At 68.7% G+C, this 57,671-nt stretch carries 41 protein-coding genes (2 of these 41 running past the window's edge); 24 read left to right on the forward strand and 17 right to left on the reverse strand.

The window, feature by feature from the left end; translation table 11 throughout:
• Together AC5592_RS12180 and AC5592_RS12185 are read right to left on the reverse strand one after the other, a co-directional pair.
• Positions 1-577, reverse strand: partial view of an ABC transporter permease gene (locus AC5592_RS12180; protein ID WP_063064238.1) — the 5' portion only. The gene continues 263 nt to the left of window position 1, outside the view; the window shows 577 of its 840 coding nt (coding positions 1-577); the start codon lies at positions 575-577; the stop codon falls past the left edge of the window.
• 1 nt (position 578) lies between these two features.
• Positions 579-1,622 carry an NrtA/SsuA/CpmA family ABC transporter substrate-binding protein gene (locus AC5592_RS12185; protein ID WP_036505570.1) on the reverse strand — a complete coding sequence of 348 codons (1,044 nt, stop codon included), beginning with the start codon at positions 1,620-1,622 and terminating at the stop codon, positions 579-581.
• A gap of 281 nt (positions 1,623-1,903) precedes the next feature.
• On the opposite strand from AC5592_RS12185, the gene AC5592_RS12190 reads away from it, so the two are divergent.
• Entirely contained in the window at positions 1,904-2,650 is a 747-nt protein-coding gene (locus AC5592_RS12190) for an IclR family transcriptional regulator (RefSeq protein ID WP_036505569.1), read from the forward strand.
• A gap of 125 nt (positions 2,651-2,775) precedes the next feature.
• Positions 2,776-3,585 (forward strand): alpha/beta fold hydrolase, encoded by an 810-nt coding sequence (locus AC5592_RS12195; RefSeq protein WP_036505593.1) that lies wholly within the window; start codon positions 2,776-2,778, stop codon positions 3,583-3,585.
• A 3-nt stretch (positions 3,586-3,588) separates the two neighbouring features.
• Here AC5592_RS12195 and AC5592_RS12200 read toward each other — a convergent pair whose 3' ends face one another.
• Positions 3,589-4,566, reverse strand: coding sequence for an adenylate/guanylate cyclase domain-containing protein (locus AC5592_RS12200; protein WP_036505568.1), 978 nt, complete (start codon positions 4,564-4,566; stop codon positions 3,589-3,591).
• Between the two features lie 136 nt (positions 4,567-4,702).
• Between AC5592_RS12200 and AC5592_RS12205 the strand changes: the two genes are divergently transcribed.
• Entirely contained in the window at positions 4,703-5,554 is an 852-nt protein-coding gene (locus AC5592_RS12205; protein WP_036505592.1) for a SigB/SigF/SigG family RNA polymerase sigma factor, read from the forward strand.
• Between the two features lie 4 nt (positions 5,555-5,558).
• Here AC5592_RS12205 and AC5592_RS12210 read toward each other — a convergent pair whose 3' ends face one another.
• Positions 5,559-6,356: a hypothetical protein gene (locus tag AC5592_RS12210; protein ID WP_063064375.1), complete on the reverse strand. Its 798-nt coding sequence runs from the start codon at positions 6,354-6,356 to the stop codon at positions 5,559-5,561.
• Positions 6,357-6,445: 89 nt separating this feature from the next.
• On the opposite strand from AC5592_RS12210, the gene AC5592_RS12215 reads away from it, so the two are divergent.
• The 4 genes from AC5592_RS12215 (at position 6,446) to AC5592_RS12230 (ending at position 9,603) form a co-directional block, all read left to right on the forward strand.
• Complete coding sequence (locus AC5592_RS12215; RefSeq protein WP_063064239.1) at positions 6,446-7,048, forward strand: DUF4232 domain-containing protein; 603 nt, start codon at positions 6,446-6,448, stop codon at positions 7,046-7,048.
• A 157-nt stretch (positions 7,049-7,205) separates the two neighbouring features.
• Complete coding sequence (locus AC5592_RS12220; RefSeq protein WP_306304685.1) at positions 7,206-8,156, forward strand: hypothetical protein; 951 nt, start codon at positions 7,206-7,208, stop codon at positions 8,154-8,156.
• A gap of 54 nt (positions 8,157-8,210) precedes the next feature.
• The gene (locus AC5592_RS12225) at positions 8,211-8,546 is read left to right on the forward strand and encodes a PQQ-binding-like beta-propeller repeat protein (RefSeq protein WP_036505566.1); all 336 of its coding nucleotides are present in this window, start codon (positions 8,211-8,213) and stop codon (positions 8,544-8,546) included.
• Positions 8,547-8,553: 7 nt separating this feature from the next.
• Positions 8,554-9,603 (forward strand): glycoside hydrolase family 183 protein, encoded by a 1,050-nt coding sequence (locus tag AC5592_RS12230; protein ID WP_036505565.1) that lies wholly within the window; start codon positions 8,554-8,556, stop codon positions 9,601-9,603.
• 8 nt (positions 9,604-9,611) lie between these two features.
• On the opposite strand, the gene AC5592_RS12235 is transcribed toward AC5592_RS12230, so the two are convergent.
• A complete protein-coding gene (locus AC5592_RS12235; protein ID WP_063064240.1) occupies positions 9,612-10,574 on the reverse strand; it encodes a DUF5996 family protein in 963 nt (320 codons plus the stop codon).
• 379 nt (positions 10,575-10,953) lie between these two features.
• Between AC5592_RS12235 and AC5592_RS12240 the strand changes: the two genes are divergently transcribed.
• Positions 10,954-11,490, forward strand: coding sequence for an NUDIX domain-containing protein (locus AC5592_RS12240; RefSeq protein ID WP_036505563.1), 537 nt, complete (start codon positions 10,954-10,956; stop codon positions 11,488-11,490).
• Here the strand turns inward: AC5592_RS12240 and AC5592_RS12245 are convergent.
• Positions 11,474-12,880 (reverse strand): NsdA family TPR-like regulatory protein, encoded by a 1,407-nt coding sequence (locus AC5592_RS12245; protein WP_198163816.1) that lies wholly within the window; start codon positions 12,878-12,880, stop codon positions 11,474-11,476. The genes AC5592_RS12240 and AC5592_RS12245 overlap by 17 nt on opposite strands.
• Positions 12,881-13,017: 137 nt before the next feature.
• Between AC5592_RS12245 and AC5592_RS12250 the strand changes: the two genes are divergently transcribed.
• From AC5592_RS12250 to AC5592_RS12260, 3 genes are read left to right on the forward strand one after another with little or no spacing between them, the layout of a single operon-like run.
• Positions 13,018-13,275 (forward strand): hypothetical protein, encoded by a 258-nt coding sequence (locus tag AC5592_RS12250; protein WP_036505562.1) that lies wholly within the window; start codon positions 13,018-13,020, stop codon positions 13,273-13,275.
• On the forward strand, positions 13,272-13,418 hold the full coding sequence (locus tag AC5592_RS12255; protein ID WP_157121780.1) for a hypothetical protein: 147 nt from the start codon (positions 13,272-13,274) through the stop codon (positions 13,416-13,418). The genes AC5592_RS12250 and AC5592_RS12255 overlap by 4 nt, the downstream gene beginning before the upstream one ends.
• Positions 13,415-13,801 (forward strand): hypothetical protein, encoded by a 387-nt coding sequence (locus AC5592_RS12260; RefSeq protein WP_157121782.1) that lies wholly within the window; start codon positions 13,415-13,417, stop codon positions 13,799-13,801. The genes AC5592_RS12255 and AC5592_RS12260 overlap by 4 nt, the downstream gene beginning before the upstream one ends.
• Positions 13,802-13,856: 55 nt before the next feature.
• On the opposite strand, the gene AC5592_RS12265 is transcribed toward AC5592_RS12260, so the two are convergent.
• The 5 genes from AC5592_RS12265 to mftA all read right to left on the reverse strand — a co-directional run bounded on the left by AC5592_RS12265 (position 13,857) and on the right by mftA (position 17,467).
• On the reverse strand, positions 13,857-14,645 hold the full coding sequence (locus AC5592_RS12265) for a mycofactocin-coupled SDR family oxidoreductase (protein ID WP_063064241.1): 789 nt from the start codon (positions 14,643-14,645) through the stop codon (positions 13,857-13,859).
• Entirely contained in the window at positions 14,645-15,817 is a 1,173-nt protein-coding gene (mftD, locus tag AC5592_RS12270; protein WP_036505559.1) for a pre-mycofactocin synthase MftD, read from the reverse strand. Before mftD ends, AC5592_RS12265 begins: the two co-directional genes overlap by 1 nt.
• 69 nt (positions 15,818-15,886) lie before the next feature.
• Complete coding sequence (gene mftC, locus AC5592_RS12275; RefSeq protein ID WP_063064242.1) at positions 15,887-17,065, reverse strand: mycofactocin radical SAM maturase; 1,179 nt, start codon at positions 17,063-17,065, stop codon at positions 15,887-15,889.
• The gene (mftB, locus tag AC5592_RS12280) at positions 17,062-17,367 is read right to left on the reverse strand and encodes a mycofactocin biosynthesis chaperone MftB (protein ID WP_198163817.1); all 306 of its coding nucleotides are present in this window, start codon (positions 17,365-17,367) and stop codon (positions 17,062-17,064) included. The genes mftC and mftB overlap by 4 nt, the downstream gene beginning before the upstream one ends.
• On the reverse strand, positions 17,357-17,467 hold the full coding sequence (gene mftA, locus AC5592_RS12285; RefSeq protein WP_081879272.1) for a mycofactocin precursor MftA: 111 nt from the start codon (positions 17,465-17,467) through the stop codon (positions 17,357-17,359). Before mftA ends, mftB begins: the two co-directional genes overlap by 11 nt.
• A gap of 68 nt (positions 17,468-17,535) precedes the next feature.
• On the opposite strand from mftA, the gene mftR reads away from it, so the two are divergent.
• From mftR to AC5592_RS12305, 4 genes are all read left to right on the forward strand, one after another.
• Positions 17,536-18,165 (forward strand): mycofactocin system transcriptional regulator MftR, encoded by a 630-nt coding sequence (gene mftR, locus AC5592_RS12290; protein WP_051025095.1) that lies wholly within the window; start codon positions 17,536-17,538, stop codon positions 18,163-18,165.
• Between the two features lie 199 nt (positions 18,166-18,364).
• Positions 18,365-18,544 (forward strand): hypothetical protein, encoded by a 180-nt coding sequence (locus tag AC5592_RS12295; protein ID WP_063008434.1) that lies wholly within the window; start codon positions 18,365-18,367, stop codon positions 18,542-18,544.
• A 794-nt stretch (positions 18,545-19,338) separates the two neighbouring features.
• Positions 19,339-43,713, forward strand: a complete 24,375-nt coding sequence (locus tag AC5592_RS12300) for a non-ribosomal peptide synthetase (RefSeq protein ID WP_198163818.1) — start codon at positions 19,339-19,341, stop codon at positions 43,711-43,713.
• A complete protein-coding gene (locus tag AC5592_RS12305; protein WP_036505704.1) occupies positions 43,707-44,498 on the forward strand; it encodes an FkbM family methyltransferase in 792 nt (263 codons plus the stop codon). Before AC5592_RS12300 ends, AC5592_RS12305 begins: the two co-directional genes overlap by 7 nt.
• Before the next feature lie 4 nt (positions 44,499-44,502).
• Here AC5592_RS12305 and AC5592_RS12310 read toward each other — a convergent pair whose 3' ends face one another.
• Positions 44,503-44,982: a DinB family protein gene (locus tag AC5592_RS12310; RefSeq protein WP_036505711.1), complete on the reverse strand. Its 480-nt coding sequence runs from the start codon at positions 44,980-44,982 to the stop codon at positions 44,503-44,505.
• A 99-nt stretch (positions 44,983-45,081) separates the two neighbouring features.
• Between AC5592_RS12310 and AC5592_RS12315 the strand changes: the two genes are divergently transcribed.
• The 3 genes from AC5592_RS12315 to AC5592_RS12325 all read left to right on the forward strand — a co-directional run bounded on the left by AC5592_RS12315 (position 45,082) and on the right by AC5592_RS12325 (position 48,923).
• Positions 45,082-45,669 (forward strand): helix-turn-helix domain-containing protein, encoded by a 588-nt coding sequence (locus AC5592_RS12315; RefSeq protein ID WP_063064377.1) that lies wholly within the window; start codon positions 45,082-45,084, stop codon positions 45,667-45,669.
• A gap of 93 nt (positions 45,670-45,762) precedes the next feature.
• Entirely contained in the window at positions 45,763-47,988 is a 2,226-nt protein-coding gene (locus AC5592_RS12320; RefSeq protein ID WP_063064246.1) for an MMPL family transporter, read from the forward strand.
• Positions 47,989-48,044: 56 nt separating this feature from the next.
• Positions 48,045-48,923, forward strand: a complete 879-nt coding sequence (locus AC5592_RS12325; protein ID WP_063064247.1) for a DUF5995 family protein — start codon at positions 48,045-48,047, stop codon at positions 48,921-48,923.
• A 40-nt stretch (positions 48,924-48,963) separates the two neighbouring features.
• Here the strand turns inward: AC5592_RS12325 and AC5592_RS12330 are convergent, their stop codons facing one another.
• Together AC5592_RS12330 and AC5592_RS12335 are read right to left on the reverse strand one after the other, a co-directional pair.
• Positions 48,964-49,566, reverse strand: a complete 603-nt coding sequence (locus tag AC5592_RS12330; protein WP_063064378.1) for a maleylpyruvate isomerase family mycothiol-dependent enzyme — start codon at positions 49,564-49,566, stop codon at positions 48,964-48,966.
• Positions 49,567-49,604: 38 nt separating this feature from the next.
• Positions 49,605-50,642 carry an RNA polymerase subunit sigma-70 gene (locus AC5592_RS12335; RefSeq protein ID WP_084506590.1) on the reverse strand — a complete coding sequence of 346 codons (1,038 nt, stop codon included), beginning with the start codon at positions 50,640-50,642 and terminating at the stop codon, positions 49,605-49,607.
• Between the two features lie 63 nt (positions 50,643-50,705).
• On the opposite strand from AC5592_RS12335, the gene AC5592_RS12340 reads away from it, so the two are divergent.
• Positions 50,706-51,491, forward strand: coding sequence for an alpha/beta fold hydrolase (locus tag AC5592_RS12340; protein WP_063064248.1), 786 nt, complete (start codon positions 50,706-50,708; stop codon positions 51,489-51,491).
• Between the two features lie 352 nt (positions 51,492-51,843).
• Positions 51,844-52,836, forward strand: coding sequence for an LLM class F420-dependent oxidoreductase (locus AC5592_RS12345; protein WP_036505700.1), 993 nt, complete (start codon positions 51,844-51,846; stop codon positions 52,834-52,836).
• 10 nt (positions 52,837-52,846) lie between these two features.
• Here AC5592_RS12345 and AC5592_RS12350 read toward each other — a convergent pair whose 3' ends face one another.
• Positions 52,847-53,218 carry a nuclear transport factor 2 family protein gene (locus AC5592_RS12350; RefSeq protein ID WP_039780937.1) on the reverse strand — a complete coding sequence of 124 codons (372 nt, stop codon included), beginning with the start codon at positions 53,216-53,218 and terminating at the stop codon, positions 52,847-52,849.
• A 142-nt stretch (positions 53,219-53,360) separates the two neighbouring features.
• Between AC5592_RS12350 and AC5592_RS12355 the strand changes: the two genes are divergently transcribed.
• Positions 53,361-53,861 (forward strand): free L-methionine (R)-S-oxide reductase MsrC, encoded by a 501-nt coding sequence (locus AC5592_RS12355; protein ID WP_036505698.1) that lies wholly within the window; start codon positions 53,361-53,363, stop codon positions 53,859-53,861.
• 6 nt (positions 53,862-53,867) lie between these two features.
• Here AC5592_RS12355 and AC5592_RS12360 read toward each other — a convergent pair whose 3' ends face one another.
• Positions 53,868-54,116 carry a hypothetical protein gene (locus AC5592_RS12360; protein WP_036505697.1) on the reverse strand — a complete coding sequence of 83 codons (249 nt, stop codon included), beginning with the start codon at positions 54,114-54,116 and terminating at the stop codon, positions 53,868-53,870.
• A 312-nt stretch (positions 54,117-54,428) separates the two neighbouring features.
• Between AC5592_RS12360 and AC5592_RS12365 the strand changes: the two genes are divergently transcribed.
• Both AC5592_RS12365 and AC5592_RS12370 read left to right on the forward strand, forming a co-directional pair.
• Positions 54,429-54,914, forward strand: a complete 486-nt coding sequence (locus AC5592_RS12365) for a GAF domain-containing protein (RefSeq protein WP_036505696.1) — start codon at positions 54,429-54,431, stop codon at positions 54,912-54,914.
• A 183-nt stretch (positions 54,915-55,097) separates the two neighbouring features.
• Positions 55,098-56,534 (forward strand): glyceraldehyde-3-phosphate dehydrogenase, encoded by a 1,437-nt coding sequence (locus AC5592_RS12370; protein ID WP_371507206.1) that lies wholly within the window; start codon positions 55,098-55,100, stop codon positions 56,532-56,534.
• A gap of 10 nt (positions 56,535-56,544) precedes the next feature.
• Here the strand turns inward: AC5592_RS12370 and AC5592_RS12375 are convergent, their stop codons facing one another.
• A complete protein-coding gene (locus AC5592_RS12375; RefSeq protein ID WP_036505695.1) occupies positions 56,545-57,081 on the reverse strand; it encodes a hypothetical protein in 537 nt (178 codons plus the stop codon).
• A gap of 283 nt (positions 57,082-57,364) precedes the next feature.
• Here AC5592_RS12375 and AC5592_RS12380 point away from each other — a divergent pair, with 283 nt between their 5' ends.
• Positions 57,365-57,671 carry the 5' portion of a hypothetical protein gene (locus AC5592_RS12380; protein WP_157121786.1) on the forward strand. It continues 92 nt past the right edge of the window, so 307 of the gene's 399 nt are visible here — the first part of the coding sequence; the start codon lies at positions 57,365-57,367; its stop codon lies off the right edge, out of view.

Genomic DNA, 57,671 nt, shown 5'->3' on the forward strand with positions numbered 1-57,671 from the left:
TCACCTCCAGCACCAGTCGAGGACCGGTCAGCCCGAAGCCGCGGGCGGCCTCCACCACCTTGCGGTCCACATTGCGCACGCCGAGGTAGGTGTAGGCGTACATGGGCGCGACGGTGGCGACCGCGATGAGCAGCACCTTGTACAACTCGTCGATGCCGAACCAGGCGATGAACAACGGCACCAGCGCGAGGAACGGGACGGCGCGCACGATCTGCATCGTCGAATCGACCAATTCCTCACCGAGACTGGTCAATCCGGCCGCCAAGCCGAGCAGCAGCCCGGCCGAGACGCCGAGCCCCACCCCCAGCCCGGCGCGGACGAAGGAGGCGAGCGCGAAATCGACCAGCTGACCGTTGTGCACCAGTTCGGTGAACGCCGACCAGACCTTCGGCGGGCCGGCCAGCACCTCCGGCGACAGCGCGCCGGTGGCCGACCCGATCCACCAGCCGGCGAAGATCAGCACCGGGAGCAGGAAGCGCAGCGGCACCGAAAGCCATGCGGGTCTGCGTTTCTCGACCCGGCTGCGCGGCGGTGCGAGCCGGCCCGTCGATGCGGCGGGAACGATGACGGCGGTCATGTCAGCGGCCCGTTTTCAGCGCGGCCAGCTGGTCGGGGGTGAGCTTGGCCTTCAGGTCGTAGAAGATGTCGGCGGCGGTGATCTTGCGGCTGATCACACCGTTGCCGGCGAACAGGTCGACCACGTCCGCGAGGTCGGTGGCATCGGATGCCAGTGGCAGGCGTGGCACGGTGGCTTCGCTGTCCACCCGGATCGCGTCGGCGAGCCGGGCGCCGGTCAGCGCGCGCGGGCCGGTCTGCTCGAAGACGTTCTCGAACGCGGACGGATTGTCGTGCTGCTGAATGGTCAGCCCCTGCAGCACCTCCAGATATTTGGCCGCGACCTCCGGGCGCTTGTCGAGGATCTCGGTGCGGAAGACCACCACCGTGTTGTCCTTGGAGCCGATGCTCTGTTCGGTCGCGATCTCCACACCACCGTTGGCCTTGGCCTCCTGATAGGGCACCAGGAACGAGGCCCAGGCGTCGACCTTGCCGGTGGCGAAGGCCGAGGCGGCGTCCTTCTGCTGCAACGGCACCCGCGTCACCTTGTCGGCCGGCACGCCCGCCTGGGCGAGGGCCTTCAGCAGGATGTATTCGCCCTTGCCGGCCGGGTTCACCGCGACGCGCTTGCCGACCAGTTCGGCCACCGAGTGGATGCCCGATTCCTTGGTGGCGATGATGCCGCTCTGGTCCTTACCGGCCGGATCCTGCACCGCCACGATGCGGACCGCGACATCCTTCGACAGCGCGCCCACGACCGGGCTGAACGCGGCCCCGGAGATATCGAGTTGCTTGGTGTTGAACAGCTTGAGCATGGAGCTGAAACCCGGTGTGGTGTTGACCCATTCGACCTTGGCGCCCAGGGGAGCCAGGGCCTTGTCGAATGTGCCGTCTCGTTTGGCCACCGCGAGCGGACCCGCGTTGCCCGGATCGGCCACCTTCAACACCAGCTGCGATCCGGCTCCGGATTCGGACGCGGATCCGGAGCCACACGCCGCGACCAGAGCGACGACGGGGGCGAGCGCGAGCGCGAGTCGCCAACCGTGTGGCCTGCGCGTGCGGAACATCGTGGAGCACCTCTTCCGAATCGGGAACCGAAGTCGAGTGATATCCAGCGACAGTAGGGACGGACGGACCTCGTTACGAGGTAATGCTTTCCGAGGATCGGAAGGCTTGACGAAACCTCGGCTCCGGGTGTATTCCGGCGCACGAGTCCTCTGTACTGGCCAATCAGCTTGATCGAGGCGACTTTTCGCGCAGGGTGATCCGAATTCGATGCGGGTTCGCTTTCCGAATAATGGAATGAAAGAGGGGGTGCGGGCCTGCTTCCTGTGTTACCGTCCCCGGCGTGGAAGCCTCCGGAGTGCAGACCGTCACCCGCGCGCTGTCGGTCCTCGACTGTTTCCGCGACGGCGACGAACGCGGCGTATCGGAAGTCGCCCGTCAGCAGGGCCTGGCGGTGAGCACCACTCACCGCCTCCTCACCGCGCTGGTGCAGGCGGGCTTCCTGGAGAAGGACGAGGCCTCCAGCCGCTATCGCATGGGCGGCGCGCTCGCCGAATACGGTCAGATCGCCTACCGCCAGCACCGCATCTATCTCGCCGAGCCGAGCCTGGAACAGCTCGCGGCCACCACGGGCGCCAGCGCGTCGGTCGCGATCCGCCACAGCATTCATGCCGTCCTGCTCGGCACCAGCCGCTGGCGGGAGACCGACGGACATCGGCTGATGGGAGTCCGCCTGCCCCTGCACGCGAGTGCGCTGGGCAAGGCCCTGCTCGCCTGGTCCGGGGCCTCCGACGAGGTCCTGGCCACCCTCTCCTACGACGAGGGCACCGCCCGGTCGGTCTCCTCCCCGGCCGAACTCCGTGCCGAACTGGATCGCACGCTCGCACGCGGTTACGCCTACAACGACGAGGAGCTGGACCCCGGCTTCCGCACCATCGGCCTGCCGATCCTCACCCGGGACGGCGACTGCCGCTTCGCGCTCGGACTGCGCGGGCCCACGGCGCTGATGATCCCCGAGCGACTCCCGCTGTTCGTCGAGCTGGCCAAGGTGACAGCCGCCGACATCGCCACCCGCTTCGAGGCCGGCTGAGCGGATCTTCGCCGAACCGCTGCCGGTGCGTGCCGAGAGCGCTATCGTCGCTGCCAGGTCGCCTTTGCCCATTGATTGCCGGTCGTGTGCATCTGCCCGCCGGCGCAGCGATGAAGGGACACGCCATGAGAATTACCCGTTTCGCGCAAGCCGTGTCGATCGTGTTCGCGCTGATCGCCGGTTTCGTCGTGGCGGCACTCGGACCCGCAAATGCCCAGTCCATGCCGACGATCGTGCTGGTGCACGGTGCGTTCGCCGACACCACCAGCTGGGATGCGGTCGCCGGGAATTTGCGGGCGCGGGGCTACCCGGTGGTGGTGCCCGAGAATCCGCTGCGCGGACCCGCGTACGACGCCGCATCGGTCGAGAAGACCGTCGCCGGCATCTCCGGCCCGGTGGTCCTGGTCGGCCACTCCTACGGCGGCGCCGTGATCACCAACATCCACAATCCGAACGTGCGGGCGCTCGTGTTCGTGGCGGCGTTCGCGCCGGCGCAGGGCGAGCCGGTGGCGCTGGCGCTGGACCCGATCCGCTTTCCCGGCAGCCAATTGCTGCCGCCCGCACTGCAGATGAAGATCGTCGACGATCCGACCAACGCCGTCGGCCGCAACCTCGACGCCTACATCGCCGACGCGTCGTTCCATCAGGTGTTCGCTCCCGATGTCAGCGATGCGACGGCGGCCACCATGCTCGCCCACCAGAAGTCCCTCGCGGTGTCGGCGAATATCGAGCTGTCCGGGCAGCCCTCGTGGTCGAGCACGCCTAGCTGGTATCTGGTCTCCGCGAACGACACCGTGATCCCGCCCGCCGCGCAACGGTGGATGGCCGGCCGGATCGGCGCGCATACCAGCGAGGTGCAGGCGTCGCACGTGGCGCTCGTCTCACAACCCGACGTGGTGGCCGATGTGATCGCGTCGGCGGCCTCGACGACCTGAGGATCAGCGTTGTCTGCGCTGCCGCTCCCGCAGCACATGGGACCGCAGGCGGGAGAATCCCTTGACGCGCACGCTGCGTAGGTGACGCAGGGAGAATTCGGTGTCCCCGGCCAGGGCCGCGGCCGCGCCGTCGTCCACGAGCACCGTTCCGGGGCGGGCGACGCCGGTCAGCCGGGCGGCGGTGTTGACCACGGTGCCGTAGAGATCGCCGAAGCGGGTCAGCACCGGCCCGTAGGCCAGGCCCACCCGGATCTGGGGCATCTCCGAAATCGTCTGTGCCGCCCGGCCGATCGCGATGTGCAGGTCCAGCGCGATGCGCGCGCCCCGGTGCGGATCGTCGACGGCGAACATCACTTCGTCGCCCACGTTCTTGATCACCCAGCCGCCGTGGGCGGTGATGGCCTCGGTGGTGGCGGTTTCGAACGCTTCCAGCAGATCGGTCAGCTCGTCGGGGTCCAGGTGTCGCGACAGCCGGGTGTAGCCGGCCATATCGGCGAATCCGACGAGTAATTGCCGTGCGGCGCCGTCGGATTCGAGGGATCGGGTCAGCGCCGCGGCCAGATGCCGCCGCCACGCGTACTGCTGCAGATCGGTGAGCACCTCGATGGCGTGGGCGGTGGCCTCGGCATCGGTGCCGGCGCCGAGTTCGCGGGTGATCAGGTCCGCCTGCCATTCGGCCAGTCGCGCCATCGACTGCCCGAGGGTGCGGGCGGCGGCAATCTGGTTCTGCTCGTTGACATTCGAAGCCGGGCCCAGTGCGCAGAAGGTGCGGACCGCGGCGACGTCGGCGTCGGTGAACGCCGCTTCGTCGTCGCTCGCCGCGGCCGGGAAGCCCAAGGCGATCCACAGTTTGCGGGCGTTGTCGACCGAGACACCCGACAGCTCGGCCACCTGAGCGCGGGTGTAGCGGCGGGGGCCACCGAGAAGAGTTGTTTCGACCACCGCGTCGACCACGTCGGTCGACTCACCAGACTCGCTCACCCGGCAAGTACAGCACATCGCGGCACGGATGCCACCGCCGTCGCCCGCGACGGATTCGACCGAAACTTCTTGTTTGAGCCTCCGAGTCGCGGATACCCAGGGCGGCATGGTTCATACGGAAGCTGCGGAGACGATCATGAGCACCGATACCACTGCTGCCTCGACCCGTTCCGCCACCGCTCGCGACGACGGTGGCCGCAATTCCTATGACGGGATCGAAGATTCGTTCCGTGCGCTGGCCGAACTCGAGGCCACCGACCCGCGCCGCGCCCGGTTGCGGGAGCAGATCATCGCCGACTGCATGCCGCTGGCCGCTCACATCGCCCGCCGGTACGAGGGCCGCGGCCAGTCGCGGGAGGATCTGCAGCAGGTCGCGAACCTCGCGCTGGTGCTGTCGGTGGACCGTTACGACGTGTCCCGGGGCGCACCGTTCCTGGGCTTCGCCGTGCCGACGATCATGGGGGAGGTGCGGCGGTACTTCCGCGACAGCGGGTGGGCGGTGAAGGTGCCGCGCCGGATGAAGGAACTGCGCGCCCGCATCTCCCAGCACAGCCTGGTGCTGTCCCAGCAACTCGGTCGCGAGCCCAGCAGCCATGAACTGGCCCGCGCTCTCGACGTCCCGGTCGAGGAAGTCGTGCAGGCGACCGTGGCGGCCAACAGCTACCTGTGCGACTCGCTCGACGAAACCCAGTCCGCCGAGAGCGACAGCCCCACGCCGCTGGGTGCCCGGCTGGCGGTCGACGAACCGCGCTACGAGTTCACCGAGGACGCGATCACGGTGAAACCGCTGATCGAGGCCCTGCCCGAGCAGGAACGCAAGATCTTGATCCAGCGCTTCTACGAGAGCAAGACCCAGTCCGAGATCGCCGCGCTGCACGGCATCTCGCAGATGCAGGTCTCGCGGATCCTCAGCCGGGTGCTCTCGGGGTTGCGCGAGCAGGCTCTCGCCGAGCCCGCGCGCCCCCGGCATCTGCGCGCGGTGGCCTGACCTCCTACGCGAAATTCGCCGTGATCCAATCCGCCGCCGCCGTGGTCCAGGTGACGCCGGTGCCCGGCATGTCGTGCGCCGGGTACAGCACGTGCTGACCGTCGGGATACGGGGTGAGGTAACCGATCACGCCGTTGACGGCGGTGGCGAAGCGTTGCAGGTTGGCCACCGGATTCGACATCAGGAACTGCAGCAGCTGCGCGAAGATGAGATAGCTCGCGTTGCCGAAGCGGGCGCCCTCGACGAACGAGAACGGTGAGATTCCCACGTCGATGATGCGCAGCGGCGAGTCGGCCGGGGAGGCGGTGATGATGTCGCCCGGGTTCGCGTACTCCCGTGTCGCGACCGCCGCGGGCCAGGTGCCGTGTTGGCCGTGCAGGCCGAAGGTCGTGGGCGGGCACAGGTTGTTCACCGAATCGCCGGCCTTGCGCAGCGGGTTGGCGATGAAGACGGCGAAGGCGATCTCGAGCGGGCTGCCGTCGGTGTTGGTGTACTCGCCCCGGGCCACCCCCTCGAGTATCCGGCTCGCACAGATGCCGCCGAGCGAATAGCTCAGCAGCGCACAGACGTTCGGCGACTGCTGGATCGCCTCGACGCCCGCGGCGATGCCCAGCCGGACCGAGGTGTCCAGCGACGGCCCCCACAGATTCGGATCCGGCCCGACGGAGGCGGGCCAGTCGGGTTCGAAGAAGCTGAAGCTCTCGGTCGAGAGCAGATCGGTGACCGCGGCCAGCATCCCCGCAGGGCTGCCGTCCGCGTTCCGGGGCTCTCCGGTTCCTCGCAACGTGATGATGTCGATCATCGGGTTCTCCTTGCCCGCGACGAACTTCGACGGATCTTCCACGGTCGGCCCCGAACCGAGTACGGTCGGGAGTTGTGAAAAGAAGGCGGATGGCGTGGTGGTCGCTCACCGCGGCCGCGGCTGTGACCGTCGCGGGCTGCGGATCGGACCAGTCGGCGCCGGACACTCCGAATACGAGCGCGGCCCCGGCCCTGCACGTGGGTTCGGTACCTTCGAACGATGGTACTCCGCCCACCCGTGCCGCGAATGCCGTTGCGCCACAATGCCAGACATCCGATCTCGCGGCCGCGCTGGGGCCCTCGAACGCCGCCGCCGGAACTGTCGCATTTCCGATCGTGTTCACCAACAACGGTTCCGGCTCGTGCGTCCTGGAGGGTTTCCCGGGGGTCTCCTATGCAGCCGGCCCCGACAGCTCGCCCGTCGGCGCCCCGGCCGCCCGCGACGGGAGCGCGCCCGGACCGGTTCAGCTGGCACCCGGCGGCCAGGCGTCGGCGCTGGTGTTCGCGGTCGACGTGCACAATATCCCGGCTGACCAGTGCGGGCCCGTCGACGTGCCGGGACTGCGAATCTACCCGCCCGACAACACCGTATCGCTGTATCTCGACCGTGCGGCGACGGCGTGCGGTAACGGACAAATGACTACGCACCAGTTGCGGGTCCGCGCCCTCGTGCCGGGCGCCGAGGGGCGGTAATTCGATCTTCCACGGGTTTCGTTGGGACACCGTCGATTACGACGCGGTCACGAGAACCGCACTATCGATGACGAGACAGGCGTAGCCTCGGACAATGAGATAGCCACCCACTCGAAACCCGGTCCTGCCGAGGACCGGTCGACTCTTGGAGGGGAATATGGTCGATTCCCTTTTCGCCGACGTGTCCGAGTTCCAAGTGCCGGTCGACGACTCGTATCCGTATCAGCTCTTCTCGTTCCGTTCCAACGACGGGACCTATCAGGACCACAACTTCTATTCGAACTATTCGTGGGCGGCCCGGGCCGCCGATTCCGGACGCATCGCCTGCTTCATCGTCTACTTCTACTGGCGGCCGAACTGGCTCGATACCGTCGACACCCACCGGAGCATGGTCGGTCAGGCGGGTGGTCCGCATCCGAAGATGATCACGATGATCGACGTGGAATCGGGCGGCAACCCCGGCGGGGATCAATCGGACGGCATCAACCGCGCCTACTGGCGGCTCGCCGATTGGCTCGGTTCGACCCGGCGGGTCATCGGCTACGCCAACCGCCCGGATTTCGACAGCATGTGGCCGGTGCGGCCGGACGGCTTGAACATGATCGGCGCCGGTTACGGCAGAAATCCGAACCTGCCCGGCCAGATCGCGCACCAGTACACCGACGGCCAGGGTTACGGCGGCGGCCTGCCCGAGGGCGCCTCGCCCTTCGGCAACTGCGATATGAACTCCGCCGACGGTTTCTCACCGGAGGATTTCGCCAACCAGGTCGGGGTCGGCACGGTGGCAACGGATCCGGTGACCGACATGTGGATTCAGTTCATGGGCATCGGCGGCAACGGCTGGCCGCAACTGGCCGGCCACACGCTCGTCGACGGTGTCGCCAGCGTGGGACAGACCCTCGGTCTGCCGGGCTTCGCGGCGCCGCCGGGGCCCACCCAGGTGCCGTTGCCGCGTGACTCCGACGGCCGCATCCGCGACGAGTGGATCCAGATGCGCGGACTGCAGGGCACCGGCTGGCCGCAGCTGGGCGGCTGGTCCCTGGTCGACGCCATCGCGGCCATCGGGCAGAAACTCGATATCGCCGGCTTCCAGCCTCCCAACCCGTAAAGCCCCCAGCCCCGTACCGTCCCAACCCTGTCAAGCCTCCGACGGAGTATTCGCATGCCGACAATCGCCAGCACGAACGGCCGCTTCTTCGTGATCACCGACTGCGTGCCCCAGGTCCGGGCGGCGGCGACGGCCGCCGCCGCGGGCGGCACCCTGGCCGCCCTCACCACCGCCACCGCCGCGGAGATCACGTTCCCGGAAGGGGCTTTCGCCGACGTGGCAGCCTGTGCCACACCGCAAACCGGGCCGACGGCCTGGTTCGCCACCTTCAACGGCGGGGTCCCCGACGGCTGCGTGTATGCCATCGACCTCACCACCGGGAAGGTGTGCACCGACAACGCCAACCGAGCCGCGGCATGGACGCGATTCGTCCTCGCCGCCCCGGCATGAGCCGGCGATGGCGACGCACTGGGGGACACCGCTCACCGGGTTCGCCGGAAGTACGGCGAGGCAATTCGGAGTAGGTGGCACCGATCTCGGAATCCCTTACAGCCGAGAACATTTCGCGCCGGGCCGGTCTGGCTTCGTCTTCGGCGACACGTTCACCGGTGACAGTCAGGGGTCGGGCACGTGGCTCGGCTCGCCCGTGCTGCTGTTCAGCTCCGACCTCCCGGACGCCACCACCACCTTTTCCGCGACCCCCGGTGGCGCGCCGGCGCGACAGGCCCTCACCTACACACACAATGCCGACAACGGTTACGGGTTCGAGGTCAGCCGCATTCCCAACGACGCGTTCGTCGATCCGAACGGGCGAACGTGGCTGACCTACACCAGCGTGCACGACTGGAGCGTCCCCGACGATCGCCACGGTGCGCTGTTCTGCGGGCTGGCCTACTCCGACGACGACGGCGCCACCTGGACCGACTACGCGGCCGTCTGGCCCAACGACGGCAGTGACGGCTACGGCGGCTGGAGTCCGTTCATGATGCAGTCCTTCGCCGGCATCGGGAACGACAACGGCTATCTCTATATCGTCTCGAAGGAGTGGGGGCGCAGCCACAATCGCAACGGTCCGATCCTGATGCGCGTGCCGTGGCAGCAGATCGCCGTCCGCGGCGAGTACGAATACTGGGGCTACGACGGTTCGGCCTGGCGGTGGGGCAATCCCACTCCGACGCCGCTGTTCGGCGGGATGGGGCCGATCGGCGAGGTGAGTGTGAAGAACATCGCCGGGACGTGGGTGATGTCCTACTTCGACGTCGCCGGCGCCTGCATCGCCACCCGCACCGCACCGGCCATCGACCGCGTCTGGACGGCGCCGAAGCGCCAGATCGTCGCCTCGGCGCCGTGGTGGCAGTTCTGGGTCCGCACCTTCCCGCAGCTCTACGGCGGCTTCATCCACCCCCGGTCGAGCTCATCGACGGACATCACTCTCTATGTCTCCCAATGGAATACGACTACGAACAGCCCGTACTGGGTGATGCAGTTCGACGGCATCACGCCGTAGCCGCGGGGTCAGCGCAGCGACGACCAGGGCGCCGCCGCGCGCTTCTCGGCCCACCGATGCGGATCGCATTCGAGCTCGCGCCGATCCCACTGGCCCAATTCGGCTGCGGCCGAGTATGTTTCGTGTAGAAACGCGGCAACCAGAGCGTTCGGATCATCGGCCGTCCGCACCGTTTCGTACGGCAGGACGAATTCCCCCAGCGCGGCGGCGTAGCCCGCTCCCGGCACCTGCAACTGCCGTTCGCGGTAACCCTCCGGTTCGGGGTAGGCGTAGGCGTAGAACGCCCCTTCCTCCCCGCCGCCGGGCCAGAACCCGCAACTGCTGAGTTCGCGGGAATAACCCTCCACCATGACCCAATCGGCACAATGCGGCGCACCGCCACCGTGTTCCGGCGCCGTCCGCCCGGAAAACCGGGTGTAGGCCAGATCCATCGCGCCCCAGAAGAAATGCACCGGACTGGACTTTCCGATATATCCCGACCGGAACTCGTCGAGGGCGCGATTCGCGTGCACGAGCTGCCGCCAGAACGTCTGCGCGGCTTCCGGATCGTAGGATGCGTGCCGGGTGTCCTCGGCGAACGGAATGGACGGCTCGACCTCGTTGGGCCGCCCCTGAATGCGCGTGGTCAACCCCAGCTCGTCGAGTGCCCGCATGGTTTCGGCGTAGAACTGCGCCACCGATTTCGGCTCGAGCGCCACACTGCGACTGTCGCCGGTGTCGTCGCGGATCACCAATTGATGGGCGAGAAAGTCGAATTCGATATCGAACAACCGATCACCATAGGGAATCGCCGGCGTCGCCAACCCCCGCGGACTCACGAAAAGCGTGACCTGCCACCAGTGATTCAACAACGGAGCATGCGCGAGCCGAACCTTCCCCACCACCTGCATCCACATATGCAGCGTCTCGCGAGTATCCGCCCACTCCGCCACCCGCAACCGCGGCCACGCGGTGAAATTCGTCTTCGACATATCGGTGGTCCTCCATCGCTGACGAGGTCGATTCGGACCCGGAAGCGACGAGTTTCGATTTCCGGGTGCATCGGACTGAACACCGGTAGCGAACTGGCGGTGGCAATGACTTGGCAATGCCACCGCCTCGGCGCTCTTTCATTCCTGACCAGCAGGATAGTCTGATCTTCGCAACGATCCAATCCAGGGAAGGCGTCGAAGCGTCGACGCGGGAATGTTGGGGCAAACCGAGAGCGAGCGGGGCGATTGTCGGCCGCGATGGCGCCGTCGGAGACTGGGCCGCGTCGCACTTCTCGGGCGGCGGCACGCCCGCACCGGGCAGGAGCTGGCGAGGGATCGACCGACGACACCGGATGGGAGTTCGCGATACCGTCGGAACGTGACGCGCACTCAGTGGACCATCCATGGCGAAACCCTGGTCGACGAAAATCGACACATACGGCTGTCAACGGTCGACGTGGAGTTGCCGGACGGCGTGACGTTCACCCAGTACGTCGCCCGTATGCCCCGATGCGCGATGACCGTGGTGCTCAACGACAGCCGCGAGGTCCTGCTCATGTACCGGCACCGATTCATCATCGATCGCTGGGTGTGGGAATTGCCTGGAGGGTATGTGGACGGAGCTGAAGACGTCGCGGCCGCGGCGGCCCGCGAAGTGGAGGAGGAAACCGGGTGGCGGCCGAAGTCGATGCGGCATCTGGTCACCTACCAGCCCGCGATCGGCACCCTCGACCATCCGCAGGAGGTGTACCTGTCCCAGGGCGCCGAACCAACCGACACCGTGCCGGATGTCAACGAAGCGGAGGACATTCGTTGGGTCCCGTTGGCTGAAGCCGCGAAGATGATCGAGCGCGGCGACATCGTCGGCGCTGCAACGGTAATCGGGGTTTACCGCGCGCTCAGTACGGTCGTGTAGTCAGAATCCGTACCTCGTGCTGGAAGTCGGCAACTTCCGGGATGTCCTTGTGCCGATCGAGCCGGCGTCGCAGTTCACGTAGGTACGCGTAGCTGCGTTGCGAGGAGATCCCGGATACGAGTTCGACTGCTTCGCGACCGACGCGCACCGCCTCCAGTGGGTCCTCGGCTGTTCGAACAGACGCCAGCAAGGTCAGGTTGAAGGCGCGGCCTCGGTGGTAACCGGACGACATATCGAGAGATTGTTCGGCGAACCGGGCGGCTCGGGCGTCGTCGCCGAGTTCGCGAAAACAGTGTGCAATCTTGGCGGCCATGTATGCGGCATCGAAATACGACAGCCATTCCGGGCAACCTGTTCGGTCGGCCTTTTCGTACGAGCGCTCTGCTGCGATCAGCGACGCGGCACATGAAGAGTTGTCTTGTCGGGCTGCGTGACCGTGTGCCTCGGCCAAATGGCATTCCGACTCCAGGGCGGCGGAACTTGTGGCTCGCGCAGTCATGCGGGCCGCGCGAGCCAGGTCGATGGCGTCGCCCGGGCGGCCCACATACGTAGCCTGATGGCTCATGGCAGCCAGAATCTCAGCGCCCAGACCACGATCGTTCGCCGCTCTGGCGAGTCGGAGAGCCTGAATCAGATAGCGCTGCGCGAGTCCGTGTTCCTCTTGGTCGTAGGCTGCCCACCCGGCAATTTTCGTCAACTCCGCGGTCGCGGAGAACAGCGTTCGTCCGACTGGTTCGGCATAGTTCCCGCGCAGTAGTGGAGCCACCGAGCTGTGTAGATAGTGCACGATCGTCGACCGCACCCGGCCTCCGCCCGCTCGATTGTCGAGGTCACGGAATGTTCGCGTCATCGCGAGAACGCCTTCGACATCGACATTTCCCACTCGACGACGACCCGCAGATACGGGATGGTCGGGTCCGGGCATCGTCAACCAGCGCATCGACGCTGCGGGGTAGACCGCTACAGCGTAGGAAGCGTCGAGCAGGTACCGGCGCTGCTCGACGTCAGCGCGCCACAGCGTTGTTACGGAGCCCAACGCCTCGGACAAACTCAGCGAGAATTCCAATCCGAGATCGCCGGAGCCGGAACTCGAGGACATGCCGCAGTCCTCGGGCACAATGCGCCGACCCAGAACCTCCGAGAATGCAGCCGCAATCAGCTGTGGTGTAGGAGGATTCGGCTGCTCACCGCTCAACCATCGCCCGACCGACGTGTGATCGTACGAGAGCTCGAGGCCGACAGCTCGTCCTGCATCGTTGATTCGTCTTGCGAGGCCGCCTCGGCTGATCGCCCCTTCGTTCAGGAGCTCTGTCAGTCCGAGGTTGGGTTGTTTGGGCTTACGTCCCATGATCGGAGTGTCGCACGCGTAAACGATGCGATCCAACAACATTCGACAATCGCACACCCCCCGCGCACACGCCCACCCCCGCTGCATTTTGCGTGCATCCTCTGACGACATCTGCCCGGCCCGCGCGTGTTCCGGCCGCTACCCGATTTCGTGTCTGCTCGGCTCGTGGATGCAACGCGATGGTCGATGCGGTGGCAGCGGGGCTGCCGATGAAGCCGAAAATGAACAGGTCGGATTGTGTGGTGCTGTCGGTGCTGGCACCGGGTGGTCTGCTGACCGCCGGACAAATTCGTCGCGCTGCGGCATTGCCCGGGTGGCGTGTGCGCATCGCGCTTACTCGTTTGTCGACGTGCGGATTCATCGTTTTCAGCAGTTCGTGGGCCCGGTGGCAGATCAGCGAACGCGGTCGGCGCGCGCTGGCGGAAAGGCAGTCATGAGCGGATGGGTTTTGTGCGGGCTTGTCGTCTGCGTGGGTTTGCCGCTGGGCGTTCTGATCGCGACCTTGATTGTTCCGCAGCGCATTCCGAAGGACCGCAAGGTAGACGCCATTCGCCGGCGGATCGAGGACGAGGACCGATGACTTCGCGAGGCGATGCGATGGACTATGAAATACCCGCGTATGCGATGGGTTACGTCTGTGTGGACCTGGTGAAGACCGTTCACCGGCTCCATCTGCCGATGCGGGGAATCGCCCGACGGCTCGGCTATACCTACCTCGGTCTGACCAAAAGTAGCAGCCTGGTCGTTGCGGAGGCCCTACTCGATCACGTGACCGCCCATCGGATCGAGCTGCTGATCGTGCCCGACCTCGGACATCTCCGTGGCCGCATCCCGCCGGAACTTGCCGAAATCACCGACATCCATTGCCTCGCTACGACGTTCACGTATGAGCGAGGCGGCGGTTACGCGCCGGACGGTGGATCTCCGAACCCACTCGATTCGGATCCGGCCGCAGGTCGATAGGCCATGGCTCGAAGCGCCATGATTGCCGGGTGCGCGTACTCGAGGAACCCGGCGTTCACGCCAGGAATCCGCCGTCGGCGTGTACCACACTTCCGGTGACGGCGGCGGATTCGGGCGTGCACAGCCAGGCGATGGTGGCGGCGACCTCGTCCGGTTCGAGGATGCGGTCGAGGAGTTGGTGGGAGGCGAAGTCGTCGACGGTGTCGAGGTGGTAGAGGCGGGCGGTTTCGGTGAGCAGGGCGGTGCGGGTGGAGCCGGGGGATACGGCGGTGGCGGTGATGCCGGTGCCGCGCAGGTCGTGGGCTAATCCTTTGATCAGGCCGACGACGGCGTGTTTGGCCGCGTTGTAACCGGAGAGGTGCCACATGCCGTGGTGGGCGGCCGCGGAGGCGAGGGCGATGAATCGGCCGGTGCGGGGTTCGGGCCGGGCGAGCATGGCGGGGACGGCGACCCGGGCGAGGTTGGCGGTGCCGTGGACGCCGATGTCGAACATCGGTGCCCAGTCGGCGTGGGTGGTTTCCCAGAGCGGGCGGCCGCCGGTCATGACGGCCGCGGCGGCGACGGCCGCGTCGAGCCGACCGAAACGGTCCATCCCGAGTTCCACTGCGTGGCTAAGACTTTCGATATCGCGCACGTCCGCTTCGACGGCGAGGACCGTCCCCGCGTGCGCGGCGGCCACCGCGGCGAGCTGATCGCGGGTGCCGAGCGGATAGCCGAGTGCGGGGTCGTCGCGGCAGATGTCGACGGCCACGACGCGCCAGCCCGCGGCGTCGAGCCGGTGCACGGTGGCGGCGCCGATGCCCCGGGCGGCACCGGTGACGATGGCGACCGGGGCGGGGTCCACTACATGCCCCGGGTGAAGCCGTCGGGGATGATGACGTCGTCGGGGGTGAGGTCGTGGACGGAGGAGTGGCCGAGTCCGTAGAGCGCGGAGTCGATGCCTTGGCGGATGACCTCGAGGACGTTGTGGACGCCGCGGTCACCGGCGGCGGCCATGCCCCACAGGTACGGGCGGCCGATCATGACCGCGTTCGCGCCGAGGGCGAGCGCTTTCACGACATCGCTGCCGCGTCGGATGCCGCCGTCGAGCAGGATCTCGACCTGTCCGCCGACGGCCTGAACGACGCTGGGCAGCATGCGGATCGCGGCGGGGGTGGTGTCGAGGTTGTTGCCGCCGTGGTTGGACACCGAGATCGCGGTGGCGCCGATGTCGACGGCGCGTTTGGCGTCGTCGGGGCGGCCGATGCCCTTGATGAGGAACGGCCCGTCCCATTGCTGCCGCAGCCAGGCCAGGTCGTCCCAGGTGACCGGTGGGGTGCCCATCCATTCACCGTAGGCACCGAAGAAGGTCGGGCCCTGCTGCCCGCGCGGGACGAGGTTGGGGGTGGTGAGGTCGGGGAGTTTTCCCGACTTGACGAAGCGCAGCAGCCAGCCGGGTTTGGTGACGACCTGGGGTGCGAATCGCACGGCGGTCTTCACGTCGATCTTTTCGGGCAGTGGGGGGCTGCCCCAGTCGCGGGCGGTGGCGAAGACCCAGTCGAGGGTGACGATGATGCCCTTGGCGCCTGCTTCACGCGCCCGGTCGAGGCGGGCGACCATATCGTCTTTGCTTCCGAGCCAATAGATTTGGAAGAAGGTCTTGTCGTTGGCGGCGATGACCTCCTCGATCGGTTTGGACCCGAACGAGGACAGGCCGAGCGCGGTGCCCGACATCGCGGCCCCGCGTGCGACACCGACCTCTCCTGCGGGGTCGACCGCTTGGACGCCGGTGGGGGAGCAGATCACGGGCATCGAGATGTCTTGTCCGAGAACGGTGGTGCTCAGGTCGCGGGTGGCGGGCAGGTCGGCGATGTGGGGGCGCAGGCCGAGTTCGGTGAAGGCGGCGGCGTTGTCGTCGAGGGTGGCGCCGGCCTCGGAGCCGGCCAGCAGGGCCAGGTAGACGGCCTTGGGGACGCGTTTCTTCGCGCGGCGCTGGGCCTCGGCGACCGATTCGAACCAGTCACGGGTGCTTGCCATGAGAATCCTTGTGCTGAAAGTGGTCTCGCCGCCCGGACGGTGTGTGCCCGGAGGTCGACGATCGGTTGGTCAGGTCAGCCCGGCGAGTGGGCTGGTGTCGCAAGCCCGGTCGGGCGCGGTGGTCCGGCTACGCGTGGGGATGCCGAGGGCGACCGTGCGCCGCGGCGCACTGCGGGAGTGGTTCTTGTCCGGCTGGGGTTTCGCACCGACTCCGGCGAGGGCGAGTTCGGCGTTGCCCTTCACGCATTCGGGGTCCGGGCCGTCGAGGGGCAGTCCGGTGAAGAATTTGGCGGCCATGCATCCGCCCTGGCAGGCGTCGTAGGCCGAGCACGAGGTGCACGCGCCGCCGGTTTGCGGTTGCCGCAGCCGCGCGAACAGTTCCGAGGTGCGCCAGACGCTGTCGAATCCGCCGGTGTCGCGGACGTTGCCGGCGAGGAATTCGTCGTGGATGGCGAACGGGCAGGCATACACGTCGCCGACCGGATCGACCAGGCACACCACCCGCCCCGCCCCGCACAGGTTCAGTCCCGCGATGGGAGTGGAGCCCAGTGCGTTGAGGTGGAAGAACGAGTCTCCGGTGAGGACGCCCTCGCCGTGGGCGACGAGCCAGTCGTAGATCTGCAACTGCTGGTCGGTCGTGGGATGCAGCTCGTTCCAGACATCGGCGCCGCGTCCGGACGGGCGCAGCCGGGTGATGCGCAGCTGGGCGCCGAACCGGTCGGCGATGGCCTTGAATTCGTCGAGCTGATCCACGTTGTGGCGGGTCATCACGACCGAGATCTTGAAGTTCTCGAACCCGGCGTCGGCCAGATTCTGCATGGCCCGCATCGCGGTGTCGAACGATCCGGGACCGCGCACGGCGTCGTTGACCTCGGCGGTCGCGCCGTCGATGGAGATCTGCACGTCCACGTAGTCGGTGGCCGCGAGCCGGCGGGCGCGTTCGGGGGTGAGCCGAATTCCGTTGGTGGAGAACTTGACTCCGACGTGGTGGGCGATCGCGTAGTCGAGCAGTTCCCAGAAGTCGCTACGCACGGTGGGTTCGCCGCCGCCGATGTTGACGTAGAAGACCTGCATGCGTTCCAGCTCGTCGATGAACGCCTTGCATTCGGCGGTGGACAGCTCGCGCGGGTCGCGCCGGCCCGACGACGACAGGCAGTGCTCACAGGCCAGATTGCAGGCGTAGGTGAGTTCCCAGGTCAGGCAGATCGGGGCGTCGAGGCCGTGTTTGAAATGTTCGACCAGTTTCATCGGTGATCCTGTTCGTCCGGGCCGGCGGGGCGCGGGGTGATGGTGCCGGCCTCGAGCAGACCGGCGAGCGCGCTCAGATAGCGGGGGTGTTCGGTGTCGGCGACCCCCGCGGCCGCCAGAGCGGCGGCCGCGGAAGAGTGATCGGCCAGTCCCTGCACGACCGCCACCAGCTGCTTGGTCTTCAGAAACGACAGCCGCCGGGTGGTGAAGTCGTAGACCAGCGCTCCGAACGGCTCGGGTCGCAGCGAGATCGAGGGCGCGAGCCGATAGGAGCCGGCCGGATCGAAGCCGTCAGTAGACACCGCACATGCCATCGATCGAGACATCCTCGACGAGCAGGTCGTCTTCGACGAGCGCGTCCTCGGCGGGGACTACTGTCTGGCTGGTGATGGGTTCGTTCATGACCGCTCCTAGGGGATGGGATCGGGGTAACGGGTGTGAGGCACAGCATAATGTCACCGGGTGACAAAATGGAAGGGGTGACAGCGGAAAAACCTGTCGCACCACGTGTCAGGGCGGGTCGCAGGCCCTCGACCAGCGCTGACGAGTTGGAACGGGTCGCCTTCGAGTTGTTCGAGCAGCGCGGATTCGACGACACCACGGTCGAGGACATCGCGGCCGCCGTGGGGGTCAGCAAGCGGACCTTCTTCCGCTACTTCGAATCGAAGAACGACGTCGTGTGGGGCAACTTCAGCGAACAACTCCAGGCGATGCGCGATCTGTTCGACCGGTGCCCGCCCGACCAGCCGGTCGCCGACGCGGTCCGCAGTGTGGTGGTCGAGTTCAACCGCTTCGACCCGGCTCAGGTGCCCTGGCATCGCAAGCGCATGGAGTTGATCCTGAAAGTTCCCGCGCTGCAGGCGCATTCGACGCTGCGCTATCAGGAGTGGCGAAACGTGGTGGCCGAATTCGTGGCCGCCCGGCTCGGTGTCGGCACGCGCGATCTGCTCGCCCAGGTCGCGGGCCACTGCGCACTCGGCGTCGCGATCGCGGGATACGAACACTGGCTCGACCACCCCGACCAGGAGCTCACCGACATCCTCGACCGCGCGCTGCGGAGCTGGGGTTCCGGATTCGGCGCCGAGCAGGCGACCACGTAGGAAAAGTACGTAGTTCTACGGTCGCCGATCGCCCGCGTGGAAGGAAGGGTGGACGGGAGTCAGGCCGGCACTACCGCTCGGGGACGAAGATGAACGCAGAGAATCGGCAGGACCGTCGATGTGGCAGCGCGACCTCGGCCATCCCGGTGCCGTGCTGAGGCCCGGAAGCGGAGGGTACGCGGTGCACAACGATGTGCACATGCGTATCTGGCTGGGTGGAACGGCCTTCGATTACCGGACCGCCGCCGCGGCAGTGGACAATATCGTCCGGGACTGGCGGCGCAAGCGTTGGTGCACGATCGAATTCATTCTCGACACCATCGACGGCCGCCTCCCGGAGAACCGCTTGCCGAACGAACGGCTATTCCTGGGCCCGTGAATCCGCCGCTCACCGGCATGGGTATCGCCGAGAAGCTCTCGCGGTGTCCTTCTCGGACTCGGTCGAATCGGAAGATTATGCTCGGGGCTCGCCGGATTTCCCGGCGAGTGCGGGACAGCAAAGCCGCTGTTCAGTAGTATCGGCTAGGTGTGGTACAACGGTTTTCCGCACAGTGTGGACCGCAATAGGTCATTCCGCGCAGCGTCGTCGTGCGGAAAGGTGAAACAATGCTCGCCGGGGCAGTCTCCCCGGGTCGGACACAATGCCGACACCAGCTTCCGAAACCGTGGCGTGGCGGGGGGATCGACCCGCTCGACAATACGCCTTCCACTTTAATACGGACAAATCGCTCGTAGTTCCGACCCATTCGACGGGGCCCTCATATGCCTCTGTGCGAGTGGGGCTTTCGGGCCGCCCGCAAGTTGTGGCGGCACGTCGTGATAATACGGCGAAGAGTTGTCGCACAGTGCTTGCCAAGCTCGGCGAGAGGGGGTCCTCAGCTACGCAGAGCACGCACACGATCTGGATAACACCCTCAATCGGCCAGTGGCTCGTTCCCGGCTCCGATTGGGGCGGCGTCGTGTGCGTCGAACCGCGCGTGAGCGAAATGAGTTAGGTTGATTCGGAAATCCGGCGATTCGGGATTCCGGCAGCTCGGGGAATCGCAAATGCAATTGCATTCGTAATCAAGGGTATCGCAACGGGGAATTCCGCGCATGGAAACAGGTGGGGGTGTGCGCTGCTCCGTGTCTCGGAATTCGAGGAGGGGTTAGACGATGAGTCCGGATTCAGCCATGCCTGCCGACCGAAATCCTGATCTGATTCCGCTTTCCAGGGCGCAATACGGAATGTGGCTGGCGGACAATCTACCCGGCGGACCGAACGTCAACATCGCCCACTACGTCGAGATCGAGGGGAACATCGACTACGCCGCCTTCGCCAAGGCGGTGAACGACGCCGGTCACGAGAGCGAGTCACTCATCGTCCGCGTGGTCGAGGTCGGCGGTCGTCCGTATCAGTACGTGGATCGCGGCATCGTCTACGACGAGCCGCTCCTGGATCTGACCGAGGCCGCGGATCCGCACGCGGCGGCGATGGACTGGATGCGCCGCGACTACGGCAGCAAGGCGGTCGATCTGGCCCGGGACCGGCTCACCACGACGCGACTCATCCGGATCGGCGAGGACCGGTACCTGTGGTACGCGCGCGCTCACCATCTCGTCATCGACGGCTACGGCGCGTTCAACCTCATCAACCGCGTGGCCGAGCACTACAACGCACTGATCGAGGGTCGAGCGCCGACGCGGCCGGCGGCACTCGGGCTGAACGACATCATCGCCGCCGAGCACGACTATCGGACGAGCCGGCGGTTCGACACCGACCGGGCGTACTGGCTGGACAAGGCGGCCGACCTGCCGCCGGCCGCGAGTTTGGCGGGGCGCTCCGCCAAATGGAGCGAGGACGACCGCTTCGCCGGGCGTACGTTGCCGGCGCCGCTGACCGCGCGGCTCGACCGTTTCGCCGACGACCTGCACGCCTCGACAGCGCAGGTGGTGGTGGCCGCGTTCGCCGCCTTCCTCGCGCGCATGACCGGTACCGACGAGGTCGTCCTGTCGCTGCCGGTGTCCGGGCGGGTGACGCGGCGATTGCGCAATGCCGCCGCGATGCTGGCCAATATGGTGCCGATCCGATTCACCGTGGACCCGGCGACCACGGTGGAGGACCTGGTCCGCGCATCGGTGTCCGAACTCGTGCTGGCCATGCGACATCAGCTCTACCGGTTCGAGGACCTGCGCCGCGAATCCGACGCCGTCGACGCGGCGGCGACCTCCTTCGGCCCGATCGTCAACATCCTGTTCTTCGATTCCGAGATCCGCCTCGGCGAGGCGACGGGGCATTACCGCGCGCTGACCTCCGGAGCGCTCGACGATCTGCAACTCAATATGTACCGCGCCGGCGCCGACGCACCGCTGGCGGTCGAACTGCACGGCAATGCCAACCTGTACGGACAGGACGAACTCGACGCCCATGCCGGCCGCTTCGTCGACTTCCTCGACCGCATGGCGAACTCGCCCGCCGATGCCCGGCTGGTCGACATCCCGCTGGTCGATACCGCCGAACAGCGGACGGTGCTCGGCGAACTCGCGGGCCGCGAGGGAACGGCCACAGCGGCGACACTCGCCGACCTCGTCACCCGGCAGGCGGCGTTCTCGGCGTCCGACGTCGCCGTGGACGACGGGACGACCGCGCTGACCTACCGCCAACTCGACGAACGCTCCAACCGGTTGGCGCGCAGGCTCATCGCCCTCGGGGCCGGACCGGACACGCTGGTGGCGATCGCGCTGCCGCGTGATGTCGATCTGATCGTGGCCGCACTGGCCGTCGTGAAGACGGGCGCCGGATATCTGCCGCTGGACCGCGCACACCCGCTCGAGCGCCTCGACTACGTGGTGAACGACGCCGAACCGATCGCCTTGGTGACGAACCGGAGCATGTCCGATCGGCTGCCGGAGACGGGCCGCGTCGTGCTGTTGGACGACGACCCCACCGAGAGCGGCGAGCCGATCACCGACGCCGACCGGGTGCGTCCCGTGCGCCCAGGCAACGTCGCCTATGTCATCTACACCTCCGGGTCGACGGGGCAGCCGAAGGGTGTGGTGATCACCCACGGCGCGGTCGCCGCCTACTTGACGAACGCCACTGCCGAAATCGGGGTACGCGCCGGTGACGTGTGGACGCTGTTCCATTCGTTCGCCTTCGACTTTTCGGTGTGGGAGATCTTCGGTGCGCTGGTCACCGGCGGCCGGCTCGTGGTGGTGGACGGTCCCGTCACGCGCTCACCGGACGAGATGGTCCGCCTCGCCGCGCGGGAGAAGGTGAGCGTTCTCAGTCAGACACCGTCGGCGTTCCACCAGTTCGCGGCCGCACGACAGCGCTATGTGGACGCCGGGCAACCGGACGGTGAGCTCGCCCTGCGCCTCGTCGTCCTCTCCGGTGAGGCGCTGAATCCGGCGAGTCTGTCCGACTGGTATGCCCGGAATCCGGATCTGCCGGTACTGGCCAACAGTTACGGCATCACCGAAACCACGGTCTTCGTCACCTACACCCCGTTGGCGGCCGACCGGGCCGTACCGGGCGCACCCAGCACCATCGGACCGCCGCTACCGGGCCTGCGCGTGTATGTCCTGGACGAGCGCCTGCGACCGGTGCCGCTGGGAGCCTGGGGCGAAATCTACGTTGCCGGAGCGCAACTCGCCCGGGGCTATGTCGGCCGGCCCGGGCTGACCGCCGGACGCTTCGTCGCCGACCCGTTCGGTGCACCGGGTGCGCGGCTGTACCGCAGCGGTGACATCGCGCGCCGGAATCTCGAGGGCGAGTTGGAGTATCGAGGCCGCGCGGATCGGCAGGTGCAGCTGCGTGGGTTCCGGATCGAACTGGACGAGATCCGCGCGGCGTTCTCGAGCCACGGTTCGGTGTCGGCGGCGGTCGTCGTGGTGCATCTGCCCGGTACCGAGGCGGCCCGGCTGCTGGCCTACGTGGTGCCGGCCACCGGAGCGGTCTGTGTGGCCGAGGAGCTGCGCACGCATGTGCGTTCGATTCTGCCGGACTACATGGTCCCGGCCCATGTCGTGGTTCTCGACGCGCTGCCACTGACCGTCAACGGCAAGGTGGACCATCGGGCCCTGCCCGAGCCGGCCCCGGATTCGGCGGCGGCGTACGTGGCGCCGCGCACGGCCGTGGAGGAGACCATCACCGGTGTCTTCGCCGAGGTCCTGGGCGTCGACCGGGTCGGTGTGCTGGCCGACTTCTTCGAGCTGGGCGGCAATTCGCTGACGGCCACGGGGGCCGCGGTGCGGATCGCTGAATCGACCCGATGCGAGGTATCGGTGCGCGAGCTGTTCGAGAAGCCGACCGCGGCCCAGCTCGCCGCCCATATCGACGGCGCCCGCCGGTCCGCTCGCCCCGCGCTGCGGCCGCAGCCGCGGGTCGATCCCATTCCGCTCGCACCCGCGCAGAACCGGATCTGGCTGATCAATCAGATCGAGCCCGAATCGGGGGCCTACAACATTCCGCTGGTGCTGCGGCTGTCCGGACGGCTCGACACCGCCGCCCTGCACGCGGCCCTGGCCGATGTGATCGAACGGCACGAATCCCTGCGCACGGTGTATCCGGCGGTGAACGGCCGAGGCACGCAAGTGATTCTGCCGTCCGAGGATGTCGTGGCGGAATTGGATGTGACGGCGCGGCGCGTCTGCGCCGACGAACTCGACCACCGGATCGGCGAGCTGGTGTCGACCGGAACCGATGTGCGCCATCGGCCGCCGATCCGAGTCGCACTGCTCGCCACCGCCGATCACGAATACGTCCTGGTGGTCGTCCTGCACCACATCTGCTGCGACGGGTCGTCGCTGCCGCCACTCGCGGCCGATTTCGCCACCGCCTACCGCGCGCGAGCGCAGGGGCACGCCCCCGGCTGGCAGCCACTGCCGGTGCACTACGCCGACTACAGCATCCGGCAGCGCATCCTACTGGGCGACGACACCGATCCCGAGTCGCTCGCCGCTCGCCAATTGCACTACTGGACAAAGCAATTGTCGGGTATGGCGCGGCCGCTGGAACTCCCGGCCGACCGCCGGCGCCCGGATCGCCGGTCCCTGCTCGCCGATGTCGTCGACACCGCGATCACCGCCGAAACCTACGCCGGGATCGAGCAGCTGGCCCGCACGGCGAAGGTCACCACCTTCATGGTCGTGCACGCCGCGCTGGCGGTGCTGCTGGCCCGGCTGTCGGGCTCGGCCGACATCACCGTCGGCACGCCGGTCGCGGGCCGCGGCGAACGCGCGCTCGAACCGTTGATCGGCATGTTCGTCAACACCGTGCCGCTGCGGACGCGAGTAGCTGACGACGACACGTTCACTGACTTCCTGACGCGGGTCGAGGACATCGATCTCGGCGCACTCGCTCACAGCGACCTGCCCTACGAACAGGTCGCCGAGGCGATCGAGCCGATGTCGGCGGCGGCGCAGGACCCGCTGTGCCGGGTGTATCTGGCGTTCGACAATATGAACCGCCCGGCCCTCGAGCTGGCCGGGGTCACCGCCGAGGTCCTGGATCCGGGACCGCAGCCGGCGAAGGTCGACCTGATTGTCACCGTCGCCGAGAATGCCCGGGCGGCAGGCGATCTCCCCATGCGGATCAACTACGCGACGGACGTGTTCGACCGCGGCACGGTCGAGGAGTTCGCCGCGCGCCTGCATCGGATTCTCGAATCGGTCGTGCGTGATCCGGGGCAGCGGGTCGGCGCGGTCGATGTGCTGTCGGCCGGTGAGCGCGCCGCGCTGGTGCCCGCGTCCGGTGGCGGCGCCGAGGCGCCGCTCGTGCTGGCCGAGCTGCTCACGGTCCGGGATCCGGAGGCCGTGGCGATCGTGTCGGGCGGGCACACCCTGACGTACGGGGAGTTGGACGCCCGGTCGAATCAGCTGGCCCGGGTGCTGATCGAGTACGGGATCGGAGCCGACGACCGGGTCGCGCTGGTGCTGTCGCGGTCGATGGAACTCGTGGTGGGAATGTGGGCCGTGGCGAAGACGGGTGCCGCCTTCGTCCCCGTGGATCCGCGCAATCCGGCCGAGCGCGTGGCGGTCATGCTCGCGAACGTCCGGGTCGCTGTCGCCGTGATCGCGACGCGGGACCTGGTGCCGCAGACCACCGAGCGGCTGGTCCTCGACGAACCGCGCACCGAGGCCCGCATCACGTGCCGTTCCGCGGCCGCGGTGACCGACCGCGACCGGATTCGCCCGTGCCGGGTATCGAATACGGCGTACGTGGTCTACACGTCGGGTTCGACCGGCGAGCCGAAGGGCGTCGCCGTGACGCACGCGGGTGTGGCGAATTTCGCTGCCGAACAACGGGATCGGTATCGGATCGGCGATTCCGCGCGCGTGCTGCAGGTGGCGGCTCCGGGCTTCGACGCGCTGGTGCTGGAACTGCTGATGGCACATCCGCACGGCGCGACGCTGGTGGTCTCGCCACCGGATGTCTTCGCCGGTGAGCCGCTGGCGGAAGTGATTCGCCGGCAACGGATCTCGCATGCGTTCCTCACGCCCAGCGTGCTGGCGACGATGTCGCCCGCCGAACTCGGGTCGTTGCGGGTGCTGGTGGCCGGTGGGGAGGCGGTCTCGGCCGACACCGTCGCGGTGTGGGGACCCGGACGCCGGTTGCACAACGGCTACGGACCGACCGAGACCACGATCATGGTGGCGATCAGCGATCCGCTGAGACCCGGCGATCGGGTGACGATCGGCGGTCCGATCCGCGGTGTGCGGGCGCTGGTTCTGGACGAGCGGCTGCGGCCGGTGCCGGCCGGGGTGACCGGACAGCTGTACATCTCCGGCATCCATCTCGCCCGCGGATATCTCGATCGGCCCGCGGAGACGGCGGCGGCGTTCGTGGCCGAGCCGTTCGGCGCGGCGGGGGAGCGGATGTACCGCACCGGCGATCTGGCCCGCTGGACCCCCGAACGCACCCTCGAATACGCCGGGCGCACCGACTTCCAGGTGAAGATCCGCGGGCAACGCATCGAACTCGGTGAGATCGAGGCGGTCCTGGCCGGTCATCCGGACGTCGCCGCCGCGGTCGCGGTGAGCGTCGCGACCGACGGCGGCATGCGGCTCGCCGCCTATCTCGCGCCCGGCGACGACGTCGTCGACGTGGCCGCCGTGACGTCCTATGCCGCGCGCCACCTGCCCGCGCATATGGTTCCCGAGTCGGTGACGGTACTCGACGCCCTGCCGCTGACCTCGGTGGGCAAGGTCGACCGCGCCGCCTTGCCCGAGCCGGTATTCGCCAGTGCGCGAGCCGCTTTCGTCGCGCCGCGCGATGCGGCCGAACAGCTCGTCGCCGATGTGTGCGGCGCCGTGCTGGGCATCGACCAGGTAGGCGCCGCCGACGACTTCTTCGCCCTCGGTGGCAATTCGCTGTCGGCGACGCGGCTGGTCGCGCGGCTGAGTGCCGCATTCGGTGTCGAGGTGTCGCTGCGCACCGTCTTCGACGCCCCGACGGTCGCGGCGCTCGCCGCGGCGCTGCGCACCCTCGACACATCCGGGCGGGAACCGCTGGTGCCGCAACCGCGACCGGCGCGCATCCCGCTCTCGCCGGCCCAGGCCCGGATGTGGTTTCTCAACCAGTTCGACACCGACTCCGCGCTGTACAACATCGCCCTGGTGGTGGGCATGTCCGGCCCGCTCGATGTGGCGGCCCTGCGTGCGACCGTCGCCGATGTGCTGGACCGGCACGAGGCGTTGCGGACCGTGCACCCGGACAGCGACACCGGGCCGCATCAGGTGATCGTGCCGGTGCGCGAGGCGCTGCCGCCGCTGGAGCCGGTGACGGTTCCCGCGGCCGAACTCGAGGCGCGGATCGCCGCGACGGCGGCCGCCGGATTCGATGTCACCCGCGACGTTGCGTTCCGGGTGGTCCTGCTGCGCACCGCGCCCGAGGAACACACGCTGGTCCTCGTCGTCCATCACATCAGCTTCGACGGATCCTCGCTCGCGCCACTGGCCGCCGACCTGATGACCGCCTACGAGGCACGCCGCCGGCAGCAGGCGCCGCGATGGGAACCGCTGCCCGTGCAATACGCGGATTACGCACTGTGGCAAGGCAAACGGCTCGGCACCGAAGACGATCCGAGCGCTCCGGCCGCCGTGCAGGTCGACTACTGGCGCACGGCGCTGGCCGATCTGCCCGAAGTGCTGGATCTGCCCACCGATCGCCCGCGCCCGGCGCGGCAGAGCTTCCGCGGTGCGACGGTGTCGCACACCCTGCCCGCCGACCTCGGGCGTGCCCTCACCGCGCTGGGCCGCTCCTGCGATGCCACGGTTTTCATGGTGCTGCACGCCGCGTATGCCGCCCTGCTGGCACGTCTGTCGGGTAGCGACGACATCGCGGTCGGCACGCCGGTCGCCGGACGCGGAGAACCGGGACTCGAACGCCTGATCGGCATGTTCGTCAACACCCTGGTGTTGCGCACCCGCATCGACCCCGGCGCCTCCTTCCGCCGGATTCTGGAGCAGGTCCGCGCGACCGATCTCGCCGCCTTCGACCATGCCGACATCCCGTTCGAACGTCTCGTCGAGGTGCTGAATCCGCCTCGCTCCACGGCGCATGCGCCGCTGACGCAGGTGGGTTTCGCGTTCCACAACATCGACATTCCGGCGGTGCGGTTCGAAGGATTGACCGTCGATGCCCGGACCGCCGACCCGAGCGTGGCCAAATACGATCTGCACCTCAATCTCGTCGACACCGCGCGCCGCGACGGTGAACCGGACGGGATGGCCCTCGAATTCGGTTATGCGACAGACCTGTTCGACGAGTCCACGATCCGCTCGATGATCGACCGGTTCGTGCTGCTGCTGCGCGCGGTCGTCGATCGGCCCGACCGCGCGATCGGCGATATCGACCTGCTGACCGCGGAGGAGAGGCGCGAGCTGGCGGTGCGCGAAACCGGCGGGACCATGGCGCCGTCCTCGGCGACCATCGCCGAACTGTTCGCCGCCCAGGCCGCCGCGACACCGCGGGCGGCCGCCGTGCTCGACGCCGAGGACGGCACGCGACTCGACTACGGCGAGTTCGCGGCCCGGGTGAACGCGCTCGCGCGGACGTTGATCGACCGTGGCGTCGGCCCGGAAACCGTGGTGGCCGTGGCGATGCACCGTTCGGTCGACCTGCTGACCGCCCTTTACGCGATCCATGCGGCCGGTGGGGCGTATCTGCCGGTGAATCCGGAACATCCACTCGATCGGGTGCGCGCCGTGTTCGGCGCGGCACGGCCCCGCGCGGTACTCACCCGCCGAGCCGACGAGGCGAACCTGCCCAGCGACATCCCGGTCTGGGACTTCGCCGAACTCGGCGGCCGCTCGCCCGACGCCGCGCCGGTGACCGACCGCGACCGGCTCGGGCCGCTGCGACCGGAGAATCTGGCATATGTCATCTACACCTCCGGCTCGACCGGGGTGCCCAAGGGCGTGGCGGTATCGCATGCCGCGGTGGTCAATCAGCTGCGCTGGTTGCGCGAGCACTACCGGCTCGGTGACGACGTCATGCTGTTGCGGACCCCGGTCACCTTCGACCTGTCGGTGTGGGAACTGTTCTGCGCCTTGACCTGTGGCGCCGAGTTGGTGATCGCCGGCCCGGGCGCGGGCGCCGACCCGGAGGCGGTCGCGCGGCTGATCGCCGATCATCACGTCACCACGGCCGATTTCGTGCCGTCGCTGCTCTCGGCGTTCGAGGATACGGCGGCCGGTCACCGCTTCCCCGATCTGCGGCGCGTGCTGTGCATCGGCGAAACGCTGCCGGCCGACACCGTGCGCCGCTTCCGTGAACTCAGCGACGCGCGTCTGGACAACCTGTACGGGCCGACCGAGGCCGCGGTCAGCGTCACCGCCTACCACGTCGACGGTATCGACGGCGGCACCGTGCCGATCGGTACGCCGGAGCCGAATGTCGTGGTCCACGTGCTGGATTCGCGCCTGCATCCGGTACCGGCGGGGGTGACGGGGGAGTTGTATCTGAGCGGTGTCCAGCTTGCTCGCGGCTATCACCGGCGCCGGGATCTGACCGCCGCGACCTTCGTCGCCGATCCTTTCGGCAGCGCACCCGGGTCGCGTATGTACCGGACCGGTGATCTGGTTCGCTGGGCGAAGGGCGGCGTCCTGAGCTACGTCGGTCGCGCCGACGATCAGGTCAAGATCCGCGGACTGCGCATCGAACCGGGCGATATCGAGGCGGCACTGCTCGCGCAGGACGAGGTGAGTGCGGCGGTGGCGCGCGTCTACGCGGGCCGGGGCGAGCAACGGCTGATCGCCTACGTGGTCGCACCGGAAACCGCGGACACCAAGAAGATTCGGCGCCTGCTGCTGGAACGCCTGCCGGCCTATATGGTGCCGTCCGCCGTCATCCGGATCGACGGGGTGCCGCTCACGGCGAACGGGAAGATCGACTACCGGGCCCTGCCGGTTCCGGACTCGAGCGGGCGGACGGAATACCGTGCGCCCCAGGGGATCGTGGAACAGACCGTCGCCGAGGTCTTCGCCGAACTGCTCGGCGTGCCGGTCGTGGGCGCGGACGACGACTTCTTCGATCTGGGCGGCAATTCGCTCGTCGCCACGCGCGCGCTGAGCCGGATCGGCGCCACACTCGATGCGTCCGTGCCGGTGCGGATGATCTTCGAAGCGCCGACGGTCGCCGAACTCGCCGAGCGCATCACCCGGCTGCGGGGTGTGCCCGCGCTGCCCGCCCCGGCGCCCGGACCGCGACCGGATCGTCTGCCTTTGTCGACGGCGCAGACCCGGATGTGGTTCCTCAACCAGTACGACCCTCGTTCGCCGGGATACATTGTGCCGCTGGCGGTTCGGATCGAAGGCCGCCTCGATGCGGACGCGCTCGCGGCAGCCGTCGGCGACGTGGTCGAACGGCACGAGAGTCTGCGCACCGTGTACCCGGCGGTCGACGGCGTGCCCACGCAAGTGGTGCTGGACGCGGCCGCCGTCGTCGCGGACTGGGATCTGACACCGCAGCGAATCGAGGAGCATGAGCTGGCCGACCGGTTGGCCGCGCTGTCGACCACCGGATTCGACGTGTCCGAGGCGGTGCCGGTGCGTGTCTCGCTGTATCAGTTGTCGGACACCGTCCGGGTGGTCGCGATAGCGGTGCACCACATCAGTTGCGACGGCTATTCGGTGGCACCGCTGGCCGCCGATCTCGTGGCGGCGTATCGGGCGCGGGCCGGCGCGCACCCGTCGGATCGTCCGCCGCTGCCGGTGCAGTTCGCCGATTACGCCCTGTGGCAACGCGCGGTGCTCGGCTCGCCCGACGATCCGGAATCGCCCGTGGCCCGCGATATCGCCTACTGGCGAACGCGACTGGCCGGCATACCCGAGCTGCTCGAACTGCCCGCCGCCCGGCCGCGCCCGGTCGATCAGAGCCATCGCGGCGCGCTGATCCACGCCGACATTCCGGCGGACCTGCAGAGCCGGATCGAATCGCTGGCCCAGCGCGCGCGAGCCACGACCTTCATGGTGGTGCACACGGCGCTCGCGGTGCTGCTGTCGGGGCTGTCCGGCAGCGACGACGTCACCGTCGGCGTACCGCATGCCGGCCGTGGCCACCGGGTGCTCGACGACCTGGTCGGCATGTTCGTCAACACCTTGGTGCTGCGCACGCGCGTCACGCTCGATCAGACGTTCACCGGATTGGTGGACGCGGTGCGCCGCAACGATATCGAGGCCTTCGACCACGCGACCGTGCCGTTCGAGCAACTGGTCGACGCGTTGCGTCCCGCCCGCTCGACGGCGCACTCGCCGCTGTTCCAGGTGATGCTCGCCTATCAGAACATGGTGCGGGCGCGTGTGGAACTTCCTGAGCTCACCGTCGAAACCATCGATCCCGGTGACAGTTCCGCGATCTACGACCTGCTCTTCATGGTGACGGAGGAGCACGGTCCCGGCGGTGAGCCGGCCGGGATGACGCTGCGGCTGACCTACGCGACCGACCTGTTCGACGCGGAGTCGGCACAGCGGTTCGCGGACCGGTTCGTCCGCCTGCTCGACGGGCTCACGACCGACGCCGACGCACCGCTCGGTGAGCTCGACCTGCTCGATGCCGCCGAACGGCAGCTGGTGCTCAAACGCTGGAACGACACCGGCGACCCGATGTCGGTGGGGCGAACCCTGATGGACGGCTTCGGCGAACAGGTGCGCCGCACCCCGCACGCTCCGGCGATCCTGCCCGCCGACGGCGACGCGCTGACCTACCGGGACTTCGCCGACCGTGTCCACCGGCTGGCCCGATGGCTGATCGCGCGCGGTGCGCGCACGGAAACGACTGTGGCCGTCGCGGTTCGGCGCTCCGTCGACCTCGTGACGGCGTTGTACGCGGTGCTGGAGTCGGGTGCGGCCTTCGTCCCGATCGATCCGCAGCAGCCGAGCCGGCGCATCGCCGACGTGCTGGACGCGGCACACCCGCTCCTGGTACTCACGACCTCGGCCGACGGCGACGGCCTCCCGCCGGAATGTGCGCGCGTGGATCTCGACCGGCTGGACCTGTCCGCACTGTCCGGCGACGCGATCACCGATGCGCACCGGCTCGCGCCGCTGCGGCCGGACAACGTGGCCTACGTCCTGTTCACCTCCGGCTCCACCGGCGTGCCCAAGGGGGTGGCGCTGACCCACGCCGCCACCGCGAGTCAGCTGGCCTGGGCGCAGCGGCAGTGGCCGCACGGCGCCGGCGATACGGTCCTGTACAAGACCCCCGTCACCTTCGATATCGCGGTGTGGGAGCTGCTCTGGCCGCTGCAGACCGGCGCGCGGATCGTGATCGCCGAACCCGACGGGCATCGCGACCCGGCCTATCTCGCGGACTGCATCGCGAACCGGGAGATCAGCACCGTGCATTTCGTCCCGTCGATGCTCGACGTTCTCCTCGAAACCGTCGGAGATTCCGAATTTCCCTCGGTACGAAGGGTATTCGTCGCCGGTGAGGCGCTGGCGCAGTCCACCGTCGACGCCGCGGCGCGGGTGTTCACCGCGGCGGAGGTGGTGAACTGGTACGGCCCGGCCGAAGCGGAGGTGGTGACCTCCGCGCGCTGCCTGCCCGGTGCGACGGTGCCCGCGACGGTCCCGATCGGCGCGCCGGTCTCCGGGATGCGGGTGTACGTATTGGACCGGAGGCTGCGCGCGGTGCCGGTCGGCGTCGTCGGCGACCTGTACGTCTCCGGTGTGCAAGTGGCGCGCGGCTATCACGGCCGTGCCGACGTGACCTGCGCGGCCTTCGTCGCGCATCCGTTCGGGGCTCCGGGCGAGCGGCTGTACCGCACCGGCGATCTGGTGCGCTGGACCAGATCCGGCGAACTGGACTTCCTGGGCCGCAGCGATTTCCAGGTGAAGGTTCACGGCCAGCGCGTCGAGCCGGGGGATATCGAGGCGGCGGCGTGCGCGGTCCCGGAGGTCGCGCACGCGGCCGCGGTCGCGACCGCGGAGCGCATCGTGGCGTATGTGACGCTCAGGCCCGGCGCGGTCATCGACGGGCGGGCGATCCGGGACCGCCTCGCGCGGCTGCTGCCGTCGTATCTGGTTCCGGGGCGCGTCGAGGTGCTCGACCGGATGCCGCTCACCGCGAACGGCAAACTCGACCGTGCCGCGCTTCCGCAGCCGGGGTTCGACGACACGGCGGAATTCGTGCCGGCGCGTACCGATCACGAAGCGGCACTGACCGATATCGTCGCCGCGATCACCGGCGGGGAGCGGGTGAGCGTCGCGGCGAACCTGTTCGAACTCGGTGTCGACTCACTCTCGGCCGCCCGGCTGGCCGCGCGCGCCGAGGCGGCGCTCGGGGTGCGGGTGGGGATCCGGGACATCTTCGAGGAGCCGACGATCGCCGGACTGGCGGCTCGTCTCACCCAGCGCGCGCCGTCGTCGCTGATCCCGCTCGCGCCGCGGCCGCGCCCGGCCACGGTTCCGCTGGCGGCGGCACAGCGACGGCTGTGGTTCATCAACCAGTTCGATCCCGGCTCGGCGGCCTACAACATCGGCTTCGCGGCACGGTTGACCGGTGCACTGGATCTGCGCGCCCTGCGCGCGGCGTTCGAGGACGTCGTGGGCCGGCACGAACCCCTGCGCACCGTCTATCCCACGGTGGCCGGTGAGCCCTGCCAGGTGGTGCGGGATGTGGCCGCGGTGACCGCGCAGCTGGCACCGGACGCGGAGCCGGTCGACGAGGACACGCTGCCGGAGCGAATCCGGCAGACAGTCGCGGCAGGCTTCGACGTCTCGGCCGAGGTACCGGTGCGCGCGCGGGTGTATCGCACCGGGCCCGCGCAGCACATGCTGGTGCTGGTCGTCCATCACATCGCCGCCGACGGCTCGTCGATGGCGCCGCTGGCCCGCGACATCTTCACCTCCTACGCGGCGCGCGTGAAAGGCGAAGCACCGCAATGGCAACCGCTGCCGGTCCAGTACGCCGACTACACGCTGTGGCAGCGAGACGTACTCGGCGCCGAGGACGATCCGGAATCGATGACGGCGCGCCAGGCCGCCTACTGGACGGCGGCTCTGGCCGACGCGCCGGAGCTGCTGGACCTGCCGGCCGACCGGCCACGGCCCGCGACCATGTCGATGACCGGTGGCAGTGTGCGATTCGGCATACCGGCGCCGCTGCACCACGCGATCGTGGAGCTGGCCCGCCGCGAGGGCGTCACCGTCTTCGTCGTGCTGCATTCCGCGCTGGCGCTCGTGCTGGCGCGCACCGCGCACACCGGCGACATCTCGATCGGCACCCCCGTGGCGGGGCGCGGGACGGCGGCGCTGGACGATCTGGTCGGCATGTTCGTCAACACCGTCGTGCTGCGCACACCCGTCCGCGACGACGTGTCGTTCGCCGAGCTCGTCGCGCAGGTGCGCGGCATCGATCTCGAGGCGCTCGCGCACGCCGATCTGCCCTACGAGCGGCTGGTCGATCTGCTCGACCGGCCCAGGTCCACGGCCTATACGCCGCTGTATCAGGTGTTGTTCGGATTGCAGAACGCCCCGGCGGACCGATTCCGGCTGCCCGGCGTCGAGGTGGAACTGGTCGATCCCGGTGTCGCCCAAGCCAAAACCGATCTCACCGTCCTGCTGACCGACGATCCCGGCCGTGTCGGAGCCACCGGAATGGACGGCGAAATCATCTACGCCACCGATCTTTTCGTCGAGTCCACCGCCCGCGCGCTGGCGGACCGGTTCGTTCGCGTACTCGACGCCGTGGTCCGCGATCCGGACCGGCCGGTGGGGGACATCGCGCTGCTCGACGCCGACGAGGCCGAGGGGCTGGTGCCGGCGCGGGGCGGCACCGCACCCGCACCGCGGCTGCTTCCGGAGCTGCTCGCCACGACGGTGGCCACCGCTCCCGAGGCGATCGCGCTGATCGACGGTACTCGCACTCTCACCTACCGAGAGCTCGACGCTCGCGCGGAAGAGCTTGCCGCCCAGCTCTTTTCGGCAGGCGCGAAACCGGGGGTCTGCGCGGCGCTGGCCGTGCCGCGCTCGGCGGACTATCACATCGCCATGTGGGCGATCGTGAAGACCGGCGCCACCTTCGTGCCGCTGGACCTGCGCTATCCGCCGGAGCGGATCGCCTATCTGCTGCACGATTCCGGTGCCGGCCTCGGCATCACGACGACCGCCGCGCGCGCCGCGCTGCCCGGCGATGTGCGCTGGCTGACGCTCGACGAACCCCGTGCTCCGGGCGAGATCGCGGCGAAACGTCCCCGCGCACCGCGTCTTCGGGATGTGGCCTATGTGATCTACACGTCCGGCTCGACCGGGACGCCGAAGGGGGTGATGGTCACCCACGAGGGGCTCGCCGCCTTCGCGGACGAGCAGCGCGACCGCTACCGAGTCGAGCGCGCCTCGCGCATCGTGCAGGTCGCGTCACCGGCCTTCGACGCCGTCCTGCTCGAAGCGCTGATGGCGCATGCCGCCGGCGCGGCGCTCGTGGTGGCGCCGCCGGAGGTGGTCGGCGGCGCGGACCTGGCCGCGCTGATCGCTGCGCATCGGGTGACGCATGCGTTCCTGACGCCGAGTGTGCTGGCGACGATGTCGCCCGCCGAGGTCGAGTCGGTGCGGGTGCTCGCGGTCGGTGGCGAGAAGGTGGCACCCGATCTGCTCGCGGCCTGGGCGGCCGGGCGGCGGCTGCATCACATCTACGGCCCGACCGAGACGACGATCGTGATCACGATCAGCGATCCGGTGGCTCCGCAGGAAGTCCTCACCATCGGCGGGCCGATCCGCGGCGCGGAGGCGGTGGTGCTGGACGCGCGGCTGCGTCCGGTGCCGATCGGCGTGCCGGGGGAGCTGTACCTCGCCGGGTCCGCACTGGCACGCGGATATCTGAATCGCCCGGCCGTCACGGCGGCGTCGTTCGTGGCGAACCCGTACGGATCGCCCGGAAGCCGGATGTACCGCACCGGCGATATCGTGCGCTGGACCGAGCAGGCCACGCTGCGGTACGTCGGCCGGCTCGATTTTCAGGTCAAGATCCGGGGCCAGCGGGTCGAGTTGGGCGAAATCGATGCCGCCTTGCTCGCTCATCCGGCCGTCACCACCGCGGTCACCGTGACCCGCACCGGCCCCGGCGGGCGGACCGTGCTCGCGGCGTATGTCACCCTCGGTTCCGCCGCGACCGCAGCGCCGGGCGAGATCCTCGATCGGCTCGCGGCCACTCTTCCCGCGCATATGGTGCCGGCGACGATCACCGTGCTGGACCGGTTGCCGCTCACCTCGACCGGCAAGGTGGATCGGAAAGCGTTGCCGGAACCGGACTTCGACACCGCGACCGAGGGCGCGGCGGCCATCGCCGACGAGCTCGAACGCACCGTGGCGGCCGCCTTCACCGATGTGCTGGGTGTGAGCGGCGTCGGCGCCACCACGTCCTTCTTCGCGCTGGGTGGCGATTCCATCATGTCGATCCAGCTGGCGTCGCGATTGCGGGCGGTGGGGATCGGTGTGACGGCGCGCGACATCTTCGAGCACAAGACCGTTCGCGGCCTGGCGCAGATCGCGCAGGCGCCGGCGCGGGCGGCGCTCGAGGAACTGCCCGGCGGCGGAGTGGGCGAGATCGCGCTCACGCCGATCGTGGCCTGGTTCGTCGAGCATCTCGGAACGCCGGCGCGGTTCGCGCAGTCCATGCTCGTGCGATTGCCGCGCGACGCGCGGGTCGAGGACGTGGATGCGACCGTCCAGGCGGTCGTGGAACGCCACGACGTGCTGCGCTCCCGGCTCCGGGCCGGACTCTGGGATGTGTTGCCGCCGAGCGCATCCGAGACCGCCGGATCGGTGTCGATGCGCACCTTCGGCGCCGGCGAACGACCCGGCTCGGCCGGCTTCACCGCCGTGGTGGAGGCGGCCTACGCCGGGGCGGTCGACCGGCTCGACCCGGCGACCGGGGCGATGGTGCACGTCGTCTGCCTGCTGCCGGAGCCGGAGGTGGACGCCGAGGCGCGCGCGCTCGTCGTGATCCATCACCTGGGCGTGGACGCTGTGTCGTGGCGCATTCTGCTGCCCGACTTCGCCACCGCGTGGCAGCGGATCATCGCCGGACGGACCGTCGAGCCGGCCGCCCCCGGCACCTCGATGCGGCGCTGGGCCGACGCGTTGGCCGAAGCCGCCGCGGCGCGCGCCGAGGAGTTTCCACTGTGGCAGCACATATGTTCCATCCCGGACCCGGTGCTCGGACGCGCGCATGCCGATCCCGCGCTGGACACCCAGTCGACGGTGCGCCACCTGACCGTCACACTCCCGGTGGACGTGACCTCGGCGTTGCTTCGCGAGGTGCCCGCGGCCGCCCACGGCACCGTCGACGATGCGTTGCTGGCCGCGCTGGCCATGGCGGTGCGACGCTGGCGGGACCGTCGTGGCATCGACTGTGCGACAACGAGTGTCATGGTCGAGGGGCACGGGCGCGAGGAAGGGATCGTGGAAGGGGCGGACCTGTCGCGGACGGTCGGCTGGTTCACCACCCGGTATCCGGTGGTCCTCGACCTCGACGGGACCGACTCCGCCGACGTGCCTGCTGCCGTGAAATCGGTCAAGGACCAGTTGCGTGAAATCCCCGACAAGGGAATCGGTTACGGTCTCCTGCGCTTCCTGAATCCCGCGACCGCCCAGCGATTCGCCGATCTGCCGGAACCGCAGATCGCCTACAACAACCTCGGGCGCACCGGCATCGATCGCATGGATCCGGCGGATCCGGCGTGGGTTCCCTCCGGCGAAACCTTCGACCAGCGTGCGGCATTCGAGCCGGATATGCCGGTGGCGGCGGTGCTCACCATCGACGTGAACGTGCTCGACACGGCCGCCGGACCGCAACTGTCGGCATATGTCGGCTACGCCTCCCGGCTGCTCGACCACGACGAGGTCACCGACCTCACCGGCGAATGGGTCGAGGCGCTCACCGCCGTCGCGGCCGCCGCCGACCGGGACTGGGGGCTCAGCCGCGCCGACGTGCCCCTCGTCGACGTGACCCGCACCGATCTCGACGCGTTCGCCCACCGCTACGGACGTCTCGACGACGTGTGGCCCTTGGCGCCGCTGCAGGCCGGCCTGCTCTTCCATGCCGAGATCGCCGCGGGCCACCTCGACGTCTATCTCGCCCAAGCCGTGCTCACCCTCTCCGGCGAGGTCGACGAGGCTCGGTTCCTGCGTGCCGCGCAAGCCCTGCTCGACCGGCATCCGAATCTGCGGGCCGCGTTCGCGCGTACCGCAGAAGGTGTTGCGGTGCAGGTGATTCCGGAGGATGTCGAAGTGGCGTGGCGGCAGGTAGTCCTCTCCGGCGCCGCCTCCGAGACCTCGGCTCTGCTCGATGCCGAGCGGGCGTCGTTCTTCGATCCGGTGCGGCCGCCGCTGCTGCGATTCGTGCTCGCCACCGTGGGACCGGGCGACTTCCGGCTGATCCTGACCGCCCATCACCTCCTGCTCGACGGATGGTCGCTGCCGTTGCTGTGGCGGGAACTGATCGGCCTGTACGCGGTGGACGCACAACCCGAGCTGCTCCCGGATGCGGTGGCCTACCGCGACTATCTGGAATGGCTGGCTCGCCGCGATCGTGGGGCGAGCGAGGCGGTGTGGCGCGACGCGCTGCGCGATGTCACTGGACCGACCCTGGTCGCCGATCCGCATGCCGATGCGGCCGCGACCATGCCGATCGATCTGCCGGTGGAGATCGACGGTGAGGTGAGCGCCGAGTTGGCGGACTTCGCGCGGTCCCACGCCGTGACGATGGCGACGATCGTCCAGTTCGCCTGGGCGGTGGTCGTGGGCAATCTGCTCGGCTGCGATCGGGTCGTCTTCGGCAGTACCGTGTCCGGCCGGCCCGCCGACCTGACCGGGGTGGAGTCGATGATCGGACTGTTCATCAACACGATTCCGGTCGTCGCCGACGTGCGCCGTGAGGACACCCTCGAGCAGTCCCTGACCCGGCTGCAGGCCGGCAACACTCGCCTGCTCGACCATCACTACCTCGAACTGCCGCGGATACTGTCGGCGGTCGACGCGGTGACCCTGTTCGACACGCTGGTGGTGTTCGAGTCCTATCCGGTCGACAGCAGCGGACTGGGCGCCGCCGATATCGATGGCATGCGGGTGGTCGCGGCGGACGGGCGCGACGCCGCGCACTACCCCATCACCGTCCAGGCCCACCACACCGACCGGCTGCACATCCGGTTGCGCTACCGGCAGGACCGGATCACCGACGCGACGGCGTCGGGTCTGGCCGACCGGCTGGCGAGGGTGTTGCGCGCGATCACGAACAACCCGGGCGCGCAGCTGATGTCGCTGGATCTGCTGCACCCGGCCGATCGCGACGCCGTGGTCCCGGCCACCGGGGGCGCCGCGGTCGCGCCGCAACGCGCGGACCGGTTGCTCGCCGCGGGCATGTGGCTGAATCCTGCTGCGCCCGCGGTGATTTCGGGACAACAGACGATGTCCTACGCCGAACTCGACGCCCGCTCCAACCGGTTGGCGCGATCGTTGATCGAGCAGGGGATCGGTCCCGGTGACCAGGTCGCGCTGGTGATGCCCCGGTCGGCGGACCTCGTCGTCGGATTGTGGGCGACGGCCAAGACGGGTGCGGCGTTCCTGCCCGTCGACCCGCGCAATCCGGCCGACCGCGTGGTCCACATGCTCGCGGATTCCGCTGTGCGAGTGGCGATCACGGTCTCGGAATTGCGGGATCTCCTATCCGATGCGGTGTTCCCGCTGATTCTCGACGACCCGCTGACCGAGACGTCGATCGCCGCGCAATCGGCGGCCACGCTCACCGACGCGGAACGCATGCGCACACCGCGAACCGCGGACGCGGCCTACGTGATCTACACCTCGGGATCGACCGGAGTGCCGAAGGGGGTCGTGGTCACCCACGAGGGGCTGGCGAACCTCGCCGCGGTGGTGCGCGACCGTTTCGGTATCGACACCGGCTCGCGGGTGCTGCACGCGGCGGGCCCGGGCTTCGACGCGATGGTCCTCGAAATACTGCTGGCCCATACCGGCGGCGCCGTGCTGGTCGTCGCGGGACCGGACGCCTATGCCGGGGAAGAGCTGACCGAAGTTGTTCGGGCACACCAGGTAACGCACGCCTTCCTCACCCCGAGCGTGCTGGCCACGCTGTCCCCGGACGGTATGGAGTCGTTGCGCGTACTCGTGGCGGGTGGGGAGGCGGTGACAGCGGAGTTGGTGGCGGTGTGGGCGCCGGGCCGGCGGCTGCTCAACGGGTACGGACCGACCGAGACCACGATCTTCGCCGGCATCAGTGCGGCACTGGCGCCGGGTGAGGTGGTGACCGTCGGCGGCCCGATTCGCGGTATGGAGGCCGTCGTGCTCGACCCGTGGCTGCGTCCGGTGCCGGTCGGCGTCGCGGGGGAGTTGTACCTGGCGGGCCCGCAACTGGCTCGCGGTTACGCGAACCGGCCCGCGGCGACCGCGACCGCGTTCGTCGCGAATCCGTTCGGCCGGGCCGGTTCTCGCCTGTACCGCACCGGCGACCTGGCCCGCTGGACACCGGAGTACGCGGTGGAATATCTCGGCCGCCGCGATTTCCAGGTCAAGATCCGCGGACAGCGCATCGAACTCGGCGAGATCGAGGCAGTGCTGGCCGAATACTCCGGCGTCGAGCGGGTGGCGGTGGCGGTGCGCGCCGACGAGCGCGGCACCCCGCGGCTCGCCGCCTATCTGGTCGGCGACGGCGAGATCGATCCGGACGAGGTCACTGCCGCGGCCCGCCGCCGTCTGCCCGCGCACATGGTGCCCGATGTCGTGCTGCGCATCGCCGAGCTGCCGCTGACGGCGACCGGCAAACTGGACCGATCGGCGCTGCCCACACCGGATTTCGCGGTGCGGCGACGCCGGATCGCCCCCGGCACCGCCACCGAACAACGCATCGCGGACGTCTTCGGTGACATCCTGGGCGTCGCCGACGTCGGTGCGACCGACAACTTCTTCGAACTCGGCGGCACGTCGTTGTCGGCCACCCGAGCGGTGGCCCGCGTGCGTGCGGCCCTGGGTGTGCACGTCGGAATCCGGGACCTGTTCGACGCCCCGACGGTCGCCGAACTGGCCGCGCGCCTTGCCGAGGCCGACCGGGCCGTCGCTGTGCGGCCGGTCGCGCGGACCCGGCCGGACCGGATCCCGCTCTCGCCCGCACAGCAACGGATGTGGTTCCTCAACCGCTTCGACACCGCGGTCGGCGCGTACAACATCCCGCTGGTGATCCGGCTGCGGGGCGACCTCGATGTCGACGCGCTGCGGCGGGCGTGCGCGCTGGTCGTCGACCGGCACGAATCGCTGCGGACCCGATTCCCGATGATCGACGGTGCCCCCTGCCAGGTCGTGATCGCCGCCGACGAGGTCGCGCCCGCGCTGATCCCGATCCCGGCCGACGAACGGCAGATCCTCGAGCGAGCGGCGGCGGTGGTGTCCGCGGGCTTCGACGTCACCCGGGAGGCGCCGGTACGCGCCGAACTGTTCGCCCTCGGCGACCGGGATCACGTGCTGGTGATCGGCGTCCACCACATCTGCGCCGACGGACAGTCCATGATGCCGCTCGCTCGCGACGTCGCGCTCGCCTATGCGGCGAGCCGGCAAGGTACACCGCCGAATTGGCCGCCACTGGCTCTGCAGTACGCCGACTACGCACTCTGGCAGCGCGAGATGCTCGGCGACGAAACGGACCCGGACTCGCTGATCTCGCGGCAGCTGCGATTCTGGACCGGCACCCTCGCCGGACTGCCCGAACTGCTCGAACTGCCGACCGACCGGCCCCGCCCGCCCGTGGCGTCCATGCACGGCAGCTCCCTCGATTTCGAGCTGTCCGCCGACCTGTACGCCCGCATCGAAGCCCTCGCCCGGGCGGCCGACGCGACGGTGTTCATGGTGTTGCACGCCGGGCTGGCGGTTCTGCTGTCGAAGCTGGCCGCGGTCGGCGATATCGCGATCGGCACTCCGGTCGCCGGCCGCGGCGACCGTGAACTCGACGATCTGATCGGCATGTTCGTCAACACGCTGGTGTTGCGGACCCGGGTGGCATCGCCGCAGGCGTTCGAGGAATTGCTCGCCGCGGTCCGGGACACGGATCTGGCGGCCTTCGCGCACGCCGACGTGCCCTTCGAAGAGATTGTGGAGGAGCTGAATCCGCGGCGTTCGACCGCGCATATGCCGCTGTACCAGGTGACGCTGGACGTGCAGGATCTCAGTGCCGCCGCGCTGGAGTTGCCGGGCCTCACCGTCGAACCGATCGAAGAGGTCTTCGATCAGGCCCGCGCGGATCTCAACGTCAAACTCGTCCCGCGACCCGGCGCCGACGGCCGGCCGGGCGGAATGGCGGGCCGCCTCACCTTCGCCACCGACCTGTACGTCGAGGAGACGATGCGGCGATTCACCCGGGCGCTCGTCCGCATCCTCGAGCAGGTGACCACGAATCCCGCTGTCGCCGTGGGGGATATCGACATCGTCGAGCCCGGCGAGCGTCGCCGGATAGTGGCCGCCGCGGGGACCGACGGTGCCACGGTGCCGGAACCGACCCTGCCCGAGCTGCTGTCCGCCCGCGTCGCGGCACATCCCGACGCGATCGCGGTGAGCGACGGTACGGCACAGCTCACCTATGCGGAACTGGATCGACGCGCGACCCGGCTCGCCGCCCGTCTCGCCGCGCACGGCGCACGACCGGAAACACTGGTGGCGGTGGCGCTGCCGCGGTCGGTCGATCTGATCGTCGGTCTGCTCGCCGTCGTGCGCGCGGGCGCGGGATACCTGCCGCTGGACACCGCGAATCCGCCGCGTCGGCTGCGCTTCGTCATCGACGACGCACGTCCCGTCGTGGTGCTGACCTCGGCCGATTGGGCCGCGCAGGTGCCGAGGTGTGCGACGCCCATGGTGTCGATCGACGACGCGGAGACCGAATTCGAGGCCGGTAGCGCGCGGGCGCCGGTGGCCGCGCGGCCGGACAACCTGGCCTACGTCATCTACACCTCCGGGTCGACCGGCACTCCCAAGGGTGTGGCCGTCACCCACCGCGACGCCGTCACGCTGCTGACCCACGCCGCCGAACGATTCGACCTCCACCCCGGCGACGTGTGGACGATGACCCATTCCTACGCATTCGATTTCGCGGTGTGGGAGATGTGGGGTGCGCTGCTGACCGGCGGCAGACTGGTCGTCGTCGACCACGACACCGCCCGCTCGCCCGACGCGCTGGTCGAACTGGTGGCGCGCGAGAGCGTCACGATCCTGAGCCAAACCCCGTCGGCCTTCTACGGTTTCGCCGACGCCGAACGCAGATATCGCGAAACTGGTTGTGCTCATGGTGATCTCGCGCTCCGCTATGTCGTCTTCGGCGGCGAGGCCCTGGACGCGACGCGATTGGCGGGATGGTTCGCCGCCCACGCGCCCGGTTCCCCGCGGTTGATCAACATGTACGGGATCACCGAAACGACGGTGCATGTGACCTTCGCCGAGGTCGACGGTCCGGGCGCGGACGGGATCGGAGTGCCGCTGCCGGGGCTGCGAGCCTTTGTGCTCGACGACCGGCTGCGGCCTGTGCCGATCGGGGTGCGTGGTGAAATCTGCATCGCCGGAGCGCAACTCGCGCGCGGATACCTGCGGGCCCCCGCGGCGACGGCCGGCCGTTTCGTGGCGAATCCGTTCGACCCGGACGGTGGCCGGTTGTATCGCACCGGTGATCTCGGCCGCTGGCGGGATACCGGCGGCGGCCTGGAACTGGCCTATGCGGGGCGCGGTGACGCCCAGGTTCAGCTGCGCGGGTACCGGATCGAGCTGGGGGAGGTCGAGGCGGCATTGCTGCGGCATCCGTCGGTCGCGCGGGCCGCCGCGGCCGTGCATCGTCACGAGCGCGAGGTCGACCAGTTGATCGGATATGTGGTCGCCGCCGATGGACAGCGTCTCGATCCGGGGCAGGTGCGGGCGGCCGCCGCCGAGGTGCTGACGAGTTACATGGTGCCCTCGATGGTGATGGTGCTCGATGATCTACCGCTGACGGTCAACGGCAAACTGGACCGAAAAGCCTTGCCCGCACCCGATTTCGACGCTGCCGTACAACGGTTCGTCGCGCCGCGCACCCGCACCGAGAAGGTGATCGGTGAGGTGTACGAGCACATCCTGGGCGCCGCGCGGGTCGGGGCGACCGACGGATTCTTCGATCTGGGCGGCAACTCGCTGCTGGCCACCATGGCGGTGACCGAACTGCACACGCGCGGTGTGACGATCGAATTGCCATGGATGTTCGAGGATGCGACACCGCGGACGCTGGCCCGCCGAGCCGACGAGTATGACGGCGCATCGGGCCTGAGCGTGCTGCTTCCGTTGCGCGCGAACGGATCCGAGCCCGCCGTGTTCGCCGTCCACCCGGCGGGCGGCCTGGCGTGGTTCTACGGCGGGCTCATCGAACATCTGCATCCGGATCGGCCGGTCTACGGCCTGCAGGATCCGCACGTCGTCGCCGGTGAACCCGCCGCCACCTCCGTCGGCGAATTGGCCGACCGCTATGTGGCCGAGATCCGCCGAGTGCAGCCCACGGGCCCCTACCACCTGCTCGGGTGGTCGCTGGGCGGGCAGATCGCGCACGCGATGGCGGTGCGGTTGCGCCGCGACGGCGCCCGGGTCGGCATCGTGGCGCTGCTCGACAGCGCGGCCGACACGCTTCCGCAACCCTCGGCCGAGGAACCCGCGCCCGGACAACTGATGACCGATCTGCTCGGCGGCTGGCGCGAGCTGTTCGACCTGGGCGACGAGCTGGTGGTGAGCACGCACGAACAAGCATGGGAGGTCATCCGCGAGCAGGTGATCGCGACCGGACTGTTCACCGCCGAACAGACGGATCGGGTCATGGCGAGCTTCCGCACCGCCGGCGATATCTCCACCCGCCATCGGCCCGAAGTCTTCGACGGTGACCTGATCCTGTTCACCGCCGGACAGGATCACCCGGAACACGACGCTCTCGCCGACACCTGGCGGCCCTACGTGGGCGGCGACATCCACAACGTCGTGGTCGACGCCCGCCATCTCGAATTGAGCCATCCCCGTGCGCTGGCCGTCGTAGGCCCCGTCCTCGAAAGGTTCATGGAACAATGCTGACCACTCTGCAACATGTGCGACTCGATGACGGCAGAACGGTGACCTGCACCAGTCCTGCAGAAGCCAGAATGCTGTGGGGGGAGACGACCGCGGCGGACGGGTTCTACCGCCGCGCGGCCGAATTCCTCAGTCCCGGCCAGGTCGTTCTCGACATCGGTGCCAATATCGGCCTGAGCGCGATGATGTTCGCCGACACCTGCCCCGGCACCCGCGTCATCGCGGTCGAACCGGTGCCGATGACCTTCCGATGCCTGGACCGCAATATCGCGGCACATGTTCCCGGTGGGATATCGCTGCGGACCGCGGTCGGCGCGATGCCGGGGACCCGGCCCTTCACCTGGTACCCGCGCGCGACGGCGAATTCCGGCTTCTTCGCCGATCGCGCGGCCGACGACGAAGCGACCGCCACCTATCTGCGCAACAACGGGCTGGAGGACAGCGCCATCGCGGTCATCACACAGGGTCTGCACGACGGCGTGCAACTCGAGGTCGGAGTCACCACCGTGTCGGCGATCCTGGACCAGCATTGCCGAGGATGCGAGGTCGGCTTGCTCAAAGTCGACGTCGAACGCGCGGAATGGGAAGTGCTGCTCGGCATCACCGCCGCGGACTGGCGGCGCATCCACGTCGTCGTCGCCGAGGTCCACGATCGCGACGGCCGTCTGCGCGAGGTCTGCGACCTGCTCACGCGGCAGGGCATGTCGGCGCAGACCCGCCAGGACCCGCGGCTGGTCGGCACCGAAATGCACGAGGTCTTCGCCGTCCGTCCGCGCATCGATCGGTGAATTCTCAGCGTCCGGTCGTGCCGTCGATCAGTTCGCGCAGGATATCGGCGTGACCGGCGTGGCGGCCGGTCTCCTCGATCATGTGGGCCAGCGCCCAGCGCACGCTGGGGCCCGGGAGTCCCGGCAGCGGCGCGGCGGGATCGGTGCATCCGTCGAGTACCTCGTTCGCGCATGCGACCGCGTCGCGGTAGCGGGCGACCACCTCGGCCACGCCATCGTGCGGCGCGGCCCGGAACGTCGCTTGCCAGTCGGTCACTGTGTCGCCGAGGAACATCGAGCGTTCGACGGCCGTGAGGTGGACCAGCAGACCGAGCAGAGTGGTGCCCGACGGCACCGCGGCGGCTCGGACCTGCGGCTCGGGTGCACCCTCGACCTTCGCGGCGACGCCGGTGCGCAGGTAGTCGAGGAACCCGCGCAGCACTGCGAGCTCATCGGTTCCGGTCCGCGGCGGTGGGGTGTCCTTCCGGCGGGCGGCGGCAGGCATGGCGGCTCCTTCGCGATCGGTGTGCGCTCGTACCCGTTCAGCCTTGCCGCCGCCGTCGCGAATCGGCACGAAATCTTGCTGTTCCGGCAAGATGGCCCGATGGCTGACGAAACGGACGAGGTACTCGGCGCGGTGGGTCCGCGGTTACGCGCGTTGCGCCGCGAGCGCGGGATCACCCTCGCCGACCTCGCGGCGAGCACCGGGGTGTCGGAAAGTACGTTGTCGCGCTTGGAGAGCGGGCAGCGGCGGGCGACGCTGGAATTGCTGCTGCCGCTCTCGCGCACCTACAACGTCCCGCTCGACGACCTGGTTGGCGCCCCGCGCACCGGCGATCCGCGCATCCACCTCAAACCGCTCCGGCGATACGGCATGACGTTCGTGCCGCTGTCCCGGCGGCCCGGCGGCGTGCAGGCGTTCAAGATGATCATCCCCGCGCGACCCGAACCGCAGGAACCGACACCGCAGACGCACGAGGGTTTCGAATGGCTCTACGTGCTCAACGGCCGGCTGCGGCTGGTGCTCGGCGACCGCGACCTGACCCTGCCGCCGGGCGAGGCGGCGGAATTCGACACCTCGGTACCCCACTGGCTGGGCAGCGCCGACGGCGGCGTGGTCGAACTCCTCATCCTGTTCGGCCCGCAGGGCATGCGCGCGCACGTGCGCCCGGGTGGGTCTGCCGAAGGTTAGCGGGAGCGCCCAGCGTGCCGCCCTCGACGGCCGTGTGCGCGATGGTCGATGATGGTCCGATGTGTCGATAGGCCGATCGAATCGAGGAATTCGATGTCGCGATACCTGTTCGTGCTCGGTGGTCTGGTAACCCGGCATCGCTGGTGGGTGCTGGTCATCTGGATCGTCCTACTCGGCGGCGCGATCGGATTCGGGGTCGGATCGGGTGGCCGGACCACCGACAATTTCACCGTCCCGGGGACGGAGTCGCAGGATGCGGTGTCGTTGCTGCAGCAGCGGATGCCCGCTTACAGCGGCGCCCAGATGCAGGTGGTGTTCGCGGCGCCCGGCGGTGCGAAGGTCACCGACGCACAACCCCATGCCGACATCGAGCAGGCCATGGCCGGCTTCCGGGGCCTGCCGCAGGTCGCGACCGTGGTGGATCCCTTCGACGCCCATGCGATCTCACCCGATCAGCGGGCCGCGCTGGGAAGTGTGCAGTTCTCGGTCTCCGCGGGTGAGGTCGCCCAGAGCACACTCGACGAGGTCACCCGGGTCGCGACGCCTGCGCGGGCGACCGGAATGCAGGTCGAATTCTCCGGAGCCGTCTACCCGGGATTCACCGCCGAGATCCCCGAGGGTCCCGAAATAGTCGGTATCGCCGCGGCATTCGTCATTCTGCTGATCACCTTCGGTGCGGTGGTGGCGGCCGGACTTCCGGTGCTCACCGCGTTGATCGGGGTGGGGATCGGCGTGACCGGTGTGCTGGGGGTGGCGGCATTCGTGGATGTGCCCTCGGCGGCGATGTCGCTGGCTTTGATGCTGGGACTGTCCTGCGGAATCGACTACGCGCTGTTCGTCCTGTCGCGGCACCGCAACAACATCCTGCGCGGAACGACAGTGGCGGAGTCGATTCCGCTGGCCGTGGGCACGGCGGGCAGTTCGGTGGTCTTCGCCGCGGTGACGGTGATCATCGCCCTGTGCGGACTGTCGGTCGCCAACATCCCTTTCCTGACCGTGATGGGCCTGACCGCGGCGGGCGCGGTGCTCGTCGCGATGCTGGTCGCCCTGACGCTGTTACCGGCGCTGCTGAGCCTCGCGGGCGAGACGGTGGCGAAGTTCATCTCACCGCCGCTGCATCCCGGACGCCCGGAAACGGTCGCGCGCATCGCCGCGAACGAACCCGAACGCACCGTCGGGCACGCCTGGGGGCGCACCGTCACCCGCTTCCGGATACCGCTGCTGATTCTCGGTATCGCGGTGCTCGTGATCCTGGCCCTGCCGGTGACGCGGCTCGATCTCGGCCTGCCCAGCGGCGCGTCCCAGCCGGACACGAGTACAGCCCACAAAGCCTTCGTGCTCGTGGACAATTCGTTCGGGCCCGGCTTCAACGGCCCGCTGCTGTTGCCCACCGACACCACGCACGCGGGCGCCCCCGACGCCGTGCAGACGCTGATCGCTCGATTGCAGCAGGAACCGAACGTGGCGCTCGTGCAGCCCGCGGGCACCGGCGACAATCTGGTACTGGTCCAGGTGATTCCGAAGACCGGACCCACCGACGACGCCACCGCGGATCTGGTCACCCGTCTGCGCGACGATCGCCCGCGCCTGACCGGAGATCTCGGCGTGAGTTACCTGGTCGGCGGGACGACCGCGGCGAATATCGACACCTCCGACCGCTTGGCGGGTGCGCTGCCGGTCTTCCTCGGCGTCGTCGTCGGGCTGGCACTGGTCCTGCTGACCATCGCATTTCGCACGGTGCTCGTTCCGCTGTCCTCGATCGCCGGGTTCGTCCTGTCCGTGTTCTCCGCGCTGGGGGCGCAGGTCGCCGTATTCCAATGGGGCTGGGGTGCGGGACTTTTCGATGTCACCGCGGGGCAGACGCTGAGTTTTCTGCCGATCATCATCCTGGCCATCATCTTCGGCCTCTCCAGCGACTACCAGATCTTCGTGGTGTCGCGGATCAAGGAGGAACACAGCCACACCGCCGACGCGATCTCGTCGGTGCAGAACGGAGTGGCACATTCCGCCCGGGTGGTGACGGCCGCCGCGCTCATCATGTTCGGGGTGTTCGTCGCCTTCGTCTCCGTCGACAACCCCATCGTCAAACCGCTCGCGTTCACGCTGGCGGTCGGCGTGCTGCTCGATGCCTTCGTGGTGCGGCTGACACTGGTGCCGGCCGTGATGGCGCTGGTCGGCAACCGGATGTGGTACCACCCACGCTGGTTCGGGCGTCTCGTCCCGGACCTCGACATCGAGGGCGCCCGGCTGGAGGATCGTGTCCGCGGCGACCATGCGGCGGCGGCCGGCACCGAGACCGCGCGCACGGCCTCGGAGTGAACAGCAGTACCGTATCGGCAACACCGCCGTACGTCACCGGACAGGATGGTCACCGTATGCTCCGTGCCGCGTCGATCGTTGTGGCTCTTGCTTTTTCGACTCTGATCGCGGCCGCGCCGCAGGCCGGGGCCGTGGCCGACACCCGGTGCGGCACACCGCTGTCGCCGACGGAGATCCGGACCGTTGCCGAGTTGTCGGACACCACGACCATCGGCGCCGGCGCCACCCTCGACCGGTTCGACGAGGCGGTGTCGCGCAATCATCGGATCACCGAAATCCTTACCTCCCATCATGATCGGCGGGGCCTGTTCGATGTGGGGCTCGACGCCGTGGAGCAGGATCCGGTGTTGCCGTTGCAGCACGATCCCACCGCGTTCGTCGATCCGGAATACGCCCACGCGATCAGTTACGAACTGCTGCGCCGGTTCCTGGTGAATCTGCACGCCGAGTTCACCGACGGCGCGCCGGAGCCCCACTGGGCCTGGTATTTTCAGCTGGCCGGGCAATGCGACCAGTCGCCCGCGCGGGTCGCGATGGCCGGGTACAACGCGCACCTGACGGTCGACCTCGCCTACGCGGTCGCCGCGGTCGGCAGTAGACCGGAGAACGCGCCGGACTTCTTCCACATCGTCGACGCCATCGCCCGCAGCGGCGATCGGATCGTCGATCGCACGAAGCAGGTATACAACGCCGACCTCGGGCCGCTGTGGCGCTTCTATTTCGTCGGTGAGGGACTCGATCGGCTGTTCGGTCAGGGCGTGGCCACCGGGCCGCTGCTCCAGGTCGCCGATTTGGGCTACAACGTGGTGGTCTGGACCAACGGGCTGGCGCTGCAGAACCCCGCCACCGCCGAGGCCACGCGCGCGGAGATCAACGCGCTGTGGTCGGCCGACGATGCGGCCTTCGCCGTGCTCGCACGCCTCGGCGGCCTGTGAGCACGGCGGGCCCGGCCGGCCCGTGCCCGGGCCGGCGCCGTCAGTCGGCCGGCAGCGGGCGGCGGCCGGTGACGGTGAGCAGAATGTCCTTGGCGCACATCGTGATCGGCGTCCCCGACCCCAGCGCGACCGGTGCGTCGGAGGCGCGCAGCTGCCGGCCGGTCAGGTCGACGCCGAAGTAGCGCAGCGACTTCGGGCTCGCCTGGTCGAGCACGAGGGCGATCCGTTCCGGCGGGGCGGGCGGCAGGCCCAGGGGCTCGGTGATGTCCAGGCCGTGGATCACGTCGTGGCTCAGCGCGCCCACCACACCACCGCCCGGCGGACGCCACGGGTGTTCGACGTTGTCGCGCAGCGACGCGAGCAGCTCCGCATCGTTCATCCGCGCGGTGTCGGCGCGCGCGGCCCGGTCGGCGTAGCGGTGGAACGAGAAACGCGCACCGGCCAGCCCGCGCACGAACGACCACGTGGTTGTGCGGTAGGGCATCGTCATGTGGGCGAGCACCTCACGGACTCGCCAGCCCTCACACAGCGAGGGCGCGGCCCACTGCTCCGGCGTCAGGCCGGCGAGCAGGTCCGCGAGGCGTCGGCGCTCGGCCACAGTGTGCTCGCGCAGGACGGTGGTGTCGGTGTCGGTCGAGGTCATGACTCCGTCGTTTCGATCGTAGGGAGTGGTCACCTCTGCTACGAACCCGACGGCGAGAATTCATCGGTGGGCGCCCGGAAAATCGGCGGAAGCCCGAATTCGGCGAACCGGTCGCCACTGTCCAGGTAGGTCACCTGCCGCGCTATCAGCCCCGCCCGCGCCTGGATCGCGAGCAGTGCGAAGGGGCGCAGCACACCGTCGGTGCCGGGGCGGTACTGACCGAATCCGACCGAACCGTTCATCCGCACCGGTACCAGTCGATCGCCGGCACACGCGTCGCCCGCCGCGAAGACCGAGACGATGAGATCGCGCCCGCTCAGTCGCCAGGCGAACGGCGGCATACCGGATTCGGCGTCCTCGCACAGCAGCGCGGCGAGACCGTCGACGTCGTGACTCTCGAAGGCCGCGACGTAGCGCCGCACCAGGTCCCGGTCGTCCGGGTCGCCGGGATCGAGCGGATCGGTGGCGGAAGGCCGGACCGCGGCCAGGGTGGTGCGGGCGCGTTGCAGGGCGCTGTTGACCGCGGCCGGGCTGACCTCGAGCATGGTCGCGGTTTCGGCGGCACTGAACGCCAGCACCTCGCGCAGGACCAGCACCGCCCGCTGGCGTGGCGGCAGATGTTGCAGTGCCGCGACGAAGGCCAACCGCACCGACTCGCGGCGGACGACGCGGTCGGCCGGGTCGAGCACTCGTGCGTCCGCGACCGGGTCGAGCCATCGGTCGGCGGGCACCACCGCGTCCGGGTCGAAACCGGTGGATACCGGACCTTCCCACACGAGCATGCGGCGGCGCGCCGAGCGCAGCATGTCCAGGCAGATATTGGTGGCGATGGCATGCACCCACGTCGAGAGCCGGCCGCGCTCGGGGTCGAAACTGTCGAATCTTGTGTAGGCGCGGATCAGCGTCTCCTGCGCCGCGTCGTCGGCATCGGCCGACGAACCGAGCATCCGGTAGCAGTAGCCGGTCAGCGGAATCCGCAGCGCTTCGAGTGCCCCCGGCCCCGAAACCCCGGATCCCGCAAGGCCGGACTCCGGCCTTCCGGAATCCGGCAGCGGTTCACTCGCGGACACACTCACCGCCCCATGCTCGCACCTCCGTGTCACCGACGACAGCGGGACCGGCCGGGTAGCTTGCGGGGCATGGAGCTGCGCGCGGGCGAGGTCGTTTTTCACTACGTGGAGCACGGCACGGGCCGTCCGGTGGTGGTGCTGCACGGCGCGGGTGTCGATCACCGCGAGGCCGAGGCGTGCTTCGAACCGGTTCTGGGCGATGCCGCCGGGTTGCGGCGGATCTACCCCGACCTGCCCGGTGCGGGACACACCGCCGCACCCGGCACACTGCGCAGCGCGGACGATGTACTCGACGCGCTGCTGCGCTTCGCGGACGCGGTCACCGGTGGTGATTTCCTGCTCGTCGGCCACTCGGCGGGCGGGTACTACGCGCAGGCGATGGCCGCGCGGCGCGTCACCCGGGTGGCCGGCCTGGCATTGGTGTGCCCGCTGTTGCCGGGAGTGCGTGACCTTCCCGCGCATCGCGTCGTGGCCGGGCCGGGCGATCTCGGCGACGACGATTTCCGCGGCTACTTCGTCGTCCAGACCCCGGCCATGCTCGACCGCTACGAGCGTGTCGTCGCACCCGCCGCCGAGCTGGTCGATCGGGCCGCGGCGCAGCGCATCGGTGAGCGGTGGCAGCTGAGCCCGGACGCCACACCGCCCTATCCGGGGCCGACCACGATCGTGGCCGGGCGCCTGGATTCGACGGTCGGTTACGCGGCGGCGATCGATCTTTTCGAGCGCTGTCCGCACGCCTCGCTCGTCGTGGTCGCCGAGGCCGGACACGCCCTCCCGCACGAGCAACCGGAACTGCTGCGCGCTCTGCTGGCCGAGTGGCTCACGCGCGTGGCGCGCGCCGGCGATCGATCGTGACGATCATCTGCGCCGGTGCCCGCGCAGGTCGGACCAATCCGACATGAGCGTCGACATCGAATACTTCGTGGTTTGCCAACGGAACGCTGGGAGAAAGGAACGCTGTGATCAACGGAATCATCGCGGTTGTCGGAGCTCTGGCCTCGGGTCTGGGATCGATCCTCATCAATTTGATCGACGTTCTGCTCTGACGAAGTCCCCGCGGACCCGGTGAACCGATCGCGGATTCGCCGGGTCCGCGCATATCCGGGCCGCGGAGAAGTTCGGCGCGCCGAGCGCCGAACTCTTGCCCGCGGGCGCATCGGTGGGAAAAGTGACCGCCGGATCTGTTCTCTCGACGAGGAGGCGCGGCGTGCGTTTCGGCATCTTCATTCCCCAGGGCTGGCGACTGGACCTGGTCGGCATCGAACCGGGGGCGCAATGGGGTGTGATGCGGGATCTGGCGCAGCGGGCCGACGCCGGACAAGACTGGGAATCGCTGTGGGTCTACGACCATTTCCACACCGTGCCGGTTCCCACCGAGGAAGCGACGCACGAGGCGTGGACGCTCATGTCGGCCTTCGCCGCCACCACGACGCGCATCCGGCTCGGGCAGATGTGCACGGCGATCAGCTACCGGAATCCGGCCTACCTCGCCAAGGTCGCCGCGACCGTGGATCTGGTATCGGGCGGCCGGGTCGAGATGGGGATCGGCGGCGGCTGGTACGAGCACGAGTGGCGCGCCTACGGCTACGGATTCCCTTCCGCGGGTGAGCGTTTGGGTCGCCTCGACGAGGGAGTGCAGATCTTCCGTCAGGCGTGGACCACCGGCACCGCCACCCTGGACGGCAAGTACTACCAGGTCGACGGCGCCCGGGTGTATCCGTTGCCGCTCCAGGAGGGCGGTATTCCGATCTGGGTCGCGGGCGGGGGAGAAAAGGTCACGCTGCGCATCGCCGCGCAATACGCGCAGTACACCAACTTCGCGGGCGATCCCGAAACCTTCACCCGCAAATCCGAGCTGCTGCGCGACCATTGCGCCGCCGTCGGAACAGATTTCGACGCGATCACCCGCAGCTCCAACTTCAACACCGTGATCGGCGCGACCGAGGCGGAGGTGCGTGAACGGCTGGACGCCCTCGCTTCTCGGCTGACCCCCGCTCTCGGGGCGGACGCCGCGCAGGACTGGGTCACCAAGCTCTACGCCGATTCACCCGCGGTCGGCACACCGGAACAGATCATCGAAAACCTGTCCCGGGTCCGCGATCTCGGTCTGGCTTACGCGATCCACAATTTCCCCGAGTCGGCCTACGACCTGTCCGGGGTGGAGTTGTTCGAGCGTGAGGTCATTCCCGCGCTGCGATGACCCACGGCACTCAGTCGACGCGCACGTCCTCCGGTGACCAGAACGCGCGCATACCGGTGATGCGCGCGTCCTCGTCGAAGGTCATCACATCGATCGGTTCGATCGTCGTGGTGCGAGAGCCGGTCTCGGTCACCACCCGGAACCGGAACGCCGCCGCGCCGCCCGCGATCCGCAGGTCGAGCAGCTCGGTTCGCATATGCGCGGAATCCAATGCGCCGTAGAACTTTTCGATCGCGGCCCGGCCGACGTGCGGCGGCGAGCCGAACGGATCCTCCACGGTGGCGTCCTCGCTGTAACATGCCGCCACATCGGCGGCGGATCCCGAGCCCACCGCCTCGAGATACCGGTGCACCGCTGCTCGAATCCGTTCCGCTGAAGCCATGGCACAACGAAAACACGGATCCGGCACGGCGCCGCCTGCCGATCCCGCCTGCCGGGACGGAAGGGAGAGCCCGGCTGAGACGTTCGAACCATCCGCGACGATCAAGAGGGGAACATCTACTCGTGAACTACGAAGGTGCGGCATGAGCGCCGCCGGCATCCGCGACGACCGCGCGGACGAACAGCGCTATCGGGAGCTCGCGGCATCCGCCCGTTCGCTCGTGGCGGGTGAACACGATCGGATTGCCAACGCCGCCAACCTTTCCGCGCTGGTCTATCACGGTCTTCCCGGTCTGAACTGGGTGGGATTCTATTTCTTCGACGGGAACGAACTGGTGGTCGGCCCGTTCCAGGGCCGCCCGGCCTGCGTGCGCATCGCGCTGGACCGGGGCGTCTGCGGTGCGGCGGCGCGAACCCGGCAGACGCAACGTGTCGCCGACGTGCACGCGGTGCCCGACCATATCGCCTGTGATCCGGCGAGCAGGTCCGAACTGGTGGTGCCGTTGATCCACGAGGACACCGTGATCGGCGTCTTCGATCTGGACAGTCCCGAACTCGACCGCTTCGGTCCGGTCGATCAGCGTGGACTCGAGGAGATCGCGTCGGTCTATCTCGACTCGCTGATCCCGGACGACCGGGGCTGAGCAGGGCTACGAGGCAGCCTGCATCGCCGGCCGGAAGGCCTGCGGATTCGGCCGCCCCAGTGTCCACCTGGCCGCCGCCAGTGCCTCCGCGCACGACGCCTTGAGGCGTAGGTGCTGGGGCCGGGGATAGCCGGCGGCGTCGACTTCCGCGCGCAGACCCACGATTCGACGCTCCAGCAGGCGTGCGTCCGCGGTCTTCAGCCCACGCCGCGCGGATGTCAACGCGGTCAGCACTCTGCGCTGGAGATCGTCCATACAGCACACCTCCTGTGGTGACGGGCCCTCGGCCGGTGACGAAGTCGTTCCGAGTGCGGATTGTCGATGGGTACCCCGGCGGCGCGCCACGAAACGGTGACCTCGCGTACTCGGCGCAACGACGCAAACGGCTTGTACCGGACGGACATTCGGTCTGCGCGCGCCGACGGGCCGAATGCGGCCCGCCCGGACCGGGTTTGCCGCGACGGGCAGCGGGGCACTCGAAGACTGGTCGTCATACCTCGACTCGGTTTTGCCGGGTGCGGTATGCCGCCGCTCACGTTGACTCGTCGCGTCGGATCGAGGTCCGTTATGCACAGTGACCCGCCCGGTCGCGCCGGTGTGTCGCCTGTCTCGGCGGCCGGAGTCGCCGCGCTGCTGCGTGCCCTGCCGGGATCGCCGATGGCGGGGGTCACCGCGCACGGCAGCACGGTACTCGAGATCGTCGCGGCAACCACGCACCGCGCGCGCATGGTCGAGGAGGCGCAGCTGCTGCACCCCGACAGCCCCGCCCGCGAGGCGGCGGCGACCGGTGTCCCGATCGTGATCACCGATCTCGCCGGCAGCTCCCGGTGGCCGGGGTGCGGCGCGGAACTACGGTTGTGGGGAGTGCAGGCGGTGCGGTGCCAGCCGCTGTCCGACGACGACGGTGCGGTGGTCGGAGTGCTGAGCGTCTACACCCCCGCCGCGAACGTCCTCACCGAAGAACTCGCCGATGCTCTGCATCCGGTGTGCCGCTGTGCCACCGACCTGTTGCAGATCCGCCGCCGCAACCCACCGCGGCTGCGGCGAGAGTGACGGCGGTACGCCGCGGCGGTGTGCGCGGCGCCACTGGAAAACCTCACCGCCAGGGATCCGCCGTCGGTGAAATCCAGGCCCTCATTAGCATCGATGTGGCGTACCCGTCGAGGAAACCGAGGACCTGCGTTGACTACCGAACAACTTGACCGCTGGAACGCCCAGGAAGCCGCCGCGGAGGCGATGATCCCCATCATCGGCACGTTGTATCGGGCGAAGGGTGTGACGGTGCTGCTGCACAGCCGGTCGCTGGTGAACCGGTCGGTGATCAGCATTCTGCGGACGCACCGGTTCGCGCGCCAGATCGAGGGCGAAGAGCTGTCGGTGGACGAGACGCTGCCGTTCCTGCGCGTCCTGGACGAACTGGACCTCGGCCCCTGCAAGATCGATCTCGGTCAGCTGGTCGTGGCCTATCGCGCCGACGACCGCGGGCTGTCGGTTCGTGAATTCACCGAGGCGGTCCTGGCCGAGGTGATCGGCGGCAACAAGGCGCAGTCGCCGGGCCCGCGCGATGTCGTGCTGTACGGCTTCGGCCGGATCGGCCGGCTGGTGACCCGTCTGCTGATCGAGAAGGTCGGCTCCGGCAACGGCCTGAACCTGCGTGCGGTGGTGGTCCGCCGCGGCGGTGACGGTGATCTGGCCAAGCGCGCGTCGCTGTTGCGCCGGGATTCCGTGCACGGGCACTTCAACGGCACCATCAAGGTCGACGCCGACAACGACACGATCATCGCCAACGGCAATGTCATCAAGTTCATCTACAGCGACGATCCGGCGACGATCGACTACACCGAGTACGGGATCTCCGACGCGATCCTGATCGACAACACCGGCAAGTGGCGCGATCGCGAGGGGCTGTCGCAGCACTTGCGTCCCGGTATCGCGAAGGTGGTTCTCACCGCGCCCGGTAAGGGCGACGTCCCGAATATCGTGCACGGCGTCAACCACCGTGATCTGGATCTGACGCAGCGGATCTTCTCGTGCGCCTCCTGCACCACCAATGCGATCGTGCCGCCGCTCAAGGCCATGGACGACGAATTCGGCATCACCCGCGGCCACGTGGAGACCGTGCACTCGTTCACCAACGATCAGAACCTGCTGGACAACTATCACAAGGCGGATCGTCGCGGCCGCTCCGCGCCGTTCAACCTCGTTCTGACCGAAACCGGCGCCGCCTCCGCCGTCGCCAAGGCGATGCCGGACTTCAAGGCCAAGATCACCGGTAACTCGATTCGCGTCCCCACCCCGGACGTGTCCGTCGCCATCCTGAACCTGCAGCTCGAGCGGGAGACGACGAAATCCGAGGTGCTCGAGTACCTGCGGCAGGTGTCGCTGGCCGGTCCGCTGAGCCGCAATCTCGACTACACCGCCGCCACCGATGTGGTGTCCAGCGATTTCATCGGCTCGCGCGCGGCCTCGATCATCGACGCCAACGCCACCATCGTCGAGGGCGACACCGCGATCCTGTACTGCTGGTACGACAACGAATTCGGTTATTCGTCCCAGGTGGTCCGGACGGTGCAGTACATCTCGGGTATCGAGTACCCGACCTATCCGCAGTTCGCGGACCGGTCGCAGGATGCCGCCGACGTGCGCGCACTGGCCGCGGTCGAGGCGGGGTAGCCGAACCCGTTCAGTGGGTGAGGACGATCTTGACGACGACCACCGTCGTCGCGACGGCGGTCAGCAGCAGTGCCGTGAGGATGGTCGAGCGGCCGGGCCGGGCGCCTTTGAGCCGTTCGATCACGAAGACGATGCCGCCGATGCGGATGAGCATCGCCACCTCGGCGACGATCTGGGCGGTGCGGGGTGCGAGCCAGTCGAAGGCGGCGCACGCCAGGATGATCGACGGCAGTACCGCGGAGCTGAGAATCGGCACCGAATCGCGCAGATCCTCCCACCGCTGCCGCGGCGTGAGCGCGCGGTTCTCCCGCACCGCCTGGCCGACACCCTCGGCGAAGGCGTGCGCGACGAAGGTCGACAGCGCGGTGCCGATGACAATCAGGATTCCGACATGCTCCTCGGTGGTGGTCACCGGGATCAACGCGGCGAGAATGAGGATATTGCCGTAGACGTAGGCGCTGATCCGGCTCGCGGCATTGCTGCGGTCCAGCGGATTCCGGCGGGAGAACAGGGGACCGTGGAGCAGTGCGTTGCGGCTGCCGTCCATATGTCTCCCGTTTCTGATCATCCGATGCGGGGCGCGGCCTCGGGTCGGGCACGGGTGGGGCAGGTGGGCCGCCGCGAACAACCCTAGGACATCGGTGATGACCCGGACCACCGATCGGCCGCCGCGTCGACCGCACGATCCGGCTGCCGGGACGAGAGCCGGTGCGCGCCACGGTACCCATCTGCCGGTGCGGCGCGTCGGTCTGGTTTGCTCTGGCGGAGCCGGGCATTCGGGCCCGGCGCGTGCGCGAGTGCCCGGCGACAGGTGGAACGCGAGGTCAGGTATGAGGTTCGGGGACGGCGGTCCGGCGGGGGAGCCGCGTGGCGTATCGGGGGTGGCCCTGTGGGTGGGCGTGCTGTGGGGTGCGCTGGCGGCCGTGCTCACCGCGCCGGTGGCCGCGGCGATGGTGGCGAGCGTCTATCGGTTTCCGATTCCGTTCGGTGAGTACGCCGAAGGACTGCGCGAGGCGGTGAACGCGGCGCTGGCCGCGGTGTTCTATCTCGTGATGGGCGGCGGCATGCTGCTGGCCGTACTCGGTGGTGCGGCGGGACTGATGATCGTGCGCGCGCACGGCCTCCGGCTGGGGCGCG

This window comes from Nocardia violaceofusca NBRC 14427 (assembly GCF_963869435.1).
Lineage (GTDB): Bacteria > Actinomycetota > Actinomycetes > Mycobacteriales > Mycobacteriaceae > Nocardia > Nocardia aobensis.

Bases quoted from the DNA above. Each gene is read 5' to 3' on its own strand.
- AC5592_RS12350 (WP_039780937.1), bottom strand. From the start codon at position 53,218: ATGGCTTCAGCGGAACGGATTCGAGCAGCGGTGCACCGGTATCTCGAG.
- AC5592_RS12310 (WP_036505711.1), bottom strand. From the start codon at position 44,982: ATGCCTGCCGCCGCCCGCCGGAAGGACACCCCACCGCCGCGGACCGGA.
- AC5592_RS12230 (WP_036505565.1), top strand. From the start codon at position 8,554: ATGGCGACGCACTGGGGGACACCGCTCACCGGGTTCGCCGGAAGTACG.
- AC5592_RS12250 (WP_036505562.1), top strand. From the start codon at position 13,018: ATGGTCGATGCGGTGGCAGCGGGGCTGCCGATGAAGCCGAAAATGAAC.
- AC5592_RS12195 (WP_036505593.1), top strand. From the start codon at position 2,776: ATGAGAATTACCCGTTTCGCGCAAGCCGTGTCGATCGTGTTCGCGCTG.
- AC5592_RS12315 (WP_063064377.1), top strand. From the start codon at position 45,082: ATGGCTGACGAAACGGACGAGGTACTCGGCGCGGTGGGTCCGCGGTTA.
- AC5592_RS12375 (WP_036505695.1), bottom strand. From the start codon at position 57,081: ATGGACGGCAGCCGCAACGCACTGCTCCACGGTCCCCTGTTCTCCCGC.
- mftR (WP_051025095.1), top strand. From the start codon at position 17,536: ATGGAAGGGGTGACAGCGGAAAAACCTGTCGCACCACGTGTCAGGGCG.
- AC5592_RS12220 (WP_306304685.1), top strand. From the start codon at position 7,206: ATGGTCGATTCCCTTTTCGCCGACGTGTCCGAGTTCCAAGTGCCGGTC.
- AC5592_RS12325 (WP_063064247.1), top strand. From the start codon at position 48,045: ATGCTCCGTGCCGCGTCGATCGTTGTGGCTCTTGCTTTTTCGACTCTG.
- AC5592_RS12225 (WP_036505566.1), top strand. From the start codon at position 8,211: ATGCCGACAATCGCCAGCACGAACGGCCGCTTCTTCGTGATCACCGAC.
- mftC (WP_063064242.1), bottom strand. From the start codon at position 17,065: ATGAAACTGGTCGAACATTTCAAACACGGCCTCGACGCCCCGATCTGC.
- AC5592_RS12260 (WP_157121782.1), top strand. From the start codon at position 13,415: ATGACTTCGCGAGGCGATGCGATGGACTATGAAATACCCGCGTATGCG.
- AC5592_RS12255 (WP_157121780.1), top strand. From the start codon at position 13,272: ATGAGCGGATGGGTTTTGTGCGGGCTTGTCGTCTGCGTGGGTTTGCCG.
- AC5592_RS12295 (WP_063008434.1), top strand. From the start codon at position 18,365: ATGCGTATCTGGCTGGGTGGAACGGCCTTCGATTACCGGACCGCCGCC.
- AC5592_RS12320 (WP_063064246.1), top strand. From the start codon at position 45,763: ATGTCGCGATACCTGTTCGTGCTCGGTGGTCTGGTAACCCGGCATCGC.
- AC5592_RS12330 (WP_063064378.1), bottom strand. From the start codon at position 49,566: ATGACCTCGACCGACACCGACACCACCGTCCTGCGCGAGCACACTGTG.
- AC5592_RS12235 (WP_063064240.1), bottom strand. From the start codon at position 10,574: ATGTCGAAGACGAATTTCACCGCGTGGCCGCGGTTGCGGGTGGCGGAG.
- AC5592_RS12365 (WP_036505696.1), top strand. From the start codon at position 54,429: ATGCACAGTGACCCGCCCGGTCGCGCCGGTGTGTCGCCTGTCTCGGCG.
- AC5592_RS12205 (WP_036505592.1), top strand. From the start codon at position 4,703: ATGAGCACCGATACCACTGCTGCCTCGACCCGTTCCGCCACCGCTCGC.
- AC5592_RS12185 (WP_036505570.1), bottom strand. From the start codon at position 1,622: ATGTTCCGCACGCGCAGGCCACACGGTTGGCGACTCGCGCTCGCGCTC.
- AC5592_RS12370 (WP_371507206.1), top strand. From the start codon at position 55,098: ATGATCCCCATCATCGGCACGTTGTATCGGGCGAAGGGTGTGACGGTG.
- AC5592_RS12360 (WP_036505697.1), bottom strand. From the start codon at position 54,116: ATGGACGATCTCCAGCGCAGAGTGCTGACCGCGTTGACATCCGCGCGG.
- AC5592_RS12305 (WP_036505704.1), top strand. From the start codon at position 43,707: ATGCTGACCACTCTGCAACATGTGCGACTCGATGACGGCAGAACGGTG.
- AC5592_RS12245 (WP_198163816.1), bottom strand. From the start codon at position 12,880: ATGTTGTTGGATCGCATCGTTTACGCGTGCGACACTCCGATCATGGGA.
- mftA (WP_081879272.1), bottom strand. From the start codon at position 17,467: ATGAACGAACCCATCACCAGCCAGACAGTAGTCCCCGCCGAGGACGCG.
- AC5592_RS12355 (WP_036505698.1), top strand. From the start codon at position 53,361: ATGAGCGCCGCCGGCATCCGCGACGACCGCGCGGACGAACAGCGCTAT.
- AC5592_RS12300 (WP_198163818.1), top strand. From the start codon at position 19,339: ATGCCTGCCGACCGAAATCCTGATCTGATTCCGCTTTCCAGGGCGCAA.
- mftD (WP_036505559.1), bottom strand. From the start codon at position 15,817: ATGGCAAGCACCCGTGACTGGTTCGAATCGGTCGCCGAGGCCCAGCGC.
- AC5592_RS12210 (WP_063064375.1), bottom strand. From the start codon at position 6,356: ATGATCGACATCATCACGTTGCGAGGAACCGGAGAGCCCCGGAACGCG.
- AC5592_RS12340 (WP_063064248.1), top strand. From the start codon at position 50,706: ATGGAGCTGCGCGCGGGCGAGGTCGTTTTTCACTACGTGGAGCACGGC.
- AC5592_RS12215 (WP_063064239.1), top strand. From the start codon at position 6,446: ATGGCGTGGTGGTCGCTCACCGCGGCCGCGGCTGTGACCGTCGCGGGC.